Annotated in this window: 51 protein-coding genes and 2 pseudogenes (1 of these 53 running past the window's edge); 22 read left to right on the top strand and 31 right to left on the bottom strand. The window is 42.1% G+C overall.

What is annotated here, in order from left to right; all coding sequences use genetic code 11:
• A protein-coding gene (locus V7K67_RS04045) for an NACHT domain-containing NTPase (protein WP_335165331.1) crosses the window boundary here: on the bottom strand, nucleotides 1-1,904 show its 5' portion. It extends 478 nt beyond the left edge of the window; the window shows 1,904 of its 2,382 coding nt (coding positions 1-1,904); its start codon is at nucleotides 1,902-1,904; its stop codon lies off the left edge, out of view.
• Between the two features lie 276 nt (nucleotides 1,905-2,180).
• On the opposite strand from V7K67_RS04045, the gene V7K67_RS04040 reads away from it, so the two are divergent.
• On the top strand, nucleotides 2,181-2,345 hold the full coding sequence (locus tag V7K67_RS04040) for a hypothetical protein (RefSeq protein ID WP_335165329.1): 165 nt from the start codon (nucleotides 2,181-2,183) through the stop codon (nucleotides 2,343-2,345).
• A 437-nt stretch (nucleotides 2,346-2,782) separates the two neighbouring features.
• Nucleotides 2,783-5,809, top strand: a complete 3,027-nt coding sequence (locus V7K67_RS04035) for an SMC family ATPase (RefSeq protein WP_334729186.1) — start codon at nucleotides 2,783-2,785, stop codon at nucleotides 5,807-5,809.
• A 43-nt stretch (nucleotides 5,810-5,852) separates the two neighbouring features.
• Here the strand turns inward: V7K67_RS04035 and V7K67_RS04030 are convergent, their stop codons facing one another.
• Nucleotides 5,853-7,283 (bottom strand): peptidoglycan-binding domain-containing protein, encoded by a 1,431-nt coding sequence (locus V7K67_RS04030; RefSeq protein WP_335165327.1) that lies wholly within the window; start codon nucleotides 7,281-7,283, stop codon nucleotides 5,853-5,855.
• A 264-nt stretch (nucleotides 7,284-7,547) separates the two neighbouring features.
• Here V7K67_RS04030 and V7K67_RS04025 point away from each other — a divergent pair, with 264 nt between their 5' ends.
• Nucleotides 7,548-9,305 (top strand): MHYT domain-containing protein, encoded by a 1,758-nt coding sequence (locus V7K67_RS04025; protein WP_335165325.1) that lies wholly within the window; start codon nucleotides 7,548-7,550, stop codon nucleotides 9,303-9,305.
• Between the two features lie 19 nt (nucleotides 9,306-9,324).
• On the opposite strand, the gene V7K67_RS04020 is transcribed toward V7K67_RS04025, so the two are convergent.
• From V7K67_RS04020 to V7K67_RS04010, 3 genes are all read right to left on the bottom strand, one after another.
• On the bottom strand, nucleotides 9,325-9,834 hold the full coding sequence (locus V7K67_RS04020; RefSeq protein ID WP_334707514.1) for an SH3 domain-containing protein: 510 nt from the start codon (nucleotides 9,832-9,834) through the stop codon (nucleotides 9,325-9,327).
• Nucleotides 9,835-10,283: 449 nt separating this feature from the next.
• Entirely contained in the window at nucleotides 10,284-11,795 is a 1,512-nt protein-coding gene (locus V7K67_RS04015; protein WP_334729189.1) for an AAA family ATPase, read from the bottom strand.
• A gap of 2 nt (nucleotides 11,796-11,797) precedes the next feature.
• Nucleotides 11,798-11,920, bottom strand: coding sequence for a hypothetical protein (locus V7K67_RS04010; protein WP_334707512.1), 123 nt, complete (start codon nucleotides 11,918-11,920; stop codon nucleotides 11,798-11,800).
• Between the two features lie 613 nt (nucleotides 11,921-12,533).
• Between V7K67_RS04010 and V7K67_RS04005 the strand changes: the two genes are divergently transcribed.
• On the top strand, nucleotides 12,534-13,988 hold the full coding sequence (locus V7K67_RS04005; RefSeq protein ID WP_334707511.1) for a S8 family serine peptidase: 1,455 nt from the start codon (nucleotides 12,534-12,536) through the stop codon (nucleotides 13,986-13,988).
• Nucleotides 13,989-14,019: 31 nt separating this feature from the next.
• On the opposite strand, the gene V7K67_RS04000 is transcribed toward V7K67_RS04005, so the two are convergent.
• From V7K67_RS04000 to V7K67_RS03970, 7 genes are all read right to left on the bottom strand, one after another.
• Nucleotides 14,020-14,541, bottom strand: a complete 522-nt coding sequence (locus V7K67_RS04000) for a YceD family protein (protein WP_334707510.1) — start codon at nucleotides 14,539-14,541, stop codon at nucleotides 14,020-14,022.
• A gap of 397 nt (nucleotides 14,542-14,938) precedes the next feature.
• Nucleotides 14,939-15,466 (bottom strand): Jag family protein, encoded by a 528-nt coding sequence (locus tag V7K67_RS03995; RefSeq protein ID WP_334729190.1) that lies wholly within the window; start codon nucleotides 15,464-15,466, stop codon nucleotides 14,939-14,941.
• A complete protein-coding gene (yidC, locus tag V7K67_RS03990) occupies nucleotides 15,463-16,614 on the bottom strand; it encodes a membrane protein insertase YidC (protein WP_334707509.1) in 1,152 nt (383 codons plus the stop codon). Before yidC ends, V7K67_RS03995 begins: the two co-directional genes overlap by 4 nt.
• Nucleotides 16,615-16,826: 212 nt before the next feature.
• A complete protein-coding gene (locus V7K67_RS03985; protein WP_334707507.1) occupies nucleotides 16,827-17,219 on the bottom strand; it encodes a PH domain-containing protein in 393 nt (130 codons plus the stop codon).
• Nucleotides 17,206-17,631 (bottom strand): ribonuclease P protein component, encoded by a 426-nt coding sequence (gene rnpA, locus V7K67_RS03980; protein ID WP_334707506.1) that lies wholly within the window; start codon nucleotides 17,629-17,631, stop codon nucleotides 17,206-17,208. Before rnpA ends, V7K67_RS03985 begins: the two co-directional genes overlap by 14 nt.
• Nucleotides 17,632-17,656: 25 nt before the next feature.
• Entirely contained in the window at nucleotides 17,657-17,791 is a 135-nt protein-coding gene (gene rpmH, locus V7K67_RS03975; protein WP_094327629.1) for a 50S ribosomal protein L34, read from the bottom strand.
• 184 nt (nucleotides 17,792-17,975) lie between these two features.
• Nucleotides 17,976-18,488, bottom strand: coding sequence for a DUF2808 domain-containing protein (locus V7K67_RS03970; protein WP_334707505.1), 513 nt, complete (start codon nucleotides 18,486-18,488; stop codon nucleotides 17,976-17,978).
• A gap of 765 nt (nucleotides 18,489-19,253) precedes the next feature.
• On the opposite strand from V7K67_RS03970, the gene V7K67_RS03965 reads away from it, so the two are divergent.
• The 3 genes from V7K67_RS03965 (at nucleotide 19,254) to V7K67_RS03955 (ending at nucleotide 22,224) form a co-directional block, all read left to right on the top strand.
• Nucleotides 19,254-20,426 carry a Re/Si-specific NAD(P)(+) transhydrogenase subunit alpha gene (locus tag V7K67_RS03965; protein WP_335056681.1) on the top strand — a complete coding sequence of 391 codons (1,173 nt, stop codon included), beginning with the start codon at nucleotides 19,254-19,256 and terminating at the stop codon, nucleotides 20,424-20,426.
• 101 nt (nucleotides 20,427-20,527) lie between these two features.
• Nucleotides 20,528-20,821, top strand: coding sequence for an NAD(P) transhydrogenase subunit alpha (locus V7K67_RS03960; RefSeq protein ID WP_179066403.1), 294 nt, complete (start codon nucleotides 20,528-20,530; stop codon nucleotides 20,819-20,821).
• Nucleotides 20,818-22,224, top strand: a complete 1,407-nt coding sequence (locus tag V7K67_RS03955; RefSeq protein ID WP_334729192.1) for an NAD(P)(+) transhydrogenase (Re/Si-specific) subunit beta — start codon at nucleotides 20,818-20,820, stop codon at nucleotides 22,222-22,224. The genes V7K67_RS03960 and V7K67_RS03955 overlap by 4 nt, the downstream gene beginning before the upstream one ends.
• A gap of 166 nt (nucleotides 22,225-22,390) precedes the next feature.
• On the opposite strand, the gene V7K67_RS03950 is transcribed toward V7K67_RS03955, so the two are convergent.
• The 4 genes from V7K67_RS03950 to V7K67_RS03935 form a co-directional block, all read right to left on the bottom strand.
• Nucleotides 22,391-22,555 (bottom strand): hypothetical protein, encoded by a 165-nt coding sequence (locus V7K67_RS03950; RefSeq protein ID WP_334729272.1) that lies wholly within the window; start codon nucleotides 22,553-22,555, stop codon nucleotides 22,391-22,393.
• Entirely contained in the window at nucleotides 22,518-22,724 is a 207-nt protein-coding gene (locus V7K67_RS03945; RefSeq protein WP_262985784.1) for a BrnT family toxin, read from the bottom strand. The genes V7K67_RS03950 and V7K67_RS03945 overlap by 38 nt, the downstream gene beginning before the upstream one ends.
• Nucleotides 22,725-22,894: 170 nt before the next feature.
• Nucleotides 22,895-23,065, bottom strand: coding sequence for a hypothetical protein (locus V7K67_RS03940; RefSeq protein ID WP_334729193.1), 171 nt, complete (start codon nucleotides 23,063-23,065; stop codon nucleotides 22,895-22,897).
• Nucleotides 23,066-23,096: 31 nt separating this feature from the next.
• Nucleotides 23,097-23,552: a DUF29 domain-containing protein gene (locus tag V7K67_RS03935; RefSeq protein ID WP_334729194.1), complete on the bottom strand. Its 456-nt coding sequence runs from the start codon at nucleotides 23,550-23,552 to the stop codon at nucleotides 23,097-23,099.
• A gap of 1,117 nt (nucleotides 23,553-24,669) precedes the next feature.
• On the opposite strand from V7K67_RS03935, the gene V7K67_RS03930 reads away from it, so the two are divergent.
• Entirely contained in the window at nucleotides 24,670-25,311 is a 642-nt protein-coding gene (locus tag V7K67_RS03930; RefSeq protein WP_335165319.1) for a hypothetical protein, read from the top strand.
• Nucleotides 25,312-25,496: 185 nt separating this feature from the next.
• The gene (locus tag V7K67_RS03925) at nucleotides 25,497-26,777 is read left to right on the top strand and encodes a hypothetical protein (RefSeq protein WP_335165317.1); all 1,281 of its coding nucleotides are present in this window, start codon (nucleotides 25,497-25,499) and stop codon (nucleotides 26,775-26,777) included.
• 341 nt (nucleotides 26,778-27,118) lie between these two features.
• Here V7K67_RS03925 and pdxA read toward each other — a convergent pair whose 3' ends face one another.
• Nucleotides 27,119-28,210, bottom strand: coding sequence for a 4-hydroxythreonine-4-phosphate dehydrogenase PdxA (gene pdxA / locus V7K67_RS03920; protein WP_334729197.1), 1,092 nt, complete (start codon nucleotides 28,208-28,210; stop codon nucleotides 27,119-27,121).
• A gap of 205 nt (nucleotides 28,211-28,415) precedes the next feature.
• Between pdxA and petM the strand changes: the two genes are divergently transcribed.
• From petM to V7K67_RS03890, 6 genes are all read left to right on the top strand, one after another.
• A complete protein-coding gene (petM, locus tag V7K67_RS03915; protein WP_179065715.1) occupies nucleotides 28,416-28,520 on the top strand; it encodes a cytochrome b6-f complex subunit PetM in 105 nt (34 codons plus the stop codon).
• 286 nt (nucleotides 28,521-28,806) lie between these two features.
• Entirely contained in the window at nucleotides 28,807-29,805 is a 999-nt protein-coding gene (locus V7K67_RS03910; protein WP_335165315.1) for an SDR family oxidoreductase, read from the top strand.
• 420 nt (nucleotides 29,806-30,225) lie between these two features.
• Nucleotides 30,226-31,143: an NAD(+) kinase gene (locus V7K67_RS03905; RefSeq protein ID WP_179065713.1), complete on the top strand. Its 918-nt coding sequence runs from the start codon at nucleotides 30,226-30,228 to the stop codon at nucleotides 31,141-31,143.
• Nucleotides 31,144-31,471: 328 nt separating this feature from the next.
• Nucleotides 31,472-32,158, top strand: coding sequence for a response regulator transcription factor NblR (nblR, locus tag V7K67_RS03900; RefSeq protein ID WP_094352563.1), 687 nt, complete (start codon nucleotides 31,472-31,474; stop codon nucleotides 32,156-32,158).
• Nucleotides 32,159-32,263: 105 nt separating this feature from the next.
• Nucleotides 32,264-32,770 (top strand): DUF192 domain-containing protein, encoded by a 507-nt coding sequence (locus V7K67_RS03895; RefSeq protein WP_334729199.1) that lies wholly within the window; start codon nucleotides 32,264-32,266, stop codon nucleotides 32,768-32,770.
• A 510-nt stretch (nucleotides 32,771-33,280) separates the two neighbouring features.
• Nucleotides 33,281-33,508, top strand: coding sequence for a DUF2949 domain-containing protein (locus V7K67_RS03890; RefSeq protein ID WP_179065710.1), 228 nt, complete (start codon nucleotides 33,281-33,283; stop codon nucleotides 33,506-33,508).
• 573 nt (nucleotides 33,509-34,081) lie between these two features.
• Here V7K67_RS03890 and V7K67_RS03885 read toward each other — a convergent pair.
• Nucleotides 34,082-35,233 carry a pyridoxal-phosphate-dependent aminotransferase family protein gene (locus V7K67_RS03885; RefSeq protein ID WP_334729200.1) on the bottom strand — a complete coding sequence of 384 codons (1,152 nt, stop codon included), beginning with the start codon at nucleotides 35,231-35,233 and terminating at the stop codon, nucleotides 34,082-34,084.
• A 706-nt stretch (nucleotides 35,234-35,939) separates the two neighbouring features.
• On the opposite strand from V7K67_RS03885, the pseudogene V7K67_RS03880 reads away from it, so the two are divergent.
• Nucleotides 35,940-36,164: pseudogene (locus tag V7K67_RS03880) on the top strand (TCP-1/cpn60 chaperonin family protein); the annotation flags it as partial.
• Nucleotides 36,165-36,269: 105 nt separating this feature from the next.
• Here V7K67_RS03880 and V7K67_RS03875 read toward each other — a convergent pair.
• From V7K67_RS03875 to V7K67_RS03855, 5 genes are all read right to left on the bottom strand, one after another.
• A complete protein-coding gene (locus V7K67_RS03875; RefSeq protein ID WP_334707875.1) occupies nucleotides 36,270-37,004 on the bottom strand; it encodes an HAD family hydrolase in 735 nt (244 codons plus the stop codon).
• Between the two features lie 165 nt (nucleotides 37,005-37,169).
• The gene (locus tag V7K67_RS03870; protein ID WP_334707874.1) at nucleotides 37,170-38,267 is read right to left on the bottom strand and encodes a 30S ribosomal protein S1; all 1,098 of its coding nucleotides are present in this window, start codon (nucleotides 38,265-38,267) and stop codon (nucleotides 37,170-37,172) included.
• A 291-nt stretch (nucleotides 38,268-38,558) separates the two neighbouring features.
• On the bottom strand, nucleotides 38,559-38,666 hold the full coding sequence (locus tag V7K67_RS03865; RefSeq protein WP_084227385.1) for a photosystem II reaction center protein T: 108 nt from the start codon (nucleotides 38,664-38,666) through the stop codon (nucleotides 38,559-38,561).
• Between the two features lie 162 nt (nucleotides 38,667-38,828).
• Nucleotides 38,829-40,358, bottom strand: coding sequence for a photosystem II chlorophyll-binding protein CP47 (gene psbB / locus V7K67_RS03860; protein ID WP_334707873.1), 1,530 nt, complete (start codon nucleotides 40,356-40,358; stop codon nucleotides 38,829-38,831).
• 490 nt (nucleotides 40,359-40,848) lie between these two features.
• Nucleotides 40,849-41,178 (bottom strand): hypothetical protein, encoded by a 330-nt coding sequence (locus V7K67_RS03855; RefSeq protein ID WP_334729201.1) that lies wholly within the window; start codon nucleotides 41,176-41,178, stop codon nucleotides 40,849-40,851.
• Nucleotides 41,179-41,775: 597 nt separating this feature from the next.
• Between V7K67_RS03855 and V7K67_RS03850 the strand changes: the two genes are divergently transcribed.
• Nucleotides 41,776-43,428 carry an ABC transporter substrate-binding protein gene (locus tag V7K67_RS03850; protein ID WP_335165340.1) on the top strand — a complete coding sequence of 551 codons (1,653 nt, stop codon included), beginning with the start codon at nucleotides 41,776-41,778 and terminating at the stop codon, nucleotides 43,426-43,428.
• 316 nt (nucleotides 43,429-43,744) lie between these two features.
• Nucleotides 43,745-44,770 (top strand): ABC transporter permease, encoded by a 1,026-nt coding sequence (locus tag V7K67_RS03845; RefSeq protein WP_334729202.1) that lies wholly within the window; start codon nucleotides 43,745-43,747, stop codon nucleotides 44,768-44,770.
• Between the two features lie 38 nt (nucleotides 44,771-44,808).
• Here the strand turns inward: V7K67_RS03845 and V7K67_RS03840 are convergent, their stop codons facing one another.
• The 4 genes and pseudogenes from V7K67_RS03840 to V7K67_RS03825 all read right to left on the bottom strand — a co-directional run bounded on the left by V7K67_RS03840 (nucleotide 44,809) and on the right by V7K67_RS03825 (nucleotide 48,253).
• Nucleotides 44,809-45,414: a hypothetical protein gene (locus tag V7K67_RS03840; RefSeq protein ID WP_334729203.1), complete on the bottom strand. Its 606-nt coding sequence runs from the start codon at nucleotides 45,412-45,414 to the stop codon at nucleotides 44,809-44,811.
• A gap of 41 nt (nucleotides 45,415-45,455) precedes the next feature.
• Complete coding sequence (locus tag V7K67_RS03835) at nucleotides 45,456-45,656, bottom strand: hypothetical protein (protein ID WP_334729204.1); 201 nt, start codon at nucleotides 45,654-45,656, stop codon at nucleotides 45,456-45,458.
• 372 nt (nucleotides 45,657-46,028) lie between these two features.
• Nucleotides 46,029-46,169, bottom strand: a pseudogene (locus tag V7K67_RS03830) (transposase); the annotation flags it as partial.
• A 38-nt stretch (nucleotides 46,170-46,207) separates the two neighbouring features.
• A complete protein-coding gene (locus V7K67_RS03825) occupies nucleotides 46,208-48,253 on the bottom strand; it encodes an elongation factor G (protein WP_334729205.1) in 2,046 nt (681 codons plus the stop codon).
• A gap of 266 nt (nucleotides 48,254-48,519) precedes the next feature.
• Here V7K67_RS03825 and V7K67_RS03820 point away from each other — a divergent pair, with 266 nt between their 5' ends.
• Together V7K67_RS03820 and V7K67_RS03815 are read left to right on the top strand one after the other, a co-directional pair.
• On the top strand, nucleotides 48,520-49,443 hold the full coding sequence (locus V7K67_RS03820) for a tetratricopeptide repeat protein (protein WP_335165311.1): 924 nt from the start codon (nucleotides 48,520-48,522) through the stop codon (nucleotides 49,441-49,443).
• Between the two features lie 88 nt (nucleotides 49,444-49,531).
• Nucleotides 49,532-50,080, top strand: coding sequence for a phosphate-starvation-inducible PsiE family protein (locus V7K67_RS03815; RefSeq protein ID WP_334729207.1), 549 nt, complete (start codon nucleotides 49,532-49,534; stop codon nucleotides 50,078-50,080).
• Between the two features lie 529 nt (nucleotides 50,081-50,609).
• Here the strand turns inward: V7K67_RS03815 and V7K67_RS03810 are convergent.
• The 4 genes from V7K67_RS03810 to V7K67_RS03795 all read right to left on the bottom strand — a co-directional run bounded on the left by V7K67_RS03810 (nucleotide 50,610) and on the right by V7K67_RS03795 (nucleotide 55,109).
• Nucleotides 50,610-51,458 carry an Rpn family recombination-promoting nuclease/putative transposase gene (locus V7K67_RS03810; RefSeq protein WP_335165309.1) on the bottom strand — a complete coding sequence of 283 codons (849 nt, stop codon included), beginning with the start codon at nucleotides 51,456-51,458 and terminating at the stop codon, nucleotides 50,610-50,612.
• 122 nt (nucleotides 51,459-51,580) lie between these two features.
• The gene (locus V7K67_RS03805; protein ID WP_334729209.1) at nucleotides 51,581-52,501 is read right to left on the bottom strand and encodes a methylenetetrahydrofolate reductase; all 921 of its coding nucleotides are present in this window, start codon (nucleotides 52,499-52,501) and stop codon (nucleotides 51,581-51,583) included.
• Between the two features lie 58 nt (nucleotides 52,502-52,559).
• Nucleotides 52,560-53,570 carry a tryptophan--tRNA ligase gene (trpS, locus tag V7K67_RS03800; RefSeq protein WP_334729210.1) on the bottom strand — a complete coding sequence of 337 codons (1,011 nt, stop codon included), beginning with the start codon at nucleotides 53,568-53,570 and terminating at the stop codon, nucleotides 52,560-52,562.
• Nucleotides 53,571-54,005: 435 nt separating this feature from the next.
• Nucleotides 54,006-55,109 (bottom strand): fatty acid desaturase family protein, encoded by a 1,104-nt coding sequence (locus V7K67_RS03795; protein ID WP_334729211.1) that lies wholly within the window; start codon nucleotides 55,107-55,109, stop codon nucleotides 54,006-54,008.
• A 128-nt stretch (nucleotides 55,110-55,237) separates the two neighbouring features.
• Here V7K67_RS03795 and V7K67_RS03790 point away from each other — a divergent pair, with 128 nt between their 5' ends.
• Both V7K67_RS03790 and V7K67_RS03785 read left to right on the top strand, forming a co-directional pair.
• On the top strand, nucleotides 55,238-56,371 hold the full coding sequence (locus tag V7K67_RS03790; RefSeq protein WP_334729212.1) for an SAM-dependent methyltransferase: 1,134 nt from the start codon (nucleotides 55,238-55,240) through the stop codon (nucleotides 56,369-56,371).
• A 798-nt stretch (nucleotides 56,372-57,169) separates the two neighbouring features.
• On the top strand, nucleotides 57,170-57,592 hold the full coding sequence (locus V7K67_RS03785; RefSeq protein WP_335165305.1) for an XDD3 family exosortase-dependent surface protein: 423 nt from the start codon (nucleotides 57,170-57,172) through the stop codon (nucleotides 57,590-57,592).
• Nucleotides 57,593-57,671 lie beyond the last annotated feature (79 nt).

Here is a 57,671-nt window from a genome sequence, read left to right as displayed (position 1 = left end):
TCAAGACCTGAGCCAAAATCATTATATTCTTTATAGAGGGGTGTATTAGAGTATAATTTAGTTTCAAGAGTATGAATTAAAACAGCATTAAATGCAGCATCAATACCAAAATCTTCATTTTTTGCATCATCAGGGGCAAAAAAAATAGCAAGGCGGATGTCTATAGTGGCAAGGTGAAGGTCTATAAGACGTTCAAGATAAAAAGCTCGAACAACTACTGATTTGTAAGGAACTTTAACTGTAGCTGCTTTGTTATAGATCCAGGCGAGTAAGTCTTGCAATTTTTTATTATTAGCTACAAGATTATCAATTTTCTCTTTCATTAACAGCAGTAATTGGTCTGCATTTGGCGACATCCCAACCGCTAATAGAAATATTTCCCGCCAACGTTTGTTGGTGATCTGCTTGACCAGACTTTGTAACGCCTCGTCTGATGACTGTCTCACAACCACAAATTCTCTAGCTGTGAAATACTCATGAAATGTCAGGTGAGAAAATGAGTAAATCCTTTTCGCTCTTGCGACAACTAGCCCATGATGATGCTCAATCGAACGCAAAACTTGCTCACTGTCAAGTTGCAATGCTTCTTCGTCAGTATTAGCATCGGGTAAATTGCGGATGTATTCTGTAATGTATTGCTCTGCTACTTTCTGCTTGAAGAAATATTCACTCCCCTCAAAAGTCGTCAATGCAATTTTGCTGAGTAAATCTTCTTTGCGTTGGACTGATAGCTTTTTGTAAATCTGATCGCGTTGAATTCCCCGCTTGGCATCCCATTTTTTCAATAACGCATCCAGTCCTTCTTTATATAACTCAGAACGATTTGCAGGGAAATCTCCTGACTCTTCAAATGCTAAACAAAGCAAAGTCAGCAGCAGCGGACTTGCAGCAAGTTGTTTTATTCGGCTATTCTCTTCGAGACGTTTGATAAAAGTCTCTGGTTTTACAGCTTTCTCCTTAAACCAGTTATTGGTAAAATTGGAAATTTGGTCATCGTCAAAATCAGCAACTTCCACCTCTGTGAACTTCTCAAAAATATACTCTCGTGCTGCAATTCGGCAGGTCATGACAAACTGATTTTTTGGGTAACAATCAGAAAACTCACCAATTTCTTTTAAGATGCGATCGCTATCCTCTTCTCTAACCTCATCCAACCCATCGAGTAAAACTAATGCCTTGCCATAGGTTAGTACGTCTCGGATAGAAGAGATAGGATTTATCGTCTCTTCAGTGACGTGTTGCAATAATCCAGGTTTGTTGGCAGCTTCCGCAAAGTTTTTGAGGTTAACAAAAATCGGGACACGTTCAGCCTGAAACTTACCTTCAATACACTGAATCGCTAAATACTTCAAAAATGTGGTTTTACCTGCACCTGGTTTACCCAAAATCATTAGCTTGGAATATTTCTCAACCGCTTCCAGTCCTGGCACTCGTTTTTCAGGAATTTTATTGAGTCCAAAGCGGTCAAAATCCTGGCTCTTATACTGTTCTAATAATTCATCAATTCCTAGCCGTTGTCGCCCAGTGATTTTTTCCAGGATATTAACGCTGGTGTAAATGTCATTTAACCCAATGGGTTGAGTCATATCTAGCACCCGCATTGTGCCGCAAAGTTCTTGGATGCGAGGTTTTATCTTTTCTCGCACTTCTTGGACTAGCGCAGCGATAGTTGGTTTAGGAATGACCTCTTCCCAGTCTAGACTTAGCTCGCCGCAAATCTTGACAAAGATATTGCGGTCAACAGGTTTACCTCTAAAGAACTTTCCGATCGGCTGGCGAGTTACTTCTAACTTTTCAGCTAATGCCTTTTGAGTTAAGGAACACCGAATTAAAGCTCTTTTTGCTTTTTGGATACCTTCTGGAGAACAGGAAAGCGATCGCCCCATCATAAATCGTTTCAACATCAGCTAAACACACACTTTTGCTGATTCTAACTACCAATTTGAGAATTCATTGTCATCACATACACAACTCACTCATATCGTCAAGCTTGTTTTTAAGAAAAGACTGTAAAAATGTTGATAAGCAGGTAGGCACAATTAAATCAAACTGTGTAAAGTTATGCAAAGTGCCAAAAACGCTTTGAATATAAGCTTTTAAGCAGGTTACATTTCTTAATCTAGTTGTATTTTTTAGCGCCCACTGACTTATCACGATTCAAACTATTTGGGGAATCTATAATGTTACCAACAAGAGATGAAGTACTGGCTGCTGTGACTGTTATTTTAGTAACTGTTTCTCTGACCATAGCAATAATTGATATCAGTAGCCGCCCTCTATTTCTCGAATTAACAAAATTTACGGTTGGAATATATATTGGATTGTCAGTACCTCGGACAAGGTAAAACGATCACAACTAACCAAACTAGAATCATGTATTGACGAACAAATCAAAACCCACGCTGCCGGGTTTTGATTTGTTATTATCCACAAAAAGCGATTCAGCTAAGAAAATTCCCGGCTAGCCTGCTTCTGGAAACTAAAGAAATTTGGGGAATTCAAGCAAAAATCATCTCCTATAGCTCTTAGAGCAACTCTTCTTTTCATATTTTCTTCTCTCTCAGTCAACAGAAAGAAATAACAAAAGCCTCCTGGAGAGTTTCATTTTTCTCCGAAGACAGTAAAACTTTTTCATGCAACAAGAAAAATTCACTCATCATATTGTAAATTTTTGTAAATTTGATGTCTTCAAGACTAGAAACCTGATATCCAGATAGCTAAACTAACAAACAGTGCATCTGTACTGTTAATTATTAAAAGTAGATGTGGCGCTATAGCCTGAATGATCCCAGTACAACTTATCCTCAAAAACTTCCTCAGTTACCGTGATGCAACTTTAGATTTTGGCGGTTTGCATACGGCTTGTATTTGTGGTTCCAATGGTGCGGGTAAATCTTCTCTTTTAGAAGCAATCACTTGGGCAATTTGGGGTGAAAGCCGCGCCACTGCTGAAGATGATGTCATCTATTCTGGTGCGAAAGAAGTTCGGGTTGATTTTACTTTCCAAAGTAACCAGCAAAAATATCGGGTGATTCGTACCCGAATTCGGGGAGGTACTAGTGTCCTGGAATTTCAAATAGAAATACCATCTGGGTTTCGCTCACTCACTGGCAAAGGGGTAAGAGCAACCCAAGATTTGATTTTAGAACACATCAAGCTTGATTACGATACATTTATTAATTCTGCCTACTTACGTCAAGGCCGTGCAGATGAATTCATGCTCAAGCGTCCCACAGAACGCAAAGAAATTTTAGCGGAGTTGTTGAAACTCAATCAGTATGATGATTTAGAAGAACGGGCTAAAGAATCTTCTCGTCAATTTAAAGCAAGGGCAGTAGAGTTAGAGCGTTCTTTGGAGTCGATAAAAGTTCAGTTGCAACAACGCGAGATTACCCAAGCGCAAAGAGTAGAGTTAGAAGCCGAACTCAACCAACTGCAACAGGTGCAAGCATTTGATAATATTCAATTACAAAGTTTGCAAGTTGTCCAGCACCAGCGCCAAAATTGGGAACAACAACTCAATTTTGTAAAACAGCAATACCAAAATCTTACCCAAGATTGCGATCGCCTCCAACAAGAGCAATCAGCTATTGGCTCTCAGTTATCAGATTTAGAAAAAATATTACACCAAGAAGCTGAGATTAAAGCTGGATATGCCCAATATCAAAGTCTACAATCTCAAGAAGAAGGTTTTGCTGTCAAATTTGAAGAATACACCCGCGCCCAACAGAATCGCCAACAAAAGCAACAACAGCTTACCAAACAAATTCACGAAATCGAACGACAACTGCAACAAGCCCAAGCGCAGCTAGAAGCTTTGCAGCAACAAGAGCGAGACATTCAGCAAACTCTCACCAAGTCGGGTGAAGTAGAAGCCGCTTTGTCACAACTGTCCGCAGCCCGTCACCATGTTGCTCGTTTAGATCAACTGCAAATGCAAGTGACTCCCTTGTTGCAACAACGAGCAACTTTACAAAGCCAACTCGATCGCACTCATGCTGGTTTAGTAGCGCGACTCGAACAACTCCAAAGTACTGAAAACCAATTGCAACGCCAGCACCGCCGCCAACCACAACTACAACAAGCGGTGATGGATGTAGCAATTCAGATTGAGGAACTGGAGAAAAAGCGGGTTTATCTGCAACGAGTCCAAGAAAAAGGGCAAGAAAGGCGGCACTTTATCGAACGTCTGCAAGCTCATCAACGGGATTATGAAAAACTTCTGGGAGAATTAGAGCAGAAATTGCAAATGCTCCAAAATCCTGAAGCACTTTGTCCATTATGTGAGCGTCCTTTAGACGAACATCACTGGAGTCGAGTAGTAGAAAAAACCCAAAGTGAGTTAGAGGATACTCAAGGGCAGTTTTGGGTAGTGCGAGAACAAATGGCTGTGTCTGACCGAGAAATTCAGGTACTTAGGCAGGAATATCGCGATATATCCCAACAATTGGCAGGCTATGATGGTTTACGCGAACAACGGGGACAGTTGGCAGCCCAGTTAGAAGCGACAACTGATGTGCAACAACAGTTACAACAAATTGCTGCTGAAAAACAGCATTTAGAGCGATCGCTCCAAGCTGGTGATTACGCTCCCGATAAACAAGCCGAACTCCGACAGCTAGACCAATATCTGCAACAAGCTAATTATAATGAACAAGACCATGCCCTGGCGCGGAGTGAAGTTGAGCGGTGGCGCTGGGCAGAAATTAAACAAGGGCAAATTAAAGATGCTACTAAGCGACAAGCGCAACTATTAGCCCGAAAACCAGAACTACAAGCTAGTATTGCTCAATTACAAGCCAGAATCCAGCAAGATCAGATTGATTCTGAATGTGCTAAACAAATCGCGGCTCTTGAGCGTCACATTACCGAAATTGGCTACAGTTCTGAGCAACACAACAATTTGCGTATAGCTGCAAAGAAAGCTCAATCTTGGCATTTGCGGTATCAACAACTGCTATCAGCCCAGCAGCAGTATCCGCAACTCCAGACGAGATTGCAAGAGTTAGGGGAGTCTAGAAGCGCCAGATTAACCGAGCGGCAAAAACTCGGCGGCCAAATTGAAAGCATTATTCAGCAACTACAAGCAACAGCTAATCCATCTGCCCAAATTCAAGCTTTAGAGCAGCAGTTAGCAATCCGCAGACGGCAACTCGATGAACAAATAGCCAAGTTGGGGCGTTTGGAACAGCTGGCGCATCAACTAGAAACGCTGCAAATTCAATATGAACAACAGCAGCAGCAATTACAATCTTGCAAGCAGGAATATCGTGTTTATCAGGAATTAGCGCAAGCTTTTGGTAAAAATGGTATCCAAGCACTGATGATTGAGAATGTGTTACCGCAACTGGAAGCTGAGACAAATCAACTACTTTCGCGGCTGAGTGGGAATCAGTTTCATGTACAATTTATTACTCAAAAAGCCGGACGCAGTGCTAAATCAACTAAGAAAAATGCCAAGTTGATAGATACCTTAGATATTTTAATCGCCGATTCTAGAGGAACACGAGCTTATGAAACTTACTCTGGTGGCGAAGCGTTTAGAATTAACTTTGCCATCCGTTTGGCTTTAGCGAAATTATTAGCGCAACGGGCGGGGGCGGCGTTGCAATTATTGATTGTGGATGAGGGTTTTGGTACACAGGATGCCGAAGGATGCGATCGCTTGATTGCGGCAATTAATGCCATCTCCTCAGATTTTGCCTGCATCCTCACTGTAACTCACATGCCCCACCTCAAAGAAGCTTTCCAAGCCAGGATTGAAGTGAATAAAACTCAGGAAGGTTCGCAGTTGAGTTTGTCAATTTAATCAAATCTTCCCAGTCCCCAGTCCCCAGTCCCCAATCCCTAATTCAATTGAATTTTACCCGTGCATCAATACCTAATGAGCGGAGCTTTTTCGTTAGCGTTTCTGCTTGGGTGCGATCGCTAAATGCTCCAGCATTCACATAATCCCCTAGATTGGATTGCTCTGCTATAGCATTGGGTATATATTGCTGCACTTTACTTAGAGTATCATTATTGGAAATTGGAATTATTACTCTGTAAGGATTATTAGCTACTAATGTGTTGCCATTGGTAACAGGCACTACATATTCATTCGCAGGAGGTAATGCATAGCGATTAGTTTCAGCTAATACATAATCATTATTTTGAGTATAATTGCCGCCAGTTGAACCATTTAACCCCAACGCTTCCCAAGTTTGCCAATCTACATTTCCAGTCGAATTAATTCGAGAAGATTGCTGGAATGCAATCACAGATTGTCTGGTGTAATCGTTGAAAAGTCCATCAGGGTTAGTATTAGAGAAACCCAATTGCCCCAAACGCTCTTGAACTAATCTGACATTCTCTCCCTGATCGCCTAAAGTTAGATAATCTCTGCCCGATTGTTGAGTACCACCTGTGGAGGCTCTACGTACTGAGTCTAACACTTGGGCATTGGCGATGCCATCAACAGGTAGACGGTTATTTCGCTGGAATGCAATTACAGCTTCTCTAGTCATTGGGCCAACATTCCCAGTGGCATTAGCATTTAAATAACCTAGCTGCCGCAAATGCACTTGGAGTTCTCTCACTTGTTGAGTAGAGAGACTCGATTTAGCTAGAGTCGGAGAGGAACCCGCTAAGGCGTTCCAAGTTTGTCGATTGACAATCCCGCTAGCAGATATGCGATAATTCCGCTGGAATGCAATTACAGCATCTTTAGTAATTCGTCCAAAATTCCCGGTGGGATTAGCATTAAAGTAGCCTAACTGCCGTAGACGCTGTTGCAACCTTGTTACCGCTGCACCAGTTTTGCCTTGAGAGAGAGTAGGATATTGACCAACTGGCGATGCCTGGATTGGGCTTCGCCTAAGCAATGTGCTATTAGAAGTTCTACTCTGACATGCTCGTTGCAAGGCTCGTTGAGTACTAATACCCACAACTCCATCAGCAGTTATTCTATTGGCTTGCTGGAATTTGATCACAGCATTTTGAGTCAAGCTAGCAAACTTGCCACTCACCGGCCCGTTAAAGTAGCCTAATTTTTTTAAACACCTCTGGCTGCTGCCAACTTCAGGCCCATTACTTCCTATTTTCTGAAGTGCTAAAGCTTGCCCAGCAATACTCAGAAGCCCCGTAATCAGTGCCACAGATAAAAGACGTATCGCCGCACTGCTAGATAACTTTTTCCAATTCAAAAATTTGAAATTAGCTACGGTAGGAACAACCTTGACGCTTTCAGATGCCTCATATTCCAAGGCGATCTCAGTTAAATAGCTATCTAACCCTGTTTTCACTTGCTTTTTTCAAGTCATGGCTAAACAAGACTATACCACGTTCTCTGTATTATGCTTGTTTTTAGTATGATTCTTTACAATATAATCCCCAGTTCACTATGATACACAAACTTCTGTAAAGGGAATAATAACTGATGTAAAGCAAGGCTGGTTTTCTATTTGCCTGACAAAATTTTTGCTATACCCATTTGGGTTTTGAGCATGAACAACGCAGATAAATAGTGGATCTAGTCTTCTATTGATTTGGGGATGATATTCAACCTAATGCTCCACGGTATCTACAATATTCGCTTAGTCTTATTTTCCATTGCCATTGCCATGCTTACGGCTTACACCACACTTGATTTAGCGATCAGAGTCACAGACGCTAAATCGCAGGAAAGATGGCGATGGCTACTAGGGGGAGCGATCGCAATGGGAATCGGCATTTGGGCAATGCACTTTATTGCTATGCTGGCGTTCAGTCTACCGATTGCTATTGACTATGACTGGTTAACAGTTTTGATTTCGGTGCTACCTGCAATTTTTGCCTGTGGATTAGCCTTGTACCTAGTTAGCCAACCAGAATTTGGTATTTTGCAGTTGTTGAGTGGTAGCCTGCTGATGGGCGCAGGGATTAGTGCAATGCACTACATCGGTATGGCTGCTATTCGTTTACCAGCGAAAATGTCTTATGACTTGAGTATAGTTGCACTCTCCATTGCGATCGCCATTCTCATTTCCCTGGTTGCCCTCTGGGTGGGATTTAACCTCAGAGCTAATAGTACAGTCACAGGAAACTTTTTGAGGATTGGTAGTGCAATTCTTATGGGTGCTGCCATTCCCTCAATGCACTATACAGGCATGATGGCTACCCATTTTTCAGTCGTCGAATCGGTCAAGTTTTCAGCATTTGATAGTGCTACAACCTATTGGATCGCTGCGATGATCGGCTTATTTACATTACTTCTTCTAGGATGGACGCTGCTCACATCTTTTTTCAACAAAAAATTGAATGTTCAATTAGTCAAAACAGCTGATCTTAAAGAAAATGAAGAACGTCTCAAACAAGCCTTAGAAAAGCAAGAAGCGCTAGCTGCTCTAGCTGAATCTCGTTCTGTAGCTATGTTGGCACTTCAGAAAGCTCAATTACAATTTCTTCAAGCAGAAAAGATGTCGTCTTTGGGACAAATAGTAGGGGGAGTTGCTCATGAGATTAACAATCCTGCCAACTTCATTTATGGAAACCTATTTCATACGGAAATTTATCTGCGGGAACTCTTAGAATTAATCAATATCTATCAGCAACATTATCCCGATCCAGTGCTTGCAGTTCAAGAAAAAGTAGAGTCCATTGATTTACCATTTTTGCTAGAAGATTTACCTAAACTAATCGAATCAATCCAAACTGGAGCCAAGTGGATTAAAAATATTGTGGAATCCCTGCGTAACTTCTCTCGTCTAGACGAGGCACAATTGAAAGCTGTGGATATCCACGAAGGGCTTAATTCGACACTGCTGATTCTTCAGAACCGGATTAGTTATGCGCCTAACAATCGACCAGAAATTATTATAATTAAAGAATATGGTGATTTACCCCTAGTTAATTGTTATCCCGGACAGTTAAACCAAGTATTTTTCAATATATTGTCAAATGCCATTGATGTCTTAGAAGAAAAACTGATTAACTTAAAAATAGAGTCCAGTTTTACACCTTTAATTCGCATTAGAACATCTGTTCATCAAGTCGGTTGGGTCAACATTCAAATTTTCGACAATGGTTTTGGCATTAGTGAAGACATGCAAAATAAAATCTACGATCCATTTTTTACAACTAAACCAGTTGAACAAAGAACTGGATTGGGGTTATCAATTAGCCATCAGATTGTTGTTCAAACACATGGTGGTAAGCTAACCTGTATTTCTGCTAAGGGGCAAGGAACTACTTTTCAAATTGAGCTTCCAATTGATGTATTGATACATACTTCCTCTTTTCTAGGAAAGCAATCTCAAGTAGTTCCAGATGAAGCTATTAATAAGTAGGCATTTCTGATTTTTTCGGCTATCGTCCATCAACTTTTTCAGTATTACCTGCTTTTACCCAACCTTCTTGTTCGCTACCTTCCAAACGGATCTTTTGCCAGGATTTGTCGCTGCTTTCTTCCAAAATAATAATTTTTTGATTAAAACCAACCCCACCAATACGTTCAGCTTCTTGATTTGGTTGCGATCGCAAACTCAAGCCTTCGGCCCAACTCACACGCCCTCGGTAAGCTCCTGATGGCAATGGTTTTGGTGATGGAGTAGCCTTTGGTGATTCTGTGGGAGTAGGGGTTGGACTTGGAGACGATTGAGCCTGAGTTTCAGGTTTAAGGGTAGGTTTACCTCCTCTAGGCTCAGTTGCTTTTGGAGCTTGAGCTTTCACCGAGGGACTATCGTTGGAAAAAATGGGTTTGGCAGGGGCTATGCCGGTGCGATTCATGAAGTAGAGTGCAACTGCAACACCGCCACCGACTAACACAGCGATCGCTAAGAAAAACCCCAGTATAAACTTTGTGAAGCCAGACAACATAATTAAAACCTGATTATCAAGAGTCAAGGATAAAGGCGAGCCAGTCATCTGCGTATTTTCCTCCCATTGAGAGGAGTGGCGTTAAACTGGCTCTCAAGGGTTACAGCAAGTAACCCAGCCGATAAGAATCAATAGTCCATAATAATTCATCATTAACTATTGGCTATGGGCTTTTGACTCAATACTGTTAAGTTAAGGCTAAAATCCTTTTTTTAACGTAGACGCGGAGCGGCTTGCCGCAGGCTACCGCAAAGGACGCATTCGCGCAGCGTCTCGTAAGAGTTGGACGCAAAGGAAGAGAAGGAAGAGAAGCTTAACTGAACTGTATTGGCTTTTGACTAACTGATTATTGTAGCTACTGCTGAATAGACATCGACCAAATTTAAATATGCGTTATCCAGAACTCTTGTAGAGACGTAGCAGTGCTACGTCTCTACATTTTTTCTCCATCACGTAGTCCGCCGGAGGCGTTCGCTTAAAGGACTGTGTTTCGATGCTAAACGCGCTCTCCCAGCCGCCGCCCATTCTTGGAGTTGCTGAATTTGCTCTACAGCAGTTCGCGCCAAGGGTATGATCTGACTGGCTGCTTCTAAAATATCGTCGTTAGCAAAGTCGCGGTTTTGGCTAAATCCAATATGCATCGCTTCAATTAAAGTTTGCTCAATCTCTGCCCCAGAAAAATCAGGCGTTTCATAAGCTAGCCTGTCGATGTCATAACTTTTCAAGTTATGGGGACGCAATCGGGATAAATGAACATCGTAAATTGCTTTTCTCTCTTCTTGAGTGGGCAAACCCACAAAGAAAATTTCATCAAATCGCCCCTTACGGAGCATTTCTGGCGGTAAGGCTTGGATGTCGTTGGCGGTGGCAACGACAAACACAGGTGAGCTTTTTTCGGCTAACCAGTTAATAAAAGTACCAAACACACGGCTGGCTGTTCCGGCATCCCCTTTGCTACCAAGTCCCGCAAAGGCTTTATCTATTTCATCAATCCACAATATACAGGGAGCGAGGGCTTCAGCTACTTGGATCATTTGCCGAGTCCGAGATTCTGATTCACCCACCAAACCACCAAATAATCTGCCCACATCCAGACGTAGTAAGGGTAAATGCCAGTGATGAGCGATCGCTTTTGCTGTTAACGATTTACCAGTTCCCTGAATACCCACCAACATTAAACCACGGGGGTGTGGTAATCCGTACTGTCGCGCTTTATCTGTAAATGAGCCTCCCCGACGAATCAGCCAGTCTTTCAAGTTATCCAGTCCGCCAATATCAGATATTTGCTCAGTGGCAGGGTAGAAATCCAGGATTTGGGTTTGGCGGATAGTTTGGCGCTTTTCTTCCAAAACCAGATCCACGTCTTCTGGTTGCAATTCTCCGTGGGTGGCGATCGCTTTTGCCAAAACCCGGCGAATCCGTTCCATCGAAAGTCCTTGACAAGAGCGTACTAAGTCATCTAGAACTTTCCCAGAAAGGGAGTTACCAGTACTTTGCAGTAAGCGTTCCACCTCAGTTTTAATTTCTGGGGCGGCGGGTAAGGGGAACTCAACGACTGTCAGCACTTCCGTTAAGTCGTCAGGAATGGCGATGCGTGGTGATAGTAGGACAATATTTTTTGGTTGCGACTTCAGCAGTCGGGCGAGGTTGCGGAGTTTGCGAGCGATCGCTACATCATCTAAAAAGCGATGATAATCTCGGAGAATCAATACCGCAGGTGCGGAAGCTGGTAATTTTTCGATAAATTCTAAAGCTTGCAACGGGTTACGTCGCCCAAACCCAACATCATTGGGGTTTCCCTGGTAGCCATCGACAAAATCCCAAGTATACACTGGGCGATTACCCTGGTTGGTTGCTTCTTCCCGAATTGCTGCTTCTACTCGCTCCTCTTCATAAGTGGGAATATAAATCAAGGGATAGCGGGCACGTAACAACAGTTTAAACTCTTCACGGAAGTTCATATTTAGCTGTGGTTATTAGTTCTTCTCTCATTGTTCAGGTTTGTATCGCCTCTCACAACTAAAAAACCAACATCTACCAGCTCATAGCGGTTGCCAGTGCGATCGCTGGTTTTGACTTCAGCCAATTTTTTGAGTCTGAGAGGTTGTTTGAAAAGTCTAAATTAATACTAGTACAAGAAGGCAAAAGTAAAAAGAAATAATGCTTATTTTGTAAGCTTTCTGGCTATTTTAAATGGTTGGTTTATTTACGCCGTGTTGTACTAGCCCCGGCGATTAGAAATCGCGGCTATACAGACGAAACCCACCTCCGTGGGTTTGAAAGACCTAGTTTTTGGTTAGTCCGCGCAGGCGGACGAGAGTTTGTGTAGTAGCGAATTATATTCGTCCAAAACTTTTCAAACATCCTCCAAGCTAGGCAAATTGGTTGGGCGAAGTTCAAGAAACCTCTTACACTAGCCCACCGATTATAAAGTCTCGGATTTGATTTATACACGATGTCAGATTTGCCTCGCCATCCTTAATTTTTAGGATGTAACAGAGTTACTAGAACTTGGAAGTTCTGCTCAAATATTTCCAGTTTTCTTAAGTTTATTTGTCAAATATATATCAAATTGCTATTCAGAAAAGTATTAATTATTTAATTAATGATAACAATCTTTAAAACCTGAAAGTAACTAAGGTTTTGACAGTTTGCTTATATTGCCAAAATAAAACTGCAATTCCTAAGGGGGAATACTGATGTCTATGGACTACATGAGTAATAATTCCTTGTCTAATAGCGGTCTAAACATTAATTCTCTCCCTTCATATAATTACTTAAACCTCAACAATAACTACGACTTGAACTTCAATAGTTATAGTAGTTTTAACCAAGGGACAAGTTATTTAGAGACGGACATTAATCAGAATCAGCAGTTTACTTCGACTTCTCTTAGCACTAGTGGAACATATAACCCCATCTCCGGCTATGGCTTAATTGATGCCGCCTCAGCTGTGGCTCAAGCTGCTGGTCAAAATACCTTTTCTGACGTTCCTAATCTTGGTGCCAATAATTGGGGAGATAACCTGGTAAAAGCTCCAGAAGCTTGGGCAAAGGGATATACAGGTAAGGGTGTTGTCGTTGCCGTTCTGGATACTGGGGTAGATTATAATGATACACAGTTGAAAAATAATATCTGGACAAACCCCAATAATGATGCGGCACAAGGGTATGCTAATGATGTTCACGGATGGAACTTTGTGGACAACAATAATAATGTCCTAGACACATCCACAATTGGTCATGGCACTCATGTTTCTGGCATCATTGCTGGAGAAAACAACGGTTCTGGCATCACTGGTGTTGCTTATGATGCCAAGATTATGCCAGTCAAAGTTTTGGATAACTCTGGTGCTGGCACCGACACTACCATCACAGAAGGTATTTACTATGCCGTGAATCATGGAGCTAATGTAATTAACCTCAGTCTGGGTGGTGCTTATCCTAATACTGCTCTAGAGTCAGCTATTCAATATGCCAGTAGCAAAAATGTTGTTGTTGTCATGGCAGCTGGTAATGATAGTGCCAACACCCCCGATTATCCAGCAAGTTATGCCAAAAACTGGGGACTAACAGTAGGGGCGGTAGATCAAAATAACAACATAGCTGACTTCTCTAATCGTGCTGGATCTGATCCACTTGCCTACGTTACTGCACCTGGTGTGAATATTTCCTCTACAATTCCAGGTAATCAATATGCGACTTATAGTGGTACATCTATGGCAACACCTTTCGTTGCTGGTGTCGTCGCTCTCATGCTGAGTGCTAACCAAAACTTGACTGATGGTGAAGTCCGTCAGATTGTCACACAGACAGCACAGCATAGTACACAAACTGCAACCTCAGAAAATATTGCCAGCCCTACGCTCAACAGCATGATTGCCAGCACTAGCTTCAGTAGTCAACTTGTAGCCGAGAAGATGATTGAAATTTCTAGCTCAGAGGTTATGTCTATAATCAACAGTATGGTTACTAGCCCGATAATTGGAAGCAACAATATTTTAATTAACTCAGATATTCAGTCACAATCTTTGAGCAACGACCAGAAGACTTTTGACGATAGCAGTAGTAATGATAATACTGATGCTGAAAACATTAACCTACTGGAACAGTATAAAACAACTAGCCTGCGTAGGCAGGCTAAGTTAGTGTAGCCCCAGACTTCAGTCTGATGGAATTACCGAATTACTGTCCCGGAAGTTGCTTTTTCAGTGCTTCTAGAGAAGCCCAACGGTGATCAACTGGAGTTTCAGGACTATTAGAACTCTCAACTGTACTACTTACAGGAATACCTGGACAATTGCGATCACACAGTTGTCGTTGTGGTACTGCTAAGCACATCTGCTCATACAGCCACTCGTTGGGATAAAAATAACCATCGGGCGGTAAACTTTCCAGCAAATCTTCCATAACAACTTCTCTTTCTAAGGGCAAGTCATTTGACTGATTTGCAGTTTCGTCTAACCAGATGATTTCTTTCGTATCAAGCCCTAAACGTCGATTGTATTGCTGCAAACATCGGTTGCAGGTACAAGTAATAATTGCTTCTGCCTGACTGGACACTTCCAAGTAATTGCCATGATGCTGCACGCGCACGTGGCCGCGAACTGGCGTCAAGGTTTCCAGACCAGGCAGAAATTCATTAACCTGAACTTCCTCTGTCCGCTCCGGGGCTTGAGTTAGCTGCGGAATATAAATTGCGTCCATAGGATTTGTGAGATATCCTCACTAAAATTTATCTTTATTGTCAGTATAATTGCTGACAATACATCTTTATTTTATCTCTTAAGAACAAGAGAAATTCTGAAATTATATAGTTATGAGTTTTCAATTAACTCCAAACTCATAACTGCTAACTGCTAACTGCTAACTGCTAACTGCTAACTGCTAACTGCTAACTGCTAACTGCTAACTGCTAACTGCTAACTGCTAACTGCTAACTCCTAACTCCTAACTCCTAACTCCTAACTCCTAACTCCTAACTCCTAACTGCTAACTGCTAACTGCTAACTGCTAACTGCTAACTGCTAACTGCTAACTCCTAACTCCTAACTCCTAACTCCTAACTCCTAACTCATAACTCCTAACTCCTAACTCCTAACTCCTAACTCCTAACTTCTTCCAAGGAAGCTGGACGGACAACCAGATGACGATGGGGTTCTTTACCGCGACTGAAGGTTTCCAAATCTCCAAATTCCTTCAAGAAGGTATGGACTTGGCGGCGTTCAGCAGAACTAAGGGATTTGATTTCCACTTCTCTACCAGAAAAGCGCACTTCATCGGCTGCTGCTTCTGCTAATGCGCGAATTTCGGCTTCTCTTTTGACGCGGTAGCCATTCAACTCAATAGTGTAAGAGGCTTGTTCCTCTGGGGGTTGACTGAGGTTTAGAACCGAATTTGCTAGATACTGAATCGCATCTAGCACAGAACCATCAGCACCAATTAATACCTGGATTTGTTCTGAGGTTAAATTAGTTTGGTCAATTGTCAACCAGTAGTTATCTGGTTCTGGGGAATCACCATCTTGAGATTGGGCAGTTTCTAAATGACCCTGAATCTCAGATGGTATTCCAGTGAGTTCCAGCAGTGTTTTTAACCACTGCTGACCTCGCTGCATCCGAATGTTGCTCATGATCCCCCTGTAGCCTTTTTCTTGGCACTTTTTGGTTCAAATGGAAGTGCCTTTTGTTCTGTAACTGCGGCTTCTTTCTCCTGGGTTTCCACGATTTTTTGCAGTTCTTCTGGTAGAGGCTCGCGGGAGAGAAGATAAGTTTGTGCGGTTTGGAATATATTACCAATCACCATATACATCAGCACTCCAGCTGGCAGGGGGAAGAACAAAAACATCCCTGAAAAGATGACGGGGGTGATTTTGTTAACTGTATCCTGCTGCGGATTGCCACCACTGGAATTTTGCCCAGAAAGCATTTGGCTAACATAAAGGCTGATCCCAAAGAAGACGATCATGGCGACAATATCCCAGTGGATTGTGCCATCTGGATCTTGGGCGCCAACCCTGCCTAAGGCATCAATGAATAGAAAACCTTTTTCTGCTGCTAGTCCGGGAATTGTTCCTTGAATGCTAACTTCTCCCGGTTGCAAGGCTTCTACATTGCCTTCTGCATCAATTTTGATCCTATCTTCACCTTTGGTAATTTTCCAATCAGGAATCAGCTTATTTTCTGGGTGTTCTGCTAAAAGTGCCTGAAATGGTTTACCTTCAACAGTCTGATACTGTATCTTAGTTTGTTCACCCACCGCTAGTTTGTTTCCGCTGGGAAGGATGGCAGCTACTTTAACGTGTTCTCCATCCGCAACGTAAATATTTTGAGGAGCAGTCGCAAAGGCTTGCGGTTGAATTTGTTCGATTTGTTCTGCGGGAAGGATTTGCAGGTTAACGCTGTAGCTTGCACTTGCAAAAGGTGAACCCCGCAAAGTGGCAAACAGCGCTAACAAAACTGGCATTTGTACTAGTAATGGAAAACAGCCCGCTAAGGGATTGCCAAATTCTTTTTGAACATTGACCATTTCCTCTTGTTGCTTTTGCGGTTCATCCTTATAGCGCTCTTTGATTTCTGCCATCCGCTTCTGCATCAGAGGTTGTACAATTCGCATTTTCCGCATATTGCGAATTGAGCCAGCACTCAGGGGATAGAGCGCGAAGCGGACTATCAAGGTCAAAGCAACGATCGCTAATCCGTAGCTAGGCACTATACCATAGAAAAAATCTATGATTGGCAGCATCACGTTGTTCGAGAGAAAGCCGATACCAAAATCCATTATTCTGAATTCAACCTGAGGTACTGTAAACTGAATCTAATTTATCTAAATCATCATTTGTCGGCGACTATCTTTCGCTACGGATAGCCGCACATTTAAATGGGGAATTGGGCATTGGGCATTGGGCATTGGGCATTGGTTATTAATTCTTCTCCCTCATCCCCCTCATCTCCCTCATCTCCCTCATCTCCCTCATCTCCCTCTCTCCCTCATCACTTGTTGGCAGCGGCGATATATTCGGGATTTTTCGCGGCAATTCTTTCGTTGATGTAGTCATAGACTTCCCGAAAGTTGGGAATTGCACGTAATTCGAGACGACTGCCATTTTTTAGGGTGATGGCCATATCTCCCCAAAAGCCAAGGCCACGGGGGACTTTGACAATTTTGACAATTTCTGAATAAATTACGTCAGTGCGATCGCGCCCTTGCCAACCTCCAATCACCGTAATTCGGCGATCGGTAATGCGAAAACGCAGCCACAATGCCCTGACAATTGCCCCGACTGTTAATGGTATGCCAACAACAGTTAGTCCAATCAGCAGGTTGATAATTAAATCCCCAACGTGGGGGCCACCTTCATAATAAACATCTTCACGAATTCCCATCGAACACCTCAGCTTGTGCCAACAACTGCTCTAATTCTTGCAGAAATTGTGGGCTTACGCACTTAGATTCTGCTGCTGTGGGTTTGACAATGACCACTAGCCGCCATCCTGGTGATAATTTTGGTAGCAAATTGTGTAAGGCAGCAGTAATTTGCCGCTTGATTCGGTTGCGAACCACTGCCCTTTTGCTGACTTTCGTGCTTATGGAAATTCCAATCCGCGTGCTGGCAAGATGTGCCGATTCGTCAGTTGCTTGTGTAGTCTGATTGACAGTATCCAAAGAAGGTTTTGTTGAACATAAGGGCTTTAAGGCTCTTAATGTTAAATAAGAGCCATGACGCCGAATTCCTTCCCGGAAAACTGCCTGGAAATCCTTTCGGGATTTTAGCCGATTTGCTTTGGGCAAAGCCACAGATGCTCTTTTAGCTTGATATTCCCTAAACGCTCAGGCGGTGACGCCCTTTTCTTCTTCTCGCGCTAATCACGTTTCTGCCGTCTGGTGTCCGCATCCTAGCGCGAAAACCAGAAGTTCTTTTTCTCTTACGGCTAGTACCGCCCAGTGTTCTTTTCATACTCTTCTCCTCTTAGGTGATTTTTATAAAAACTCACAATCTCTAATTGTATCACTTCCTTAGGGAATTGGGAATTGCTGTTGTACTGAGCGACTCGTGCCGAGCAGAACCGAGGTAAGCCGAAGTATTGGCAATTAGTTATTCTTTCTCCCTTATCTCCCTCTGCTCCCTCTTCTCCCCACTCCTAATTGATGCTGATAATCCAACTTCCAATGTAACGCAGTAGTGGCACATCACCAGGGGAGAGAACTTGACAGTTAAAATAGTAAACTCCACCGAAGGATGGGTTTTGTACGTTAGATAAAACTAACTCAACCTTAGTACCTGCTGGCACCGGCTCTTCGGGAAAAATATTAATCAGCTTACCTTCTTTGTCCCACTTCACCTCAGAAAGCTTAACGGCTTTGTCTTTAACTCGGACTTCAATGTTTTTCGGGTCAAAAGTTCCTTTGTAATAATCAGGGTAGGTAATGGCAAATTGACCAACTGCCAATTTCATTTTTTGGGCTGGAATCCTCAATATGTATCGATCCCAAGCATTAGCTTGTCCGCCAAAATCTAACCGAAAAGGCAGCTGATTCTCGCCTTTGATGCCGCTAAACAGCGTTAATCCAGGTAAGCTTTGCGCCCAAGTTAGGGCTGGTAATCCAGTAACCAAAAAACTAGTCACGGCTAAAGCAGAAAGTAAACGTCGCATAATCGGGCTTCCTCTTACCAAAAGATAAATCTGTTATCTCAAATAACTGTGTGTTAGTATTCTTTACTAAACTTTACTACTGACTTCCTGACAATGGACGTTTAATTGTAATAAAAAGTGCCATTTTCTCCAAAGTTTGACTAACAGTAAAATTACTTAGTATTAAATTAACGCGTGACATTAAATTTACTTTATTACCCTTGTAAATTCTTGATTTGATTAGTTTAGTTGGTCTAAATTTGTACTAGATAGAAACACAGTTGGGATTAGATTGTATTTCTAAATATGTATAAGTGTATCTAAATTTGATAATTTTGTTATAAAAATTGAGCCGCGCCATCAGCGATCGCCAGTTAAGTTGAGATAGATTGATTAAAATAAGTTGGAATGAAAGTCGTAATCATTAAAATTTGATTGGGAAATTATCAAGCTTTCAAAATTCGGTCAATATTACTCTATAAGAAAGGAATACCAAAATTTCTCAATCCCGAAAACAAGCTAAAGATAAAGATGCAAAATGTGGGAATCAATTTAGGATGTGCAATACGTAACCCTGTTTGCAACTATCTGAAAATATGACATCTGCAAACGGCAAAGTGAGGCTTTGCCTAAAGAGCTAAGAGTGGGAGAGGAAAGATTCAAGGTTCAATCTACAAGTAAAATTCATGGTTGATGTTGCTGCCTAAGTACTATGAGCGCAAGACACCCATCGTCTGGACAATCACTTACTTGGCAGGGATTAAGTATTTATCTTCAGGAGATTTCATGAGAATAGCTGTTGCTAAAGAAATTGAAGTTTGTGAACGTCGTGTGGCATTAATTCCTGACACCGTTGCCCGATTGGTAAAACAAGGTTTGGAAGTGTGGGTAGAAACAGGTGCAGGAGAGCGATCTTTTTTTAGCGATCCTGACTATGAAGCAGCAGGAGCCACAATCATCAGCGATACTGCCAAATTATGGGGCGAAACAGATATTTTGCTGAAAGTCAGTCCACCACAAGAACGAGAAAATGGACGCTCAGAAATTGATTTGTTAAAGGAGGGGGCTGTTTTAGTCAGCTTCCTCAATCCCTTAGGAAATCCCGTTGTAGCACAGCAACTAGCAAATCGGAAAGTCACAGCCTTGAGTATGGAGATGATTCCCCGTACCACCAGGGCGCAAAGTATGGATGCTTTGTCTTCGCAAGCCTCATTAGCAGGTTACAAGGCAGTATTAATTGCGGCAGCTGCATTACCGAAATATTTCCCGATGTTAACCACAGCCGCAGGCACGATCGCACCAGCGAAAGTATTTATTATGGGTGCTGGTGTAGCTGGATTGCAAGCGATCGCCACTGCCAGACGTTTGGGAGCAGTAGTAGAAGCCTTTGATATCCGTCCTGCTGTTAAAGAAGAAGTGCAAAGCTTAGGGGCAAAATTCGTTGAAGTCAAATTAGACGAAGAAACCGTCGCCGCAGGTGGTTACGCCAAGGAAATTTCTGAGGCTAGCAAACAACGTACTCAAGAAGTTGTCGCCGAACACATTAAGAATTCTGATGTGGTGATTACTACTGCTCAAGTACCTGGGAGACAAGCACCACGACTCGTTACAGAAGAAATGGTGGCACAGATGAAACCCGGTTCAGTGATTGTAGATTTGGCCGCTGAACAAGGTGGTAACTGCGCCTGCACCGAACCCGGCAAAGATATTGTGTGGAATGGCGTAACAATTATCGGCCCCATCAATCTCCCATCATCGATGCCAATTCATGCCAGCCAATTGTATGCCAAGAACGTAACATCGTTGATGCAACTGCTAATTAAAGACAAAGCTTTGCAGGTGGACTTTAGCGACGACATCGTTGATGCAGCTTGCGTTACCCACGCTGGTGAAATTCGCAATCAACGAGTGCGGGATGCGTTACAGGCTTTGAATACTCAACAACCGGCAGTTAATTAGGGAGATAAGGAGGATGAGGGAGTAGGGGGAGATGAGGGAGATGAGGGAGATGAACCAATGCCCAATGCCCATTCCCATTTACATTAAGGAGTTTTGATTTCATGACAGAGGCATTACTTGCTGCTTTGTTTGTATTTGTTTTGGCATCTTTTATTGGCTTTGAAGTCATTAACAAAATACCACCGACTCTACACACGCCTTTAATGTCAGGCTCAAACGCGATTTCTGGCATTTCGGTACTTGGAGCAATAGTTGCTGCTGGTGCTAGAGAAACGAATGTGTCAGTAATTCTTGGTTTGATTGCTGTGGTATTAGCAACAGTCAACGTTGTGGGTGGTTTTTTAGTGACAGACAGAATGTTGCAAATGTTCAAGAAGAAGGAGATTAAGGCGTGAGCGACTTTTTACCAACTGGCATTCAGCTGACGTACTTAGTCGCTGCATCGTTATTCATTCTGGGCTTGAAAAAGCTGGGATCGCCCGCTACAGCGAGAAATGGTAATATTGTAGCGGCTGTGGGGATGCTACTAGCAATTGTGGCAACAATGCTCGATCAGCATGTGTTGAACTACGAGATGATATTGTTGGGCTTGGCAATTGGATCGCTCATTGGTGCGATCGTTGCCTACAAAGTCCAAATGACCGAAATGCCCCAAATGGTGGGTTTACTCAACGGTTTGGGCGGTGCGGCTTCGGCATTAGTCGCCGTTGCCGAATTCTGGCGGTTATTGGATAGTTCTCAGGCGATACCTCTTGATGTCAACATTTCCATGCTATTGGATGTGTTAATCGGTGGTGTTACCTTCACCGGTAGTTTTCTCGCCTTTGCCAAATTGCAAGGTTTAATTAGCGGTTCCCCGATTACATTTCCTTTCCAGCAACCATTTAACCTCTTGCTTCTGGGTGCTTATATAGTAGGCAGTGCCTATTTAATCATCACACCAGATAGCTTACCCATATTCTTGGGAGTGGTTGGTGTTTCATTGGTGCTAGGCGTGATGTTCGTCATCCCCATTGGTGGCGGCGATATGCCAGTGGTAATCTCGCTGTTGAACTCGTTGTCAGGTGTGGCGGCGGCGGCGGCTGGGTTCGTGGTGATGAACAATATGTTAATCATCGCTGGTGCTTTAGTAGGAGCATCTGGCTTAATCCTCACCGAGATTATGTGTAAGGCGATGAACCGCTCTTTATTTAGTGTGCTGTTCAGCGCTTTTGGTACTGGTTCTAGTTCTGGTGGTGCTGCTGCTAGTGGTGGTGCAATTGATCAAACTGTCCGCAGTATTGATCCTGAAGAAGGGGCGATGATGTTGGGTTATGCCCGTTCTGTGGTAATTGTGCCTGGTTATGGTATGGCAGTTGCCCAAGCGCAACATAGCGTCCGTGAATTGTCGGATCAGTTGGAACGGATGGGTGTTGATGTTAAGTATGCCATTCACCCCGTTGCTGGGAGAATGCCGGGGCACATGAATGTGTTGCTGGCGGAGGCAAATGTGCCTTATACGCAGTTGTACGATATGGATGATATTAATCCCCAGTTTGAGCAAGCGGATGTGGCTTTAGTAATTGGGGCAAATGATGTGGTAAATCCGGCGGCGCGGAGTGATACAAATAGCCCGATTTATGGTATGCCGATTTTGGAAGTAGATCGGGCGAAACAGACGATTGTAATTAAGCGCGGTATGAGTACGGGTTTTGCCGGTGTAGATAATGAGTTGTTCTACAAGGATAAAACGACGATGCTTTTTGGTGGTGCTAAAGATATGGTGTCAAAGTTGGTTTCGGAAGTGAAGCAACTTTAAGAGAAACGAACCGCGAAGGCGCAAAGGGCGCGAAGGAAAGAGAGAATTAGAGAGTTGGCTTGCCTTGGGGGTATGATGCTTCTAGGGCAATTTCTTTAATAAACTGTGTAAGTATTCAATACTTTCTCCAGTTAGATAAGTCCTTGTTATTTTGTGACAACACTATCTAGAAGCTCTTGGGATTAAACTTTAAACCACGACGCACAACACCAGATGCAAACATCTCCGGCGTTACTTCTGAGCAATCTGAAAGGTTAATATCTTCATCCTTCATAGCATCCAACCGTTCCCAATCAGTCTGCGATTTGTTGGAAATATCTGATTTCTTCATTTTTTGTTGACTTCCTTGCAGAAATTATACGTATCAGGTTGTCTCGTTCAGTATGGACAACAGCAATAACCCGTCCCTCAATTAATCCAAATGTAATAAAACGCTCTTCTCCATAATTAAAACGATCATCTTTAACCGTTACCGTGTCACCCTCAAATACTTCTTCCACATCAATAAAGTCGATTCCATGCTTATGGATATTGGCAAGTCTTTTATTTTCATCCTATTCAAACTCCATAATTCCCTTGTAACTACAAATTGTAGTTACATATAATCGAAATGGTAAGCGTTTGAAAACATTTTTAAAGAGAACTCAATATAAACATCAGGGTGACTGAATCATTGAAAAGCGATCGCCTGCAAAATTTCCATTGTGCGTAGGCGTTCGCGTAGCGTCTCGTAGAGAAGCCAGCCGAAGGCATCGCTCTCTCCTTCCTCTGTGTTCTCTGCGTCTCTGTGGTTCGTTAAAAAAAGCGTAGGCGTTCGCGGAGCGTCTCCTAGAGAAGGCATCGCCTGCAAAAACTCCACCGTGCGATTATGATTAATTTGGAAAAAAATCAGAATCTAAGGTTTCATCAACAGAAAAAGGATAGTCTTTGGGAAAAATAGACAGAGGAAGACCTGTTTCAATAGATGCTTCTTTTCTAGCGTGTTGGTAACAACTGTCAAAAACTTCCGTGTAATAGTATTTTAAGCTAGGACTATCTACAAATACTTCTTGTAATCTTTGACGATGTTCATAGATTGTATATAACCAGCTATTAGATCGGTTCTGGGGTTGAAATTTGTATTTGAGAAGGTGCATTAAAAGCACTCTAAGATTACTCCTTAAAGCATTTTTCTCACTTCTTCCCATACTTTCAATTTCTTCAATTAAATTTTCTAACTCTAATTCTAAAAACTTTTTGTTTTTTAATAAATCAACAGTGTATTCTAACCACAAGTGATAATCTTGTGCATAGAGACTATTTGTTTTAGGAACAGATTGATTGCTCATAATCTTCTCCTTTATGGATATATAATTTTAACATTGTTAGAGGATTTAGTCGAAGCCTTACTCTCTATCCTCTGTACCTCTACGGGTCGTTAAAAAAGCGTAGACGTTAGCGTAGCCTCTCGTAGAGAAGTCATCGCCATTCACCTGCCATTATGCGATCGCCTTGCAAGTTTCTTGCACTTAGTATATATTTATCAAGTAACTCTAAGTACTCCCGTTTGTCTACTATCCGGGGCGATCGCATCATGTCAATAAGATTGGAATATTCTCAATAATACCAACAATAATCTCATTAATCCTTGCTTATCGACAAAGATTTTAGCGTAGGCGTAGCCCGCTGTAGGCATCGCTTTGAGACTTGAAAAGTAAATAAAACTGGAAATACTGATTTTTTGTTGCTTCTTAGGGTCGGTTGCAATCGAGAGTAATTTAGATGTGTTTACCCTGTGCCTCTGGCCTATTTGTCATGAAATTTAAGGAAGAGGTGGTTACAATTCCCAGTGTACAACTTTGATAACTGTCCACAATACTGTTGCACGTCTCAAGCTCATGGTAATATTATTTTACTGTCAGGGAGATATTATTTTATACATCAAATTGCAACCATGCTGAAACAGCTAGTTAAGTGTGCTGCTTCCAAAGAAGAAAAAATTATTCAACCTATCCAGGAAATCAACGAAAGCACCAATCTGCAAGGCACGGAGCTTTTGAAAATTTGCTTATATAAGGTACTAAAGAGCTAAATAAAGCCTTTTTAGGAATCATGTCAGCCAGCTAAAAAGGCATAATACCCTTTTAGAATGGCAAAAAATTAGATAAGAGCAAATAGAAAAATCTTGACATAATGTCAACTGTTTTTTGTATATCTAAAAATATCAAAAAGCCCGATTTGTGTTGTCAACAATACATGAGTATTGTGTGTTTTATTTAGATATTGATTATTTTTGTATTTAGTTACCTATATATATAAAGTTCTATTTGATTGGTGAAAATTTAAGCTACCTCTACCAAATGAGGCAAATACTTAAATTCAACAAATGATTTAGGACTTCTAAATCAATCTTGATTTAGTAAAAAATCGATTATTGACAAAGTAACTAAGAGTAACAGGAAAAACATGAATATCATTGTTAGTTTGTTTGGAGCGATTGCTCTCCAAGTATCTCTTTTGGCTGTGATGTCTAGCATGGCAATGGCTGATGACAGACCTCTGCTCGTCCGTATTCGGGAGAATCATGCTGTTTCTCAACGGAAAACAACACAGAGAATTTGCTCTTTAGATCCCATTGAAGATTTATTACCTCCACCACAAACTAAGACAAGTAACTCTTTACTTTCTTACCTTGCTGAACAGGGTTTTACACAGAATAAAGAGGGTTCTTGGGTCTGCTATGCGAACGATCCTAAAAAAGAAGGGCGTTACTTTACTCTATTTAAGGTTAAACAAGTTGATAACAGGCTTATAGCAAGCTCTTTCCTCGATGAGGGGAGTCTGATTCAGGGACAGGAAAATCGTAGCTTGGACTTCTTTATGATGCTAATTGAGCATCATACGAATACTACTCAAGAGAACCGTCAAGGTATACGTAGATATTTAGAAGCCTTCGTTTCCTTAGTAAAGCAAGGGAAGATCAAACCCACACGTCGTGGGTTTCTTTTCGACCAACCAAACCGGGCATTGGTCTTGTATCACACACTCTCATCAGGAAATCTCAAAGGCACAGGAATCACGATCAACATTTATTTACCTAAGAGTTGAATTGGGGACTGGGGATTGGGGACTGGGGACTGGGGACTGGGGACTGGGGACTGGGGACTAGGGGAGATAGAACTTGAAGTATTCACATCAAAGACTCATTGATTTGCCAATCCCCAATCCCCAATTAAATCATTGTCGTTTAGTGGAGGTGCATCTTGCCTAAATCAATTGTTCAAAGAATTGCAATGTCGAAAGCGAGTCGGTTTGCAGCGATCGCATTTTCATCTGTTGCAGTAGTACTCACTACATGTCAATCTGCTTTTGCACAGTTAAATGTTGGACGCTATGGTATCCAACAAGGACTGGAGTCCGAGTATCTCCAGTACCAACTCAATAACCAGAATTTGAACCAGATGCGAGTCATTCCTGCATGTGATGTGGGATTTGGTCTGACCTGCAATAAAACAGGATCGGTAATCCAACAATTAGTGGAGTTAAATAACGGAACTAGCTATCAAAACCTCCTGATACGAGCAGCTGGTGGTGAGAAAAACTTTCAGAATTTCGCTAGCTTCTACGGCAATAATCCTAATCTCTCTGCGGTGCCTTACGCCTCATTTTGGAGAGACGCATCTCCCGCAATCATGGATGGATCTCAATACCTTCTTGGACAACCTTTTGGTCGCAATCCAGTAGAAGGACTCGGACTTGTAACTAAGCAGTTCTACTGGGCACCATACTCAGGAGTAGATAACTCGGTCAGCCTCCGTAGTGGGTTACTAGACCTAAAATTGTCATACGGACGACTGCTGTTTGAAGAGGCCTCGAAAATTCCCAACATTAAGGAGCAGATTCAATCTCTAGGTCTATCGCCAGAGATGACAAATTTTTATTTAAATAAAATCTCTACAGGCTTGGAGGCGTTGAGTTCTGGAGATCAGAATCAACTCCAACAGAAGATTTTTGAAGTACTATCCTTTCCATACTCCAAAGAGGGTGGGGAACTCGGACGCCCCAATAACGGGATTCCACAAGAATTTAATCAGCTATTAGGAGAAGATATCGCTGGAGATACTTTGCTGAGTGACAATCCAGTACCGTTGGATGGAGAAACAATTGCTTTCGATGCTTTCCCTGGCCCTGAGGGAGATGTTTTGATACCAGACAATTCTGATTCATTTCCACTCTGGCCAATAATCGGAGTGGGAGGTCTTGGTTTAATTCTGCTTCTACTACTGGGTGGTGATAGTTCTTCGGCTCAATCATCTGTTTCTTTAGGAAATACACCTTCTTTAGGAAATACACCTTTGTCTCTCACCAGCAAAGGCGAATGCGATCTGACTCCTAGTGGTAATGGTTCCGATCACACACAGATTATGGAGATTCCGTGTAATGTTACTCCTAAAACCCCTACGGAAGTGAGGAAGGTTGTGGAGCCATCAATGATGAAAGCGCTTATATTGCTAATTGTTATACTATGTATAGTGCGTTACAAACAGCACTCTTTAAAAATTCGTAATTCGTAATTATGTTACGGGGATTTAGACCCTACCTAATCCCTCTTTTATTACTACGGGACTACAGTGTACACACAAGTCGAATTACCCCCCTTAATCCCCCCTTTCTAAGGCTACAGTGTATACACAAGTCTTGAAATCCCACCTAAAACTCAATACAGTTCAGTTAAGCTTCTCTTCCTTCTCTTCCTTTGCGGTAGCCTGCGGCAAGCCGCTCCGCGTCTACGTTAAAAAAGGATTTTAGCCTTAACTGAACTGTATTGACCTAAAACTCGGTTTTGTTGCCCTAGCCCTAAAATAAGGGGGAGAAAGTAAGCATTACTCCTAGTAAATATTGCAACAAATAACTTTTAACCACAACCCACCGCCAATCTTTGACTAACCAACTCAGCCGCTAAATGTATTGCTGCTTTCATACTCGTAGCATCAGCAATTCCCTTACCCGCAATATCAAACGCTGTTCCGTGATCTGGTGAAGTCCGAACGAAAGGAAGACCAATAGAAGTATTAACCGCTCGATCAAACGCCATCAGCTTCACAGGAATTAAGCCTTGGTCGTGGTAAAGTGCCAAGTAGCCATCAGCAGGATTTTGTACTAAGGAATTCCCGTACCAAGCTTGACCAGGTTTAACCCACATCGTATCTGGCGGTATCGGCCCATCTAACTGCAATTGTGGTCGGTTTTGACGCTCTTGCTCCAACCAGGGAATTAACCAATCCTGTTCTTCATGTCCAAGTTGTCCCTGTTCGCCACTGTGGGGATTTAAACCTGCGATCGCAATTCTCCCTCTATATATACCAAAATCTTTCTCCAAACACTCCACCAGCAAATCTAGTTTTTCTGTCAACAATTGCGGTGTCAACACATCGGCTACTTGACTTAGGGGAATATGTGTGGTAGCTAGTATTGTGCGGAGTGTCCAACCAGTATGGGGCGATCGCGCTACGAATAACATCCCAAAACGGTCAACACCTGACTTTTGCGCCAAAAGTTCCGTTTGCCCTGGGTAATTATAGCCTGCGGCTTTCCAAGCAGATTTAGCGATGGGCCCCGTGACAATAGCATCAAATTTACCAGCGAGTGTTTGAGCGATCGCATATTCCATATAGGCAAAACTGGCCGCTCCACTGGCTGCATTACCTATTCCTGGGATAATTTCACCTTGAATCTTCTCATCCAACTGCACATCGCTGACTGACAAATCATCTGGATTTGCCAAAGGTGCTAAATTCTCAGTTAAATTCAGTTTGCGATAAGTCTCTGCCAGCAAATCCCTGTTACCCACCACTGTAACGTCATATTTTTGACTAATTTCCTGATCTGCTAAAGCTTTCAAAATCACCTCCGGCCCAATCCCCGACGGATCTCCCAGCGTCAGCACCAAACGCGGACGATTTTCTTTGACAGAGTTTATTAAATTACCTTGATTATTTTGATACATAAAATCTCTTCATAATTATTATCATCAAATTTTCCCAAGTTACCCATCTCCCCTTCTTCCAACAGTAGGGATTGCCCCCCAAGCCAGTAGGGATTACCTGCTAAACTAGTTTAAAATTGTTTACACAGGTCTAATCCTAGCAACTGTTGAAAAGCTTCTGGTAGACCTAGTTTACACACCACTTTGCATAAGGAGAATCACACCAATGGGCGGCGAAATTTTGAATGCAGCTCTATTATCTTTCAGTCTAATTTTCGTAGGTTGGGGCTTAGGCGCGTTGTTGCTGAAAATTCAAGGCGGAGAAGAATAATTAATTAGTGCTGAGTGCTGAGTTAGGAGTTAGGAGTTAGGAGTTAGGAGTTAGGAGTTAGGAGTTAGGAGTTAGGAGTTAGGAGTTAGGAGTCATGAGTCATTTTATTCTCCCTACTCCCTTTTTCATCGAAATGAGAAAAAAGCTTGTCCGTTAACCGGACAGCTATTTTTTCATGAGTCTATCTAAATGAATAGATTTTCTGAGAAAATATGTAAACTTTTGTTTGCATAGGTTATTCTGATAACATTCTTTTCATAAAACATTAAAATTTATTACAACCCTCATGACATTATTAATCGTCGGTGCCACTGGCACCTTAGGAAGACAAGTGGCTCGTCGTGCTATCGATGAGGGATATAAAGTACGCTGCCTTGTCCGCAGCAATAAAAAAGCAGCTTTTCTCAAAGAGTGGGGTGCAGAACTCGTACCCGGAAATTTGCGTTACCCCGAAAGCCTAGCGGAAGCATTAAAAGGCGTAACCCAAGTTATTGATGCGTCAACATCTCGCCCTACAGATTCACTGAGTATCAAACAAGTGGACTGGGAAGGCAAAGTAGCATTGATTCAAGCTGCAAAAGCTGCGGGTGTAGAGCGTTTTGTCTTCTTTTCAATTTTAGATGCTGATAAATACCCAGAAGTACCGCTAATGGAAATTAAGCGATGTACAGAAGTCTTTCTAGCTGAGTCAGGCTTAAATTACACTATCTTGCGGCTAGCTGGGTTTATGCAAGGGTTAATCGGTCAGTACGGGATTCCCATTTTAGAAGGACAGCCAGTTTGGGTAACGGGTAATTCTTCACCCATCGCCTATATGGACACTCAGGACATTGCTAAGTTTGCAATCCGAGCATTGAGTGTACCAGAAACGGAAAACCAAACTTTTCCTGTAGTCGGTACTCGTGCATGGAGTGCAGAAGAAATCATCAACCTGTGCGAACGCTTATCTGGAAAAGATGCCAGAGTAACGCGGATGCCAATAAACTTACTGCGTGCTGTGCGGGGTATAATGCGATTTTTCCAGTGGGGATGGAACGTAGCAGATAGGCTAGCATTTACAGAAGTATTAGCTAGTGGTAAACAGTTAAATGCTGCAATGGATGAAGTTTACACAGTGTTTGGTTTAGATTCGCAACAAACCACAACCCTAGAAAGCTATCTACAAGAGTACTTCAGCAGAATCATGAAGAAGCTCAAAGAGGTAGACTACCAAAAAAATAAAAATAAAAAGCAGAAACCTAAAAAAACTCCTTTTAAGCAGTCTTCAAAAGCCAATAGTCAATAGTCATCAAAAATTTGGGTTATTCCCCGTCATCAAGGACGGCTTTACTTTAAAATCTTTCTTACGGTGAAATTAGTTCAACGCAGGAAATTGACTCGTTTCCAAGGCTTACGCTAGTAACCGAGTGCGATAACGCGTATCCACGAAAATTGAGTTGTGGGGTGTGGGGGTGAGTACACCCTCTAGTCAAACATAACCGCGCCCGTAAGTTCCGCAAACAACATAAGTGAACAAGCAATTGTTAGTAGTGTTGGGAGGGGGACAAAGCCCTGTATCTTTAGAGCAGGGAATGGTTACTACAAAACAGACATTAGTCGTAAAACTCTAGACTCTAGATATTTGACTCTAGATTAATGACTACATGACCAAAAATGTGTAAGGATTACAGAATACAAAGCATCGCCTAAACTTGGATATTTGAGTGTGCCGAAAGCAGGCATTATCTACAATGACGTTAAACCGATAGCGGGCCGTGTCGCTATCGAGTTGAAAGACAAGCTAACCGCAGCCGGTTGGAATGTGTGTATCACATCGAGTATTGGTGGAATACTGGGCTACCCTAACCCGGAAAGTCCTGTATGCCACACTCCCATTGACGGTCTAACGCCCCCTGGTTTTGACTCAGATATGAAGTTCGCAGTGGTATTAGGGGGAGACGGCACTGTTTTAGCAGCGTCTCGTCAGGTAGCTCCCTGTGGTATTCCACTACTAACAGTGAATACCGGCCACATGGGATTTTTGACCGAAACTTTCCTAAATCAATTGCCCCAAGCACTAGAACAGGCGATCGCAGGCGAGTATGAAATTGAAGAACGAGCTATGCTCACCGTCAAAGTGTTTCGGGGAGATTCAGTACTATGGGAAGCCCTCTGCTTGAATGAAATGGTGCTGCATCGGGAACCTTTGACCTCTATGTGCCATTTTGAAATTGCCATAGGACGCCATGCGCCAGTAGATATTGCTGCGGATGGTGTGATTGTTTCTACACCTACTGGTTCTACAGCTTATTCATTGAGTGCTGGTGGCCCAGTGGTGACTCCTGGTGTACCTGTTTTACAGCTAGTACCCATTTGTCCCCATTCCCTAGCTTCTAGAGCATTGGTATTTCCAGATAGTGAATCGGTCAATATCTACCCAGTCAATATCCCTCGGCTGGTGATGGTAGTCGATGGCAATGGTGGATGCTACATCCTACCAGAAGATCGGGTATATATGGAGCGATCGCAATATAGTGCCCGATTTATTCGCCTGCAACCGCCTGAGTTTTTCCGAATTTTGCGAGAGAAATTAGGTTGGGGTTTGCCACATATCGCTAAACCAACTTCGGTAGAGTTGCCATAGGGATTGGGCATTGGGCATTGGGTATGGGGCATGGGGCGCGGGGCATTGGGTGATTAAACCTATCCGTAAATTACGTTTTAACCCTCTGATTTATCAGGCTTAGAGTTTAATTCGCGGATATGTCTATTGGCAATTGGTAATTGTTCTTTACCCATGCCCAATGCCCAATGCCCAATGCCCAATGCCCAATGCCCCATGCCCAATCCTCTAGTTAGCGTGTCAAATCAGATTGTTCCATCACGAAAAACTCGTATTTGCACTTTATAACTGATGTAAATATTTTCACTTGAATATCTTTACAATCCCAAATCCAATATCCCAAATTGTTATGACAGTTGCTCAAAGTCCCTGTGTTTTGGTGATTGAAACCGATGAGAGCCTTGCAAATCAGCTTTCTTGCGATTTGCAAGAAGCTGGCTATGAATCAATTGTGGCTCATGATGCAGCCAGTGGTTTACAACACTGTCGCGATCGCCAGCCTGCTTTAATTGTTTTAGATCGGATGCTAGCAGGAGAATCAGGACTCTCATTGTGCAAAAATCTCAGAAGCACTGGTATGCGATCACCTGTATTGATTTTAATGGCAAGGGATACAGTTGACGATCGGGTAGCTTGTCTAGAAGCTGGAGCGGATGATTATATCCTCAAGCCTTATCGCTCAGAAGACTTTTTGAAGTTGATTCGCCTCTACTTAAAACCCGATGTGGATACCACAGAGCAGTTGCGGTTTGGGGATTTAATTTTAGACATAGCAACTCGTCGCGCCATACACAACGGACGACCAATTGACTTGACAATGAAGGAATTTGAACTATTAAAATTCTTAATGGAACATCCCCGTGAAGTGTTAACCCGCGAACAAATTTTAGAGAATGTTTGGGGTTATGACTTTCTGGGTGAGTCGAATGTAATTGAAGTGTACATCCGTTACTTGCGGTTAAAAATCGAAGATGAAGGTCAAAAGCGCCTCATTCAAACAGTGCGCGGTGTCGGGTACGTTTTAAGAGAATCCTAGTATACTGTAGCGGAAGTCTAGCTACCTTGTTGCCTCCCAGCCAAGGGGTTTTTCTGTCTACAACACTGTAAAATTGAAGTCTAAATTACAAAATCGAAAAACTATATGACTCGTCGGCTAAGTTTGCTCTCGATGTTGCTGAGTATTTTTCTAATGGGCTGTTCCGCACCAACAACAGCTAAACCTCCCAGCCCCACCTCTGCTTCTCAAACTTCAGCACCAGCGAGTTTAGGTCAAACACTACCAATTTCTGCGAAAGCCATTGTTCCTAATGGCACAACAATTAAATTAGAGGTAGCACAGACACCAGAACAGCAAGAGATGGGTTTGATGTATCGACCAGCTTTGCCAGATGATCGGGGAATGCTATTTCCGTTCCCTTCAGCACAACCAGTTAGTTTCTGGATGAAGAATACACCTATGCCATTGGATATAGTATTTCTACATAAGGGTGTAGTTAAATATATTCAGGCTGCTACACCTCCTTGTGCAAGTGATCCTTGTCCTAGCTACGGCCCCAGAACACCAGTAGATAAGGTGATTGAACTTCGCTCTGGAAGAGCTGCCGAATTGAAGTTGAAAGTAGGTGATATTATCAAAATTGAGTTTTGAGCCTCCGGTACTTTGCGGGTGTAAAAATTTGGGTAATTACCCGGTTAAGAACCTATACGGTCGAAATATATGTTTTTTCTGTAAAAAATGTCACTTGATGTGGTAAAACAGTCACTTGTAACGCTACTATTTAAAAACTGTGGTAATAATGTAAAATTCTACTGTCTCCAACCTAAAATCGTAGTCTTAAGGTTGGGTTGCAAAAATATTCCCTTGGGCGTAAGTGCAAATAGTCGCCAATAAGAGAGTATAGGCTATGGAATCTTTGTTACTACCTGTGTAATTAAATAAAGCGCAAAAGTAAACAAGATGAAACCAATTGAATTAAGTAAAAATACTGCTTGAGAATCGAGCAGATGATTTGTAAGAAAATTTCTATTTCTTAAACCCTCTATGAAAAGCCTATCTTAAAGGCAGATCAAAAAAACTGTGCTGGGGTGTATGGCCGATGATGGCACAGTGACAGATGAAATACTGGCTACTGTCTACCGAGCAATGGTGAACTGATATATGACAATACATTCTGCACAAGGAGGTGAGATACAAATGTCACCATCAAAATATTCTCGACTGATTCATTTTTTGCAAGAAGATTTGGCAATTTCCACAGCATCACTAGCAGTGGCGCTTCGGCATCGGGAGCAAGACCCAGGCCCTTTGGCAATGATTCTTTGGCAGTATGGGTTGATCACTTTAGACCAATTAGAACAAATTTATGATTGGCTGGAGACAGCATAGGTCATATCCAATTTTGGATTTTGGATTTTGGATTTTGGATTAAAAATTTCTACCAAATACCTGTTAACGGAATCTCAAAGAATACTATTTATACCAATTTGGTATGATACTAAGTTGCCAAAGTTAGTCTTGTTTGGTGTCAAAGACACTGCGCGACTTTCTTCAGAACAAATAATACTATCTAGGGCAACTTGGTGTCATTTAGGAGGATTGAGGCATATCACATCAACTCTACCTTATGCAAAGGTTGATACAGCAGGGAATAGGGAACGGGGAACAGGGAACAGGGAACAGGGAACAGGGTTGACCCAACATTTTCATAGCTTTGTTGGGTTGCTCTTTGCTTCACTCAAGCGTATTAATTTATATACAAATTAAAAGAGCGAGTTAAATTATTAACTCGCTCTTTTGACTATAGCGCTTCTCTGTTGAGTGCAATACAGACCTAACCCCCAGCCCCTTCCCTACTAGCGTTGGGTAGCAAGATTCAAAGCCTCTCTCCTTTTAGGAGAGAGGTCAAACTGTATTGCATCCATTCGAGAACCGCTATAGTTCTTTGCAAATGACCAATGACTATTGTGTAAACACTCTAACTGCTGCTGCTACACCAGAACCAGGGGTGAAGTCTTCGTAGCCAAGTTCTCTTAGGGTAACTTCTAAGGATGCTATACAGCTGAGGATATCGCGATCGCTCACAAAACCCAAGTGACCAATACGGAAAATTTTATTACTCAAGTGGTCTTGACCACCAGCTAAGGCAATATCAAAGCGTTTTTTGATAAATGACCGAATCTTATCCGGTTCAATTCCCTGTGGTGCTACAGCTGTAATCGCCGGACTAGCATAACTATCTGCTGCAAACAAGGGTAAATTTAATCCTTGAATGGCGGCGCGGGTAGCATTTTTCAGCCGTTCATGTCGAGCAAATATTGATTCTAAGCCTTCCTCTTTCATGATTCGCAACGTGGTGTGTAACGCTACAATCAAATTCACAGGGGGAGTAAATGGAGTTGTATTTTTGGCTGTGGCTTTGCGATATTTGCCTAAGTCCAAATAATATTTCGGTAGCTTCGCAGTTTTGTAAGCTTCCCAAGCTTTGGGACTGACTGAAACAAAACCCAACCCTGGCGGAATCATATAACCTTTTTGGGAACCGGAGGCGACGATATCCAAACCCCAAGCATCTACAGGTAGGTTGAACGCACCCAAGCTAGTGACGGCATCAACGATAATTAAAGCTTCACCATGTTCTTTGACGTGGCGGTTGATGGTTTCTAGGTCATTTAACACACCCGTTGAGGTTTCGCTGTGGGTAATGATTACGGCTTTGATTTGCTTTTGGGTATCTGCTTGGAGTTTTTCGGCAAATACTGCGGGGTCTAAGGGTTTTCCCCATTCCACCTTAACTTCTTCTACATTCAAACCGTAGGCTTGACCAACTTCTACCCAGCGTTCACCAAATTTACCATTAGAGCCAACTAAAATGCGATCGCCTGGAGAGAGAAAATTAATTATTCCCGCTTCTACAGCACCCGTACCACTGACATTCAGCGTCAGCACATCATTTTGAGTTTGGTGTAGCCACTTGAGGTTTTCTGTCACCTCTGCCAATATATTGCTAAATTCACTGGTACGGTGTCCAATTGGATGCTTGGCTAATGCCAGTAAGGCAGCTTCTGGCACCGGGGTAGGGCCTGGAATCATCAGCATCAGCTTATCGTTCATGTGTCTATCCTAAAAGTCAAAATTGTGGGAAGTTGGTTAAGTCTGATAGCAAATATTAGATATTCATCTACAAATTACACTCAGTTTCTTACCAGTCTTGTTGTATATTTTCCAAATTCATGTTTGCAATTTATACCAGACTCTAACTCCGATAAAACCTCTGTTCCAGGCAATTTTACCACACACCTAGACGCCAGGTTAAAGTGTCTCCTCGTAGGGGTGCTGCATTGCTTATTGGTGTCAACTTAAGACCTGGCTCATAGAATTCGCGGCTATACTGGCATTGTCCGCCTCCGCAGACTAAAGTCAAATTAAGGGTTTGAAACCCAGGATCGGTAGCTTTTGTTTGTATAGACGTGGTTTCTAACCGCCCGTTTCCCGTTAAGTTGACACAAATGTGCATTGCTTATGCCCCTACTGTATGTTGCATCCAAAAGAGAACTGCTATAGAAGTACGCGAAATCGTTTTGAATATCGCGGAAATCGTCGGTGAAAAAGCTATGTTTTGCTTCCACGAAGGAAGTAACCGCCTACACAGTTGGAGTGCGAATCGTTGGCTAGAAACTAAAATCCATAAGGGTTTGGAGGATTAGCCGCAAGGTACAGAACCTTGATAACTGAATGACCATGTAGGTGAGAGTTACTATCCTAGAACCCTCAAATCCTACCCCGTAGGTGCAACGATGAAAGCATCATCCCCAGGTAGGAATTCAATGTGGGCTACGACGCAACCAGCGGCGAATTTGTGGATTTGTTTGAAGCCGGGATTGTTGACCCTGCCAAAGTGACCCGTTCGGCCGTACAGAATTCAGCGTCAATTGCAGGTATGGTGCTAACCACTGAGGCAATTGTCGTTGACAAGCCGGAACCGAAAGATGCTGCTCCTGCCGGGCCTGGTGGCGGCAGCTTGGGTGGTGACTTCGATTACTAATTGTTAATCCTTGGCGAAAGTTTTTGCGTCTTGCCTAAATCTCAAGAGGCGATCGCCCCAAATATGATGATCGCCTCTTATTCTCGTGACAGTTGACTAAAAGCTTTAATCGTCTAAAATCTGGATTTCATCAAGTTGATTAATCACTACATCTGCACCTCGGACATTATCTGACTTACCTACCCAAGTGATACCAATACAACCTGCGGCTTTAGCATTACGCGCCATTTGCATATCACCAACTGAATCACCCACCATCAATGTAGCGCCTGGTTCGACTCCCAAAGCTTGGCAAGCTTGCAAAAATAGCACTGGATCTGGTTTACTCGGCCCTTCATCTACGCCCATTTCCAACTGGATATAATCACTTAACTGGTGATTGGCTACAAAATTACGTACTTCTTCAGTTGTCGCAGCTGAGAGGATGCCAAGTTTCAAACCCCCTTCTTGTAGATATTTTAACAAGTCTAAGCTACCCACAAACAATGGTGAAGGAGTTTGTCCAATGTATTTTTCCGCTTCATCCAAAGCTTGACGGGCTATTTTTAAGCACTCAAACCATCCTCTTCCAGTTTCGGCAATATATGCCGCAGCCGCAACTTCTGTTTCGCGGCGGCTTGCTACTGATATTAAACCTGCGGGATCTAGAATATTGCCATTGATACCAAATGCCATTAACAAGGGTTCCCCAGTTCCGGGGATTTGAGCATCTATTAACCTTGTTGCTTTTTGTGCGAGCGATCGCAAATACGTTTCTGAATCTTCTAGAGTACCGTTTTTATCAAACAAAATTGCCTGAATATTATCAAAAGTGATATTTCTACATTTAATGGTTGCCACAATATTTCACCCCACTTATTTACTTAGGAGTTAGGAATAATAACTCCTAACTCCTAACTCCTCTTAACTTTTACCGATTCTCCACATAAAAAAAGAGGGTTTTCCCCTCTTTATAAAATGATTTAATACTCTTACTTAAAAATAAGTAAAACTATAAAAAATCTATTACTCTTCAATAGCTGCTGGAATTTCCTCTTCAATTCCCGCAACTACTGAAATTTCTTCTTCAAGTTCTGCTGCTGGTGGAATCTCTTCTTCAAGTTCTGCTGCTGGTGGAATCTCTTCTTCAAGTTCTGCTGCTGGTGGAATCTCTTCGTCTGCTACAACTTCCGCAGGTGCAGCCGGTGCAGCAGTAGCACCTTGTTGCTTGGCTAATAACTGTTCACGATACTTAGCAGCCATTTCTTCTGCCTTATCGTAGACCAAATCCCGGTTCTTAATCATATCACCGGGTTCAGGTTCTAACTGCTTGGTAGATAGGGAAATCCGACCCCTTTCTGCATCCAAGTCAATGATCATAACTTTCACTTCATCATTGACATTGAACACGCTATGAGGTGTATCAATATGTTCGTGAGAAATCTCAGAAATATGTAGTAGACCACTGACGCCGCCAATGTCGATGAAAGCACCGTAGGGTTTGATACCACGAACAGTACCAATTACTACTTCGCCGACTTCTAGGCGATTCATCTTCCGCTCAACCAACGCCCGACGGTGAGATAGAACTAGGCGATTACGTTCTTCATCCACCTCTAGGAATTTCAATGGCAGATCCTCGCCGACCAATTCTTCTTTAGGTTTGCGGGTACTGATGTGGGAACCTGGGATAAAGCCACGTAATCCCTCAATCCTTACCAACGCTCCGCCGCGATTGGTTGCAAATACGCCAGAACGTACAGTAGCATCTTCTGCTTGCAACTGTCGCACGCGTTCCCAAGCCCGCATATATTCAATACGGCGAATGGAAAGGGTTAATTGTCCATCTTCGTTTTCATCGGTAAGGATGAAAAATTCCCGCGTTTCATTTGACTGTAATACTTCTTCCGGGCTATCCACCCGGTTAATAGACATTTCTTGTATGGGTATATATGCTGCGGTTTTAGCACCAATGTCAATCAGAGCGCCGCGCGGCTCTATACTGAAAACTGTTCCTGGGACAACATCGCCAGGGCTAAAATGATAATCGTATTTGTCAAGTAGAGCAGCGAAATCTTCGTGAGTAAATCCAATTTCTGTAGCGGTTAAATTCTGATTGACCATGCTGATTTGTTCCTGGTTCTAGTCTCCGTAAAGGTTGTGCGACAAGCGCGATGTGTTATGCAAGCAGTACTATGGCAGCCTACACAAAACATCCATTCTCATCCTAGCGCAGAAAAGCTAGTATTAACACATATCTACTGCCAAGATTGGAAATTATATCACAATATAAAAATGATTTGTCATTTACTTAGTAGTTAAAATCAACAAAGGACGAACATAATAATATCCGTTGCTACCATACTTAGTAGCAACGGATATTAACGTTAAATCTGCTTGGTCTGGGAATAGGATCTACTTATCTTTTGGTTTCTCAAAGCGAGGGGGTTCGCGAAATGCGATCGCAAAGAAGAGAGTACCTATACACAGAGTAAAAATCAAGATGTACGCAACGCTTTCCATATTACGATTTCCTCTTTATCCAGCTAGTTAATGAGGGATTAGGGATTGGGTATTGAAAAGAGTCAGTGGGGAAGGGTGCGAGGAGTAGAGGGGAAAAACTCTTCTCCCTTGCTTCTTCCCCAGTCCCAAGTCCCCAGTCCCCAGTCCCCAGTCCCCCTTCCCTTAAAGGGCTTCCTTCCGGCGGGTTGACTTGTCACCCACTTTCTGGAACAAACCCCACTCAACTTGCTCTTCTAGATCCGCATCAACACCGGCAAATACGTCTCGGTAGATTGTCCGAGAACCATGCCAGAGATGACCAAAGAAGAACAGCAGAGCAAATACGGCGTGTCCAAAGGTAAACCAACCTCTAGGACTGGTGCGGAATACACCATCAGAGTTCAATGTTTCTCGGTCAAATTCAAAGATTTCACCACCTTGAGCCTTACGGGCATACTTCTTCACATCAGCTGGTTCTGTAAAGGTCTTACCATTCAGATTGCCGCCGTAGAAACTAACGGTGACACCAGATTGCTCGAAGCTATACTTAGATTCTGCCCGACGGAAGGGAATGTCAGCGCGGACAATTCCATCTGCATCGGTCAAAATTACTGGGAAGGTTTCAAAGAAGTTGGGGAGACGACGCACAGTCAATTCCCGTCCTTCAGAATCTTTGAATACGGCGTGACCTTGCCAAGATTGGGCAATGCCATCACCCTTCACCATCGGCCCTGTACGGAATAGACCGCCTTTAGCGGGGCTATTACCGACGTAATCGTAGAAAGCCAACTTTTCAGGAATCTGCGACCAAGCTTGGTCAAGGGTTGCACCTTGAGCAACGCCTGTTTGGACGCGGCGCTGAATTTCTTGACGGAAGTAGCCTTGATCCCATTGATAGCGGGTAGGGCCAAACAATTCGATGGGTGTGGCGGCGTTACCGTACCACATAGTACCAGCAACAACGAAAGCAGCGAAGAAGACTGCTGCAATACTGCTAGAAAGTACTGTTTCAATGTTCCCCATCCGTAGGGCTTTGTAGAGCCGTTCGGGGGGTCTAACTGTGAGGTGGAATAAGCCTGCAATAATACCAACAACACCAGCGGCAATGTGGTGAGCCGCAATACCACCAGGGTTATAGGGGTTAAAGCCATCTGGCCCCCATTCTGGTGCTACTGCCTGTGCGGCGCCAGTTATACCATAGGCGTCAGAAACCCATATCCCCGGACCAAATAGTCCGGTGACGTGAAAAGCACCAAATCCAAAACAAAGTAGACCAGATAAGAACAGGTGAATGCCAAACATTTTTGGCAAGTCTAAGGCGGGTTCACCAGTGCGGGGATCTCTAAAGAGTTCCAAATCCCAGTAAACCCAGTGCCATACGGCAGCTAGGAACAGCAGACCGGAAAGAACAATGTGAGCAGCAGCAACGCCTTCAAATGACCAGAAGCCAGGATCGCTGGATGGACCACCAGTAACGTTCCAACCACCCCAAGATTGGGTAACGCCCAAACGTGACATGAAGGGCAGGACGAACATCCCTTGACGCCACATTGGGTTGAGAATCGGATCGCTAGGGTCAAAAACAGCTAGTTCGTAGAGTGCCATCGAACCAGCCCAGCCTGCTACTAAGGCTGTGTGCATTAGGTGTACAGAAATCAGTCGCCCTGGATCATTCAGAACGACTGTATGTACTCGGTACCAGGGTAGTCCCATCGACTACGCTCCTCCTCGATGAGTTAGTTTACAAAGCAATTTTCTTACTGAGGTTATGAGAGACGAAAATCGCCACTCATAAAACTCTCTCTTGTTTTTTGTTATTGCCAGAGCCAGAGTATTACCACAGCTTAGTCTTAAGAAGTCAGACAGCGTGGGTGCTTTGGCAATGCTTACTCGCTTCGGGAGGTTTACCTATGTAGGGTAGCCATCACCAAGCAAAAATGAGAATGTTTTAAAAAGTGTAACTATTGATGGAATTGTTTGCAAGCGTGTAAATTGATGCGATCGCGTAGCATCTCCAAGTTTTTTCGCTACCAATACCCGTTGGGGATTAAATTTGCTTTATGTGGGGATTGGGGATTGGGGACTGGGGACTGGGGACTGGGGGGAACAAGAGGAGGGGACAACAATAATTATGTTGTTATGTTACGCATTAGTCTATTCCCTATTCCCTACTCCCTACTCCCTACTCCCCACTCCCCACTATCTACTGAACTACCAAGTGGATATTTTGCAGTTGACACTTCGCCTCAGCTGTACCCAGGCGTTCGATTACCTGTTCGGCGCTCATCAGACGCTTGAGTACGACTTGACCAATGGTCTGACTAGCAATTACTGGTGGTGTTGTTGGCTTCACTTCCACGGTTAAAACGGCTTCTTCAACTCGATAAAGCCAGAGCAATTCATTTTCTTCGACTAAACAAATATTCATTCGCTGAATATCTGGTTGGCGTCGCCATGCAGTTATTTGCCAGAGTCCATCAGATGCCCAGACTCTAGCAACTGCCCATCCCTCAGATAGAAAGAAATACTTCACGGTCTTAGTCTCACTATTTCGACTTTCAATCTGCTGTTAACAATATCGCGATCGCTTTAGTCGCTGATGTTCAAACACTCTTCTTTTTGACAATACAGCCGAGCTTGACGATTAACCGCTCTATCGATGTCTGTACCCAAGCAGCAACAGGCAAAGTCTTTAAATACACTACTTGGGCTAAGGTCAAAGCTTAACAGACCTATTTTCCTAGTAACTATGAATCTACGACAATTTTAGCCAATGTTGAAAATTTTAATTAAATAAAAACTTTTCAGTACTTAACAAATTTCACTTTATGTATTTTTTCTAATAAACAAAATAGTGCATAGGCGTAGCCCATCATAGACATCGCACGGTAGCAATAAACTTAACTTTAGCCGTAGATAAGCTGCCACGCATCTAGTTTTTTAGCTGACTCTAGGCTATGGAAGGGTTTTAGACCCAAAATTATACAATTTAAATGCACGACAGCTTATTGCTAACTAAAGTGCGTGCTGCATCCAAAAAGAACCACTATCTATATATTTATGAAGATTTAGCATGATAGTCACAAATGTAGTAAGATTACTGACCGCTGATATAATATATATTATTGCTATGTCATGGTTTTCCTTGTCTGTGAAACGGTGGGGTCGGATTACACAATTCCTATCTTTGTTTTGTCTATGTTTATTTTTAGTTGTTAGTTGCGCTCCTCGTCCGCAGCCTTCTACGCCGCCATCAGGTTCTTTAAATACCCCTACAGGTGATGGTCGTATTACGATCGGTACAACAGCCAAGCCCAGAACCCTTGATCCGGCTGATGCTTATGAGTTAGCATCTTTAGGCTTGGTGTTTAATATGAGCGATCACCTCTACAACTACGAACCAGGAAGCACCGAAATTAAGCCACAGCTAGCTACAGCATTACCCAAAGTTAGTCAAGACGGCTTAACTTATACCATCCCCTTACGTCAGGGAGTAGTTTTTCATGATGGAACTCCCTTCAACGCTCAAGCAATGGCCTTTACCATCAACCGCTTTATTCAAAATAAAGGAAAACCCTCGTTCTTACTAGCCGATATAGTAGATTCGATCAAACCGACAAGCGAGTATGAGTTGACGATTAAGCTGAAAAAGCCCTTTGCAGCATTTCCCTCACTGCTGGCATTTCCTGGGGTGTGTGCAGTTTCACCAAAAGCTTACGAACTCGGTGCTGGTAAATTCAAACCGAATATTTTTGTGGGGACTGGCCCTTACAAATTAGGACAGTATGGTACTGATTCCATAAGATTTGATGTGTTTGATAAGTATTGGGGAGAAAAACCAGCTAACAAGGGTGTTAACCTCCAAATTCAAACTAGTCCGGTTAATTTATTTAATGCTTTCCGTACAGGCGCGGTGGATGTAGCTTATCTGTCGCTACAGCCAGATCAAAATCGCAGTTTGGAAGAAGGTGGTAAAAAAGGGGATTGGCAAGCGATCGCAGCTGAAGGTAGTGTAGTAAGCTATCTGGTATTAAACCGGAATCAAAAGCCTTTAGATAAATTAGAGGTAAGACAAGCGATCGCGTCCATCATTGACCGTCCACTTTTAAACGAGCGAGTGTTACTTGGTCAAGCAGATCCGCTATATAGCATGATTCCCACCACATTTAAAGTTTCTTTGCCATTATTCAAAGATAAATATGGCGATGCTAACTTCGATCAAGCTAAAAAATTACTAACTACCGCTGGTTTCTCCAAGGAAAATCCCGCAAAAGTGCAAGTTTGGTATCCTTCTAGTTCCCCTACTCGTAGTTTGGCAGCACAGACACTCAAATCTCTTGTCGATGTCAAAATGGATGGAATACTGCAATTTGAAGTCACTCCCGCCGAAGGGCCAGCCTTCTTCAAAGACATTGCTAAGGGTTTGTATCCGGCAGCTTTACTTGATTGGTATCCAGATTTTTTAGATCCAGATAATTACGTCCAGCCGTTTTTGTCTTGTGATAAAGGTTCCGTGGCTAAAGGATGCGAAGATGGAGGCAGTCAAACTCAGGGTTCGTTCTACTATAACGAAGCCATAAATAAACTGATTGATCAGCAACGCAAAGAACAAAACCCCGAAGCGCGTCAGAAAATTTTTACAGAAATTCAAACGCAAGTAACGAATGATGTACCTTACGTTCCTTTATGGCAAAACAAAGACTATGTGTTTGCCCAAAAAGGTGTTAGTAGTGTACAACTTAACCCTACCCAAATTCTGGTTTACCAGACACTTAAAAAGTAGTTAAGAGTTAGGAGTTAGAAATTTTTAATTCAATACGGTTTAGTTAAGCAAAGCACAACCCAACAAAGCCCCATAAATGTTGAGTTTTGTTCCTCAACAAAATCTCCACAATTTAATGTTTTTGGCGCTAGCTGAACCGGATTGATTTTTAATTAGACTTCTAGCAAAAGTCACAAAATTATAAATGTGATTGTGAGAAAAATAGATATGTTCACTTCACTGAATGTAGTAATTAAATAATTTTTGCAACCCAGCTAGCTTGCTGTCTATCTTAACTCCTAACTCCTAACTCTTAACTCCTAACTCCTACCTAAATATGTCTCGCTCTAAAGCTTTACAATATTACATTGTTTCTCGGTTGCTTCTTGCACCACTTCAACTATTAACGATTATCACCATTGTATTTCTTTTATTAAGAGCAACACCAGGAGATCCAGCAGATGCAATTCTAGGCGGACGTGCGCCAGAAGCAGCTAAAGAAGAATTGCGAAAACAACTCGGTTTAAACCTTCCCCTGTGGCTACAGTATCTCAATTATTTGGGAAGCATACTGCGCTTTGACTTGGGAACTTCTTTAATGAGTCGCGGACAAAATGTTTGGGACATAATTGGCCAATATTTCCCGGCGACGGTGGAGTTAGCAGTATGTAGTATGGCGGTTGCACTCATCGTCGGAATTGCGGTTGGGACTCTTTCGGCTTCTCGTCCTGGGACATATTTTGATGTCGGCGGGCGGTTATTTGGTATCATCACTTACGCACTCCCTATGTTTTGGGCGGGAATGCTTTTGCAGTTGATTTTCTCAGTCCAATTGGGTTGGTTTCCTAATTCCAATCGCTTTCCGCCCAATCTGCCGGCTCCCGCTACTGTCACTGGATTGTATACAATTGATAGCTTACTCGGTGGAAATTTCACCCAGTTTTTCACATCTTTACACCATCTGGCTCTACCAAGTCTCACACTAGGAATTTTGCTCAGTGGAATTTTTGAGCGAATTGTGCGAGTGAATTTAAAGCAAACCTTGCAAGCAGATTATGTAGAAGCCGCTAGAGCTAGAGGTATTGGTGAAAATAAGATTTTAGCCTCCCATGCCTTAAAGAATGCGCTAATCCCGGTAATTACAGTCTTGGGATTAACCTTTGCATCTCTGTTAGGTGGAGCAATTTTGACAGAGGTAACATTTTCTTGGCCTGGGTTAGCTAACCGATTGTATCAAGCGATCGCCGATCGCGATTATCCCACAGTCCAGGGAGTGCTAGTATTTTTTGGTGCGATCGTTGTCAGCGCCAGCATTTTGATTGATATTTTAAATGCTTATGTAGATCCGCGAATTCGATATTAAGTAGAGTATTCTGACTCCTGACTCCTTCTCATATTTTGTTAATTTTCTTGAGAAATACCACTGGCTAAAATACCAAGAATTTTATTCACATCTTTGAGATAATACTCACTTAAATCAATGGTCAATGTTTGTGCTTCTAGTTTGAGGAATTGCCAAATACTGCCCGTTGTGACTGCTCCGTAAATTGTTTTAATCTCACTTGCAGCTTGCTCATTAAAGATTTGGGCTGCTACCATTTCTGCTGCACACTGACCCAAACCCCCATTAATATTTTCTTTTTTAGCTTCTACAACTGTAATTACTGGTGCTGTCAAAATTAGAATTTCTGGAGATTTGGTAATAATAAAATCGCAAGTGCCGTTTAATCCTTTGCTATTATCGACAGTAAAATCTACTCCAGAAAATAAACTAACTTGTTCGTGTAATTGTCGGCGTAAATCAACTAAAATGGGAGCAATAATTAACTCAGAACGAGCTTTTTCACTATTACTCCCTAAAGCGATATCCAGGTTATAATTGAGTGTTTCTACAAGTAAATTACTCGCTGTTAATTCAGAAACACCAGCAAAAATATTGCGTCTTTCTAATGTGTTTAAACTAAACTCTTGTTTTGCTTTAGCTAAACTAAACTCGCTGTAAGCCATAAAAATATTACTCTCTTTCGCTTTTAAATAGAAGACTGAAATTACCGTCCAACATCCAAGTTAAAGTAGAAACTACTGTCAACAATTCTGTTGCTGCCAACATATTTGATAATGGGTATGCTAACTCGGTGCTGTCCTGGTTCAATCGTCCAAGTTTTTTGAAAATTACCAATATTATGACAAGCAGCATTAATCGGGAAGTTACTAGGAGTAAAAAGTCCATTTTTATGTATCGGCTCCATTTGTAAACAGATAAACTTTTACTTCTACTCGATTGACTGGAGCTTTAGATGGTATGCAATAGGTTAGATTTGATAATCTTAGAATATCTCCAGCTTTTAAAGGTATGCAATCGCGATTTCTTACTTGCTGAGGTTCGTTGCTATTAAACTGCACTGTAAGCTCGACTTTATCCATTTTTTGGCAACACCCAAGCTGATGCTGAAACCTTTGTGGGACGGTAGTTTTACTTTTTTCATTTAACCAGGAATCAGTGATATGGAAAAAGTTTTTGCCAAAAAGCTAGGGTTTTTGCTCTATAAGGAGAACCAAATTCTTAATTTTGGATAAAGTCGAGGTAAGAGGGTGTTTGAAAAGTTTTGAGGGGTCAAATTTTATGCTAATCGTCTCACCATGATCCGGATCATAGCAAGGTAGATAAACGTCTCTGATGTTTCCGGCAATAACTCATAGTCTCTGACCAATCGCCGACACCCCATGACCCAACCGAAAGTGCGCTCCACCACCCAACGTTTTTTTGGATGCAGGGCTTTGATTTCAGACAAATCCCAAACTACTTACCGTTGCCGTTACCACCATTGCCATTGCTATGAATGACACGTTCGGCAAGCTTTTCCGGCACTTCTTGGAGATGGTCATATTCCCAGTGAAAGGAACCAACGCCCAAGGTGAGCGATCGCAGCTCTACAATAAAATTCTGCATCTCAGCCTGCGGCAAGTATGCAGAGACATTATCCCAGCCTTGCCAATCGTTTCTGCCCTCATAGCCTAAAATTTGCCCCCGTCTACCACTCAACAGTTGCAGCACCTTGGAGGTAAATTCACTCGGTGTTGTCACTTCCACCCGCAAAATTGGTTCTAACAAGGTAGGTTCTGCTTGGGGTATCCCCGTTTGCATTGCCAATCGGGCAGCTTGTTTAAAGGCTTGTTCGGAACTGTCAACGTTGTGATACGAACCATTAGTTAAAGTTACCGCCAAATCCACTATTGGGAAGCCCAAAGGCCCATGTGTGAGAAATTCCCGCACCCCCATTTCCACACCAGGAATGTACTGTTTGGGAACCACGCCGCCGACAATGGTTTCATTAAAATTAAAACCTGTACCACGTGGTAAAGGCTTGATTTCGAGAAAAACATCACCAAACTGTCCGTGACCACCGCTTTGGTGTTTGTAGCGTCCATGAACTGAAGCCACTGTTTTACGGATGGTTTCTTTGTAAGGCACTTGCGGTAAGTGGGTTGTCATCGGCAAGTTATATTTACGGCGCAGTCTGTCTAGGGTAACTTGCAAATGAATCTCGCCTTGACCCCAAAGAATTACTTCGTGAGTATCCCCGTGTTGTTCCCAAGCAAGTGAGGAGTCTTCTTCTAACAACTTGGTAATTGCACCACTGAGTTTAACTTCATCGTTGCGCTTTTCTGGTGTAATGGCGAGGGCATACACAGGTTCCAACTCTACAGCTTTGGGTAATTCCATCACTGCTTGTTCTGTGGAGATTGTATCCCCTGTCTTAATTCCTTCTAAACGGCTCAATGCGACAATTTCACCAGCAGAAACTTCATTAACAAACTGCTGTTGTTGTCCCATGAGGCGGTAAATTCCACCAGTGCGAATGCCATTGAGGACAATGCCATCAGTTAATTTGCCCCGCCAAACACGCACTAGAGAGAGTTTGCCACCTTGGGGAGTGTAGAAAGTTTTTAATACCTGTGCTAAAGCTGTATCACCTTTGATGTTTTTTAAACGACGTTCTGCTGTGGTTTCTGGTTCGGGGGCTTCCCGTAATAAGGCTTCTAATAGAGGTCTAACACCATAATCTTGTTCCGCCACACCAAAGAAAACGGGCACTACTAAATCTGCCCCTAATTCCATTTTTAAATCTTTGAGAATTTCCTCTTGGGGTGGTTCGATGTCTTCTAAAAGTTCTTCGAGTAAATGGTCGTCAAAATTTGCTAAAGCTTCGAGCATTTCTGCCCGTGCTGTATGTTCTTCTTCTTTTAAATTTTCGGGGAAGGGAATGGGGTCAGCAGGTGCGCCTGGATGATATTTATATGCCTGTTCGCTCACCATATCAATAAAGCCGATGAGTTGTTCCCCGTTCATGATGGGATATTGATGCGCTACCAGGGGACGGCTAGATACTGCTTTCAGGGCGTGTAACGTTTCCAAAACGTGAATATTTGCCCGATCCATTTTGTTGACGAAGACAAGGTGGGGAATTTCCCAATCGTCCAGGAATTTAAATAGAGGGGCGAGGGTGAGGACTCGTTCGCGGATGGGTTCGCAAACTACAATTGCGGCATCGACTCCGATTAAAGCATTGTACGTTTCTTGGGCAAATTCTACACTTCCCGGACAGTCAATAAAAGTGAAGCGAATGTCGTTATACTCAGTGCTAGCGGCGCTGACTTCTACACTGAAATGGCGATCGCGCGACTCAGCAGCACTATCTCCCACTGTATTGCTGTCCTTAACACTCCCTTTGCGAGAAATTGCCCCTGTGACAAATAACAAGCTTTCTAGTAAAGTGGTTTTTCCACTTAAATAAGGCCCGACAATTGCAACATTCCGCGAACCCGATTTTACTTTTTCGTTCATAAAACCTCCCTTGCGGTAAGTTTTTCATAACCGCATTATTCCGTAGATATCAAGGGATAAAAAAATGGTTCTCTGGAGTCAAAATTACCCCTTCTTTAATTTGTTATTATCCTCTCTTTAATCGAAAGTTAAAAAAATTGTAGCCTGTCGTAAGATTTAGCTTAAGAAAAGTTAAGTATCACAAATTTTCATAGCAAATCAAAAACTTTTGTAACAAACTTTTGATGAAGTAAATTTAACTGAAAGTGTTGCGAGTCAGAAAATCAATGGGATTATCATTCTTTAAATATCGCATAGCAGGGTTAGTAAGTTTAACTTTGCTAATTGTGAGTATTTCCTCGCCCTCTCTTGCTCTATCTCCTCCTGTCGCCTCAAAGCTGGCACAATCTAATGCGAAAACGGCCATAGACAGGTTAAACCAAGGCTTACAAGCAATTCAGGCGGGAAGGGTACAAGATGCGATCGCAGCCTTTAAACAAGCGGCTCAATTAGATCCGACCTTAGCACCAGCGCATTATAATTTAGGGCTAGCATTCCGACAAACGGGACAATTACAACCCGCTGCGGATGCATTTTATCGGGCGACGCAAGCCGATCCTAAATTTGCTCCAGCTTTTGCTAATTTAGGTGGTGCGTTGTTAGAAGGCAATAATTTACAGTTAGCTAGCGATTACTTACAACGAGCGCTAGAAATTGATCCCAAACTCGGATTCGCCCATTATAACTTGGGGTTGGTACGAGAGCAGGAAGGAGATTGTAAACGAGCGATCGCATCTTTTAAAAAAGCCATAGAATATAGCAAAAATGCACCAGAACCTCCTTACCATATAGGGATCTGTTATCTCCAACAAGGTAAACTCGATCAAGCAAAAAGTGCCTTTAATCAGGCAGTAAAAATCAATCCGAAGTATCCTGAAGCTTACTATAATCTCGGTTCAATTTGGTTTAGCCAACGCAAATTACAAGAGGCATTAGAGGCTTTTAGAAAATCAGCCGAAGCTAACTCTAATTATCCCAATGCTTATTATGGTGCTGGGTTAGTTTTTATGCAGTTAAAGCAATATAGCGATGCAGTACAAGTATTCCAATTTGCTAGAGATTTATACAATGCTCAGAGGAATCCTCAGTGGGCAAAAAATGCCGAGCAATTGTTGCAACAAGTACAAAATTTAAATTACCAACCTCGCTGAGGCGCAAAAACTTAATATTGCATAACATAAAACTATTGGGTTGACTCGCTGGTGTTGTCTGAACTAGTCCAGATTGGAAAAAACGTACATGCAAAAGCGCCAGAAAAGTCGATTTTTATTTAGCGATCGCTGGCTTGATCGGCACTCAATTGTTCGCAACATGGAAGCCTTTCAAGACTTAATTGTGATTGTTTTGTGTTTGGGTTTGTTCGCCGTCATGCTGATCCAATTGTGGGGGATAGCTATCGCCCTCATGCAGCCACTAGACTATAAACATGTGACTGCAAAAATACTATTTGTGTTGATTTTAGTCGAGTTATTCCGACTATTAATGGTCTATTTGCAAGAACATAGTATCTCTGTAGGAGTGGCAGTTGAGGTAACAATTGTATCTCTACTGCGAGAGGTAGTAGTTCACGGAGCGCTGGAAATTTATTGGGTTAATACCCTTGCAATTTGTGGTTTGTTGTTTGTTTTAGGTGGACTACTCGTGGTGTGTGCGAAAACGCCACACATGGATTGTATGAGCCATGACACTAAGTTTTGTCCGGTTGTGTATAGAGGAGGTAGAGAACGGCAAAATGAGTTGGAATTACAGTATTCACGTCAATGTGATGAGAAGCAACCACTTGGATAAACTTCTATGAGAATGGGGAGTGGGAGAGACGAGATTAATCGCGTCTCTACTGGGGAATGATGAAAAAGTATTTTCCTGCTCTCCACTCCTTTGCTAAAGGCTATATCAGCAACTTGGATGGATCGAAAATCTAAAATAGTATAACTTACTTTTGTAAGGTATTTCCGACGTATTGAAATATACTCTTTTTGGAAGATGAATCGCTCTTTAAGGGTAAGTATAAAGTTAATTGGAAATTTTAACAGAGGTTCAAGCAATGGCTACAAATGCAACACGGTAAGATGTAACCCAGGTTTTGAAGTGCGTTGGCTACACCTACGCACTTGCTAGGGTGTTGACTCTGTACCCTTTAGCCTATAAGACTTCATGCAAAAAATGTGTCGCCTGATTTTGACTTAAAGTGCCTGAAGCAGGCACTTTAAGTCAAACAAGAATAACACGAATAATTTTCCCAAAAATTCCCGAAAAATGCACAAAGTCAACAGCCTACGCACTTGCTAATTACATTAGACGCAAGCAGCGTCCACTATCAGCCAGACTGATTCTGGACTGCTTGCTGTACTTGCGCCACTGTCAAATCGAGAGCCACCGCCACTTGTTCCACACTCAATCCTAATGCCAACAACCGAGGAATAGCTTCTAACTTAGCTTCCTGGCGACCTTCCTGGCGACCTTCCTGGCGACCTTCCTGGCGACCTTCCTGGCGACCTTCCTCTAAGCCATCTTCTTTAATTGATTGATACATCCTTGTTTTTTTGAATTCGTCATCTATACCCAACATTTCTGCTAACTCCTCTCGGCTTAACCGGGTAAATTTGTACAACAGAATAGTCTCTATCAATTCTACAATTTGCTTGGTGGTTGTTTCATCTGTTAGTTGTTGCCTTGCTTGTAAAATTAATTCTCTACCTTTGTCAATGGCTGTCTCTTCGCTTTCGATAATTAATTTAACGATCGCAACTTGCAGTGAGTCCTCTCTCGTATCCAATTCATCTAGATAAATGCGTTTCACTTGTGAACTGTCTAGCAGCAACTCATACGGTAGGCGATCGCTTGGATCTAAACTCCTTTGGGGATAGATAACCACAGCACGCCAAAAATTGACTGATTCGTTTTGACGAAAGTAAGTGAAGATTTCAGCAAAGAAGCGTCTATAAAAAGTTGAGTCTAATTGAAACTGGACTTCAACAAAGTAAAGTGGCTGGTTTGTAGTTTCACTTGTAGGGATAAATACCCCATCAATCCTAAAAGCATTTTCTTTTACTTCAACTGAAACAAATTTGTAGGCGTTGACATTAACAGTATTATCGCCAATTATTGCAAAAAATATGCTAGGAAAAGCTTGAAATAAGCTATAAAATATTTTGTCAGTTTTCACCTGGATTTAGTAAAGCAAAAATTGGATATTGAAAGTCTATCAAAAATTGTGTAGACGCGTCTGATTCAGGATAAAAAAAGCAGATGGTTCCATCTGCTTTCATAAAAGATTCGTTATCTCATTTACTTGGATACCAACTGATTAACTGGAGCAACCCCAGCCAAATCTAAAATTGGCGCGATCGCATCTTCTCGTTTCACCGCCATAACATGTACTCCTTGACACAATTGCCGCGCTATTTGCACTTGCTCGGCGGCAATTTTTATCCCTTCCTCAAAAGGGTCTTTGGCTTTTGCCAATCTATCAATAATATGTTGGGGAATATTTACACCCGGAACACATCTATTAATAAACTGGGCATTTTTTGCCGATTTCAACAGAAAAATTCCTGCCAAAATCGGTTTTTTATAGCCAGCGGCAATCGTATCCATAAACTTTTCTAGCAGATCAAAATCGGTAATCAACTGACTTTGAAAAAACTGCGCTCCGGCTTCGATTTTGCGTTCAAATCGACTTTGCAAACCCGACCAACTTTTACATTGCGGATCTACTGCTGCACCAACAAATAAATCTAACGCTCCATCAGTTAAAGGTTTCTCATTAAAATCAACACCTTGATTCATCTTCCGAATCAGTTGCAGCAGTCGCACAGCTTCTAAGTCAAACACTGCTTTGGCATCTGGATGATCGCCTGCTTTTACTGGGTCGCCAGTCAAAGCTAAAATATTACGGATACCTAAAGCATGAGCGCCCATCAAATCAGCTTGTAAACCGATGCGGTTGCGATCGCGGCAAGCAATTTGACAAATCGGCTCTATACCATTTTGTGATAAAATCACCGACGCGATTAACGAAGACATCCGTAACACGGCGCGGCTACCATCAGTAACATTGACGGCATGAACCCTCCCCTTAAGAGTCGCCGCCATTTGAATCATGTGCGTTGGATCTCCCCCTTTCGGCGGTGCTACCTCAGCAGTAACTAGAAACTGACCTGCTTGTACAGCTCTGCGGAAAGCCGTGGGGCTATGGGTGTGATGCATAAAATTAAGAATCTCAATTTCTTAAATGGTATAGCAAATCACACCTCAAGGTGAAAACTCATAGAGGCAGAGAATAGCCTAAAGCAGCTTTGACTTGTGATAAAGTTTGATTTGCGATCGCTCTAGCTTTTTCCCCTCCATCCCGCAACACAGACTCCAAATAGCCTTTATCGGTCGTTATTGCCTGATATTTTTCTTGGATTGGTTTCAGAGATTCAATAATTGTATCTGTCAATAAAGGCTTGAATTGTCCCCAGCCCATATCCTGACACTCAACTGCTACGTCTTCCTTTCTCTGCCCAGAAAGCAATGTATACAGCGTTAACAAATTATTACACTCTGGACGCTCTGGATCGTCAAAAGTCAGCCCACGAATCGGATCGGTTTTACAACGTTTAATCTTGTATTGAATCTGTTCTGGTGAATCTAGCAAACTGATCCGGCTTAAATCAGAAGGATCGGACTTCGACATTTTGCGTGTACCGTCCGCCAAACTCATCACCCTTGCCCCTTCCTTGCGAATCAAAGGGTCTGGTAACTTCAGAATTGGTTGATCTGGTTTACCAAATTGGTGATTTAACCGAGCTGCAATATCCCGTGTCAATTCCAAATGTTGCTTTTGGTCTTCACCCACTGGCACTTTATCAGCTTGGTAAAGCAAAATATCGGCTGCCATCAGCACAGGGTAATCCAATAAGCCTGCACTGACATTTTCTCCCTGCTTGACGGCCTTTTCCTTGAACTGGATCATATCTTGCAGCCAGTTTAGAGGTGTAATGCAGTTGAGCAACCAGGTGAGTTCACTGTGAGCCGAAACATGGGATTGTACAAAGATAGTAGAGTGATTTAAATCAAGACCACAAGCTAAATAGAGAGCAGCAAGAGTGTAGGTATCAGCTGCCAACTGTTTTGGGTCGTGTGGCACTGTAATCGCGTGCAAATCAGCTACAAAAAGATAATTTTCGTATTCGCTCTGACTTTCTACCCAGTTGCGAATGGCTCCCAAATAGTTACCTAGATGGTAATTGCCGGTTGGTTGAACTCCAGAAAGAACACGTTGCTTGCCCATAAATTTCAAGTTAGTTATCTCAAATCCGCCCTATGTCAAGTCGCTTGCGCCTACGCAAAACTCATTTAATTTTGACATTTTCCAGCGCAACTCGCTGTTGAAATATTGGAGTTGACTGCTACATCAAACCTAGATAATCCTAGACATTACTTGGCGTTTCAATGGGAGCATGGCAGCAATAAGTGCCTAAAATTACAGCCAGCCACTTTTCAAACAACTTCTTAGCAACGGTGAGAGTCGAACCTATCTTTGTGCAATCTCTTGGTGAACACTGCTTCCCAGATAATAGCAAACATCAGTTTAAGTAAGTCGGCGAGAATAAATAAAAAATCTTGAGATGAGTTTGTAGTGAACGCGTAGCGTTTCGCAGAGAGGGCTACCCTGCGGGAACGCTGCGCGTTCACTACAAACCTTGAATTATTCACGCCGCTCTACTTATATAATTTTGTAATTCTCGATGATAGCGCAAGAAACAGACTTTTCTCCTGCCCAATCAGTAAAGGTATCTTCATTTTTGTAATGTCTTGGCGTTTGCATAAGCAAGTGCCAAGCATCTTTGGCATCTAATAAATTTAAACGTTTAGGATAGTGGATCTTTAACAATTCTTGCACTAGGGGATAATAGTCCGAGTTGATTCCCGGAAAAATATGATGTTCTGTATGATAAGAAAAATTTAAATGCAATTTGTCAAATATTTGAGGGACACGCAGAGAAATACTATTAATGAGTGGATCGTTGACGCTTGTCATCTGACAAAGCATGTGGTTTGTATAGACGTAAAATATTGCTCCAGCATAACCAATCCCAATAGGCAGAAAATAACTCAACACGATTTTTAGGAAATTAAATTGTAAATATACCAAGATACTCAAATGAATCATGAAAATTACAAAAAGTTCACCTGCGATTAACCAACGCTCTTTAGTTTTGACTGTAAAGGCAGCAGGAACAAAACTCACATATTTACTATTAAAGAATAGCACAGAGGCCAAATTCCTCAGATTATGTGTTCCCCATGCAGTTGCCATTCCCACTATTAAACTGATGGGATTAACCTCCGCAGAAGGTACGCATACATGTTGAATCCATTTACCCCAAGTTTTCGGCTGCTTATATAAGTAATTGCGATCAGGATCTGCTAAGGAATTAGTTTTATTATGATGTTCTCGATTATGTACTGCTTTCCATAAGGTGGGTGGCATCCACAACATTGCTAGCCCTAGCAAGCTAATAATTCTGAGTAGTATACGAGAGTTTCTAATTACGCTACCATGCATCAGATCATGGGAGCTAAATAGCAAGACGATAACACTATTACCCATCACTATAGCTAAAGGCAAATAAAGCCATAAAAGATATAAATTCCAACGATCTAGATCAGATGCGATCGCCCAGCCTAGAATTAAAATTACCCAATTAATTAATAGAATCACTAATTTACTTGGATCGGGAAGAAATGCTTCCGCAGGAAGTAGGGGACGCAATGTTTTTGCATACTCTGCTTGGCGAATTAACTTTTGGGCGTTACAAACTTCCATAAATATTGATTATTCAACTTTGTTTAAGTTTTATTAGAATAAAAAGTTTCAAAAATTAATGTAATTTTTACCCTAATTTTGCTATTGCTATTATAGCTGAATACTGAAAGTAAATTAGGAGTTTAAACATGGTTTCTCTTGATACACTACAATCTCTAGAAAAGTATATACCTTTAGTAGGAGATTTGAATATTAAAACCCCACTAGCATATACAGCAACGCGTGGGGCGGTAGAGGTAGTCAACACAATACAAATGGCGGTAGCTGAGGCTTATATCAATGGGTTAGAAGTTCCAGACTCAGTACTAGAGTCTCTTTTTGATACTTGTATGCCCATCTTTTTTAAGTACTTTCCCGCTCTTTTAGCACCTTATGAATGGGTATTAAAAGAAACTGATCATCTTGCGGAAGGCCCACGGGATTTGATGAAAATTCAGTATGATTTACCTCAAGCGATGCTGAATAAGATGTTGGGCGACGGGAAACTAATTTATCCTAAGTACAGTATGGGATTGTGGGAAAAAGGAGCATTAAACCTTGAGCAATCTCAGATAGATATGATCGATGATGTGATTCAAAAGTTAGATATTCAAGATGGAGACAATATCTTAGACTTTGGCTGTGGTTGGGGATGCGTGCCAAATTACATTCTTTCCAAATTTCCCAATGTCAAATTTGTCGGTCTGAATTTGAGCCACGAGCAATGTGAATATATGCGTCAGAAGATGCAAGATCCTGAAAGCAACCTCAGTTCAGGTCGATTCACACTGTACGAAGGAGATTTAAATGATGCAACATTTGAGACAAAATTTGATAAAATCCTTTCGATTGGCGTTTTTTGTCATGTTGGTAATTTAACTAACTCTTTTCAAAAATTAGCTAGTTTGCTGAAAGATAATGGCAAGGTTTTTATTCATATCATTACAGTTCGTACCCCTAATAATATATCCAGTGCTTTCACGCACAAATACATTTTTCCCCACGGGAGGTATTGGAACTACGATGCAGTTCCTAGCCGTAATAAAGACCTCAAAACAATTGAAAGATGGTATTTGAACGGTTCCAATTACTCTCAGACATTTGCCAAATGGCTAGAGAATTTTGACGAAAATCAGGTAACAATTAAAGACTTGAATTATGGCATGGATTATGCCAAGTTTCGTCGGATATGGAGGTTTTATTTAATATGGTTTGTTCGGAATTTCGCTAGTTGCGATGGTGAATACAATGGGAACGGTCAGTACTTAATGGTTCATGCTTAATAGACTAAGAGTAGTAGCATAGGCGTAGCCCGTCGTAGACATCGCCCTCCAAAAACCGCATTTATTGTATGATTACCTCGTAGCATTGAGTTTTGGTGAATACTTCTTCAGCTTTCGTCATGAAGTGAAGGTGCAACTGGAAGCATTGAAATAACAGCAGCAATCACAAAAAACAGAAAAAGCAAATTAAGTAGGTGGGTGAGAAAATTTATTTATAACTATGTCATTGCGTTCGCTCCGCTCGTAATGACAATTTTATTGGGTTTAAAAAGCTTGAAATCCTTGCAGATACCACTTGTGTGTACACCGTAGCCCCAACTCGGAGTGGGAAGGTTTTGCTTAGTAAAATCTCTTAGCGGTCTTTTTTTACGGCCAATTAAATGGGCGCTATATAACTTGTCGAACTCACATTCTCTTTACATCCTAACCTTCCAGACGGCAGTTGCTTCTACGTAGAAACTCAAAAGACCTTATTTAATAAAACATATCAACCTAATTGAAATCAAGGATATAACAATAAAATAATTAATGGTTTATTAAAAACACATATTTTTATATCATAACCTTACATATTTCCACGTTATTAACCAGATATTAAATTATTTCAGAGATGAAATAATCAAATTACTACAATCTGAGTAGCTAAGTACAATACTGAGTTTTTAGAGATAAATAAGCAAAATAATTTACGAGATTTTTTAAAACAAATCATCTTGAACACTACAGAATTTACATAAGTTTGGTTAGGCTATTTCACAGATAAAAAATCATTGCCTAATCGGAGATATTCTCATAAATATGAAAACTCTAAAAGTTCTTCTTGCCACTACAGCCATTAGCGTAAGCCTCCTAAGTCTATCTAATCAAGAGGCAAGTGCCGGCCAACTCGTCGATGGATGGAACTATAGTATTGATTCCTTCCAGGATGGCTCTGGAGGTTCAGTTTTTGATATCAAAGGTATGGCGGTCAAAGACTCAGGTGACAAAATCTATGTTGCTCTTACAGGCGGGATGCCTCTGGGTGGTACAACCGATTCCGATGACTACTGGAATCCGGGTCATTCAGTCCATATTGGTTGGAGCGATTTATTTTTCAATTTCTCAGGCCAAGACTTCCAAACAGCTAGTCAAAGTGGTCAGCTATTTGGTGTGAGGTTTGCCGACTATGACAATAGCTTGACAACAGGAGTTTACCAAGGAGTCCAAGCCCTAGCTATCTAATTGGTATTTCAGGGCTTGAGACTCAAGCACAGAGAGAAGTTCGGTATGTTGATTGACTAAACCTTGTATTGCGGTAATT

It is taken from the genome of Nostoc sp. (assembly GCF_036917155.1).
Lineage (GTDB): Bacteria > Cyanobacteriota > Cyanobacteriia > Cyanobacteriales > Nostocaceae > Nostoc.
The sequence above is the reverse complement of the archived record's forward strand: the minus strand, read 5'-3'. Positions and strand labels throughout refer to the sequence as shown.

Excerpts from the sequence above, each read along its gene's own strand:
- V7K67_RS04040 (WP_335165329.1), top strand. The coding sequence starts at position 2,181 with ATGTTACCAACAAGAGATGAAGTACTGGCTGCTGTGACTGTTATTTTA.
- V7K67_RS04035 (WP_334729186.1), top strand. The coding sequence starts at position 2,783 with ATGATCCCAGTACAACTTATCCTCAAAAACTTCCTCAGTTACCGTGAT.
- V7K67_RS04025 (WP_335165325.1), top strand. The coding sequence starts at position 7,548 with ATGCTCCACGGTATCTACAATATTCGCTTAGTCTTATTTTCCATTGCC.
- V7K67_RS04020 (WP_334707514.1), bottom strand. The coding sequence starts at position 9,834 with ATGTTGTCTGGCTTCACAAAGTTTATACTGGGGTTTTTCTTAGCGATC.
- V7K67_RS04015 (WP_334729189.1), bottom strand. The coding sequence starts at position 11,795 with ATGAACTTCCGTGAAGAGTTTAAACTGTTGTTACGTGCCCGCTATCCC.
- V7K67_RS04005 (WP_334707511.1), top strand. The coding sequence starts at position 12,534 with ATGTCTATGGACTACATGAGTAATAATTCCTTGTCTAATAGCGGTCTA.
- V7K67_RS04000 (WP_334707510.1), bottom strand. The coding sequence starts at position 14,541 with ATGGACGCAATTTATATTCCGCAGCTAACTCAAGCCCCGGAGCGGACA.
- V7K67_RS03995 (WP_334729190.1), bottom strand. The coding sequence starts at position 15,466 with ATGAGCAACATTCGGATGCAGCGAGGTCAGCAGTGGTTAAAAACACTG.
- yidC (WP_334707509.1), bottom strand. The coding sequence starts at position 16,614 with ATGGATTTTGGTATCGGCTTTCTCTCGAACAACGTGATGCTGCCAATC.
- V7K67_RS03985 (WP_334707507.1), bottom strand. The coding sequence starts at position 17,219 with ATGGGAATTCGTGAAGATGTTTATTATGAAGGTGGCCCCCACGTTGGG.
- rpmH (WP_094327629.1), bottom strand. The coding sequence starts at position 17,791 with ATGAAAAGAACACTGGGCGGTACTAGCCGTAAGAGAAAAAGAACTTCT.
- V7K67_RS03970 (WP_334707505.1), bottom strand. The coding sequence starts at position 18,488 with ATGCGACGTTTACTTTCTGCTTTAGCCGTGACTAGTTTTTTGGTTACT.
- V7K67_RS03965 (WP_335056681.1), top strand. The coding sequence starts at position 19,254 with ATGAGAATAGCTGTTGCTAAAGAAATTGAAGTTTGTGAACGTCGTGTG.
- V7K67_RS03960 (WP_179066403.1), top strand. The coding sequence starts at position 20,528 with ATGACAGAGGCATTACTTGCTGCTTTGTTTGTATTTGTTTTGGCATCT.
- V7K67_RS03950 (WP_334729272.1), bottom strand. The coding sequence starts at position 22,555 with ATGAAGAAATCAGATATTTCCAACAAATCGCAGACTGATTGGGAACGG.
- V7K67_RS03940 (WP_334729193.1), bottom strand. The coding sequence starts at position 23,065 with ATGCCTTCTCTAGGAGACGCTCCGCGAACGCCTACGCTTTTTTTAACG.
- V7K67_RS03935 (WP_334729194.1), bottom strand. The coding sequence starts at position 23,552 with ATGAGCAATCAATCTGTTCCTAAAACAAATAGTCTCTATGCACAAGAT.
- V7K67_RS03930 (WP_335165319.1), top strand. The coding sequence starts at position 24,670 with ATGAATATCATTGTTAGTTTGTTTGGAGCGATTGCTCTCCAAGTATCT.
- V7K67_RS03925 (WP_335165317.1), top strand. The coding sequence starts at position 25,497 with ATGTCGAAAGCGAGTCGGTTTGCAGCGATCGCATTTTCATCTGTTGCA.
- pdxA (WP_334729197.1), bottom strand. The coding sequence starts at position 28,210 with ATGTATCAAAATAATCAAGGTAATTTAATAAACTCTGTCAAAGAAAAT.
- petM (WP_179065715.1), top strand. The coding sequence starts at position 28,416 with ATGGGCGGCGAAATTTTGAATGCAGCTCTATTATCTTTCAGTCTAATT.
- V7K67_RS03910 (WP_335165315.1), top strand. The coding sequence starts at position 28,807 with ATGACATTATTAATCGTCGGTGCCACTGGCACCTTAGGAAGACAAGTG.
- nblR (WP_094352563.1), top strand. The coding sequence starts at position 31,472 with ATGACAGTTGCTCAAAGTCCCTGTGTTTTGGTGATTGAAACCGATGAG.
- V7K67_RS03895 (WP_334729199.1), top strand. The coding sequence starts at position 32,264 with ATGACTCGTCGGCTAAGTTTGCTCTCGATGTTGCTGAGTATTTTTCTA.
- V7K67_RS03890 (WP_179065710.1), top strand. The coding sequence starts at position 33,281 with ATGACAATACATTCTGCACAAGGAGGTGAGATACAAATGTCACCATCA.
- V7K67_RS03885 (WP_334729200.1), bottom strand. The coding sequence starts at position 35,233 with ATGAACGATAAGCTGATGCTGATGATTCCAGGCCCTACCCCGGTGCCA.
- V7K67_RS03870 (WP_334707874.1), bottom strand. The coding sequence starts at position 38,267 with ATGGTCAATCAGAATTTAACCGCTACAGAAATTGGATTTACTCACGAA.
- V7K67_RS03865 (WP_084227385.1), bottom strand. The coding sequence starts at position 38,666 with ATGGAAAGCGTTGCGTACATCTTGATTTTTACTCTGTGTATAGGTACT.
- psbB (WP_334707873.1), bottom strand. The coding sequence starts at position 40,358 with ATGGGACTACCCTGGTACCGAGTACATACAGTCGTTCTGAATGATCCA.
- V7K67_RS03850 (WP_335165340.1), top strand. The coding sequence starts at position 41,776 with ATGTCATGGTTTTCCTTGTCTGTGAAACGGTGGGGTCGGATTACACAA.
- V7K67_RS03845 (WP_334729202.1), top strand. The coding sequence starts at position 43,745 with ATGTCTCGCTCTAAAGCTTTACAATATTACATTGTTTCTCGGTTGCTT.
- V7K67_RS03840 (WP_334729203.1), bottom strand. The coding sequence starts at position 45,414 with ATGGCTTACAGCGAGTTTAGTTTAGCTAAAGCAAAACAAGAGTTTAGT.
- V7K67_RS03835 (WP_334729204.1), bottom strand. The coding sequence starts at position 45,656 with ATGGAGCCGATACATAAAAATGGACTTTTTACTCCTAGTAACTTCCCG.
- V7K67_RS03825 (WP_334729205.1), bottom strand. The coding sequence starts at position 48,253 with ATGAACGAAAAAGTAAAATCGGGTTCGCGGAATGTTGCAATTGTCGGG.
- V7K67_RS03820 (WP_335165311.1), top strand. The coding sequence starts at position 48,520 with ATGGGATTATCATTCTTTAAATATCGCATAGCAGGGTTAGTAAGTTTA.
- V7K67_RS03815 (WP_334729207.1), top strand. The coding sequence starts at position 49,532 with ATGCAAAAGCGCCAGAAAAGTCGATTTTTATTTAGCGATCGCTGGCTT.
- V7K67_RS03805 (WP_334729209.1), bottom strand. The coding sequence starts at position 52,501 with ATGCATCACACCCATAGCCCCACGGCTTTCCGCAGAGCTGTACAAGCA.
- trpS (WP_334729210.1), bottom strand. The coding sequence starts at position 53,570 with ATGGGCAAGCAACGTGTTCTTTCTGGAGTTCAACCAACCGGCAATTAC.
- V7K67_RS03795 (WP_334729211.1), bottom strand. The coding sequence starts at position 55,109 with ATGGAAGTTTGTAACGCCCAAAAGTTAATTCGCCAAGCAGAGTATGCA.
- V7K67_RS03790 (WP_334729212.1), top strand. The coding sequence starts at position 55,238 with ATGGTTTCTCTTGATACACTACAATCTCTAGAAAAGTATATACCTTTA.
- V7K67_RS03785 (WP_335165305.1), top strand. The coding sequence starts at position 57,170 with ATGAAAACTCTAAAAGTTCTTCTTGCCACTACAGCCATTAGCGTAAGC.